Origin of the sequence: Corynebacterium sputi DSM 45148, assembly GCF_000427865.1 — a bacterium.
GTDB lineage: Bacteria > Actinomycetota > Actinomycetes > Mycobacteriales > Mycobacteriaceae > Corynebacterium > Corynebacterium sputi.
Genome location: NZ_ATYV01000021.1, coordinates 1 through 57,077, shown reverse-complemented (window position 1 = coordinate 57,077; position 57,077 = coordinate 1). Strand labels below are relative to the sequence as shown.

Below are 57,077 nucleotides of genomic sequence, written 5' to 3'. Positions count from 1 at the left end.
GCAGCCTGCAGCGACGGTGAGGAACGCACGGTTGCAGATGAGCGAGGCGGTGGAGAGTTCGTCAGTGGGGTTTTCGTGGGCGAAGCGTGCTGCCTGTGGTGCGATGGCCGCTGCGAATGGGCACCCCGGGTCGGTGAGGTCGAATGGTGGCGGGTTGGCTGTGGTGTGCATCAGGTCCCCCTGGGCTGATGTGACAGAGCTAGATGTGACAGAGCTGGTTCAGTTGTGGAGTGAGTGAGTTGATCCCCGTGTTTTCCCGATCAACTCGCTTGCGTGTTCGAGGCTAGTGTGTTTGTGCAGGTCACGCAATAGGAAAATCCCCGGCCTCCGAAAAACTGTGCGAGAGTTCGGGGGTCGGGGGTGTGGAAGGAGACGTCGTTAAGCGGGTTGAGGCCTTTTAGCCGGCACGCAGCACTGTTCGGCGCACAGGGATCCGTTGACTGCGGAGCCCTGGAGGGGCTCGGAGCCGAGGCGTCGCAAGTCTGCGCCATCGCGACGCTCGCGGATGAGCTCGGTGATCATCGAGGCAAAGGCCTGTGAGGGGCCGGGCGTGGCCGAGCGCTGGATGGCGAAATCCTTATCGCTCATCTCGTCCATGAGCTCGGTGTCGAGGTCCCAGACAACTTCGATGTGGTCAGAGATGAATCCCACCGGACAGACCACAGCTGCGCGATAGCTTTGGCCTTCGAGGTCCTCGGCATGGTCGACGATATCCGGCTCAAGCCACGGAATGTGAGGAGGGCCGGATCGAGACTGCCATACGACGTCATACTCGGAGACGCCAACCTTCTGGGCGATCAGGGCCGCGGACTCGGCGACCTGGCGGGAGTAAAGGTTTCCGTCGCCATCAGCCGGACCCGCCGAACGATCAGCAGACACCGGAATGGAGTGCGCAGTGAATACGAGGCGGGCGTTGTCGCGACGATCATCCGGAAGTTTCTCGAAGGAGTCCTTCACTGCGGTAGCGAACTCGTTGATGAATAGCGGGTGATCGTGGAATCCACGCAGGCGCTCGAGTCGGATCTGGGGCAGGTCCTTTTCACGGAGATGCTCGCGGGCGCGGGCAATGTCCTCGTGATACTGGCGGCAACCGGAGTACCCTGCCCAGGCGCTCGTTGCGAAGACCAGAGCATTGCGGATGCCGTCTCTGGACATCTGTTCGACGGTGTCCTCCACCATGGGGTGCCAGTTTCGATTGCCGAAGTAGACCGGAAGGTCAATGCCCTCGGAAGCGAGGATGGCCTCGAGGTTCGCGATGATCTCGCGGTTCAGGTCGTTCAGCGGAGACTTGCCGCCGAAGTTGTAATAGTGCTCCCCGACCTCGTCCAAACGTTCCGGTGGGATACCCCGACCGCGCGTCACATTCTCCAGGAAAGGACGCACATCCTCGGTCTTTTCGGGTCCACCGAAGGACAGTACGAGGATTGCGTCGTAGGGCGAGTCACTCATAGAACCCACTCTAGCCCTCAAGGTGACGGGCACTGAAAAGCGGTTTGGACTCCCGAATATCTACCTGTGACGCCGCTCTCACGGAACGCGTCGTGCCTCGATCAACGTGCCGCAGACGGCCACGAGAAGCGCGACGAATGCGGCGATAAGCCACGGACGGGGGTTCTCCTCCGACCGGATTTCGTAGCCGATGTCGTCAGATAGGACCCCGTAAGCGTCGCGGAGCTCTTCGAGGCTCTGAGCGGAGTGGAAGGAACCTTCCGAACGGCGAGCAATTTCTGCCAATGATTCATCGTCGTTGGGCACCGCGATGATGTCGCCGCCGACAGAGACGATGCCGCTGGGGGTGCCGAACGAGATCGTGTTCACTGGCACGCCACGGGAGGCCGCTTCGTCGGCGGCTGTATATGCGCCTCGGGGGTCGTCAAGGTTCGCGGGGATAGTCTGCTTGCCGTCTGACAGCATCACGATCTCTGCGGGAGGCGGGCCCTCGGCGCCGTCGAAGGCATCTTCGACCTCGTCGACTGAATCTAGGGCCGACATGATGGCGTCTCCGGTTGCTGTGGCGCTAGCAAGGCTAGCGCCATCCAGGGCCCGGATGGCCCGCTGATGGTCCGTCGTCGGTGCCACCGGAGTTCTGGTGGAACCGGCGAAAGTGACGAGCCCGAGGTTGAGATCTTCGGGGATCGATTCGATGAACTCGCGACCGGCCTGTTTTGCGGCAGTCAAGCGGTCAGGCTCGACATCTGTTGCACCCATCGAGAGCGAGACATCGACGACGAGGATGATTGTCGCGCGGTTCTTCGCGACCCTCGTGTCCATTACGGGACCTGCGAGAGCAACCGCAGCCAATGCCAAGGCCACGAGCATTGCAACGACGGGAACATGGCGGACCCACGGTCGACCGGTTCCCGAGACCTTCGCAAGAACGGTCATGTTGCCGAAGGCCACGGCTCGACGAGAGCGCCGTCGGTGAATGAGGACGTAGGCCACCGCCATCGCGATGACTCCGGCGAGCACGAGGAGCCAGAGAGGTTGGGCGAACATTAGCGACGGCCTCCCCTGGTCGGTGACAGTTGCCTCGCGAAGTCTACGACCCAGTCTCGGTCCGTGCGCAGATCCACCTGCCGTGCGCCGGCTCGACGCAGCGCCCGGTCCACCTCGGCGGTGTGCTCGGCTGCGGCCTCGGCATAACGACGCCTCAGTTCAGGTTCAACGGTCACCTGCAGTGTCTCGCCGCTGTCTGCGTCCGAGAGCACTACGGGGCCTTCGCCGGGAAGCTCAACGTCCGCGGGGTCGATCAGGCGCACGGCGACAATATCTGTGCGTGCGGACAGCGCGCGCAGGTCGTCGGCCCAGTCAACCGGGCCTAGGAAGTCCGACACCACCACGACCATTCCGGCCCTCGGTGCCCGTGCCGGTATCGACCGAAGATCTGCGGCCAGCCCGCCGCCACCTGCATGATTGGCGGCAACCGACGTTAGACGAAGTGCCGAATTTCGGCCGCGTCCCGGCGGTACGACCTCTCCGCCGGCCAACAATGCTGTCCGGTCGCCGTCGCCGTTGTTGAGAAGTGCGGTGGCGGCGGAGACGTCGACAAGCAAATGCTTCTTGGTCACCGTGCCGGAGCCGGTGGACAGTCTGGCCGGCGTGTCGATGACGATCCAGCACTCGAGTTCGCGCTCGGCCTCCGGGTCGCGCACATGCGGCTCACCAGTTCGGGCAGTGACGGCCCAATCCATGTACCGGACGTCATCGCCGGGCTCATAGAGCCGCGTCGTGTCCGGGGCCGTTCCTGGGCCTCGCTGTGGCGACGGGTAACTGCCACGGACCAGTCCGTCGAGCCGACGTGTGACAGTCAGCTCCAAGTGGCGCAGCAGTCGGTCGAGATCTCGATCAGTGGACTGGGCCACTTAGGCTCCCGGCTGCGGCAAACGAACGGCGGACAGCACCGAGTCCACGAGAGCATCAGCGCTGACGTCATCAGCCAGTGCTTCATAGCTGAGGACCAAGCGGTGCCTGAGGACATCTGGAAGGACCGCGACGACATCATCGGGGGTGACGTAATCTCGACCTGATAGCAGTGCGGTTGCTCGAGCTGCGGCGATGGCACCAAGGGTGGCACGCGGAGAAGCTCCATACGACAGGTACCGGCTGACGTCCTCGAGACCTGCGCGCATCGGATTGCGGGTCAGCTCAATCACCGCCACGACGTAATCGATGAGCGAATGGTGGACGAAGACCTCCCGGACCTTGCGCTGCAGGCCCCGGACGATCTCAGGAGTCAGTACCCGGCGAGGCACCGGCGGGACACCACCCATGCGGTAGACAATCTCGCGTTCCTCTGCCGGAGTCGGGTAGTCAACAACGACTTTGAAGAGGAAACGGTCCCGCTGAGCCTCTGGGAGGGGGTAGACGCCCTGGTTTTCGATCGGGTTCTGCGTCGCGAGGACTAAGAACGGGTCCGGGACAGCAGTCGTCCTGCCACCAATGGACACCTGCCTCTCGGCCATCACCTCCAGGAGAGCAGATTGGACCTTCGCAGGTGCACGATTGATCTCGTCAGCGAGGAGGACGTTTGCCATTACAGGTCCGTACTCGACACTGAACGCACCGGTGTCTTGACGGAAGATTCGAGTACCCACGACGTCAGACGGGACTAGATCCGGAGTGAACTGAATTCGGTTGAAAGAACCGCCGATGACCTTAGCGAACGTCGATACAGCAAGGGTTTTGGCAACACCAGGGACACCCTCCACCAGCACATGCCCACCGGCGAGCATCGACACGACGAGTGAACGGCAGAGATGGTCCTGCCCCACCACGACGGTCTGCAGCTCTGCCAGTACCTGTGACAGGTCAGCGTTGTCAGTTGTCTGGGCGATCGGATCAGACACCCGTGACCTCCTGGTGTTCTGTAGTTGATTCTCGGGCAGGTGCGTTCGCGGCAGTCGCACGGCGCCACCAAAGGACCGGCAGGCCGATCGTGATCAATGCGAACAGTACGAGGAGCAGGTAATTGATCTCAGACCACGGAATGTGGTGCTGCGTGGCCATGCTGATGAACCAGTCCAGACCCTCTGGATAGTTGGTCCGCTGCACCATGTCGTATTCCGCGGTTTCTAACGCCGCACGTGAGAGTTGATCCGAAGCGGATCCTGAATAAGCGGGGGTACGGACGATTGCCGTACCTCCGTCGAGGTCCACGATCTTCTGTGCGAGATCCCGCGGTTCCGTGCCGACCTTCGGAATCTCTTCCAAGATGACCACCTTGAGGTCGTCAATTCCCCGGTCCTGGGCGGATTCCACGACGGGCACCAGGGCGTCGTTAAGCGCTGGAATCTCTGACGCGACACGGTCCTCGGCGAGCTCGGCGCGAATCGCGTCGAGGTCATAGACCAGACTCGGGTTACTCACGTGGTGGACGCCTTCCTCGGTGACAGTGTCGACTTGCTGGAACCATTGTGCCTTGTCTGCTCCGAGACATCCCTAAGACGGTAGTGATTAGTGCAACAGAACGCCCGTACTGTTAAGGTTATTGACAGGTCGGGCAGTAGCTCACTGTGTCATGTGGGTTTCGCACATGTAACTCCGGTGACTCCACGCCCGCGCCGAGTGCCCACCCAGGCCCGTTCGTGTGCGGGGCTCTGGGCACGGACTCAATACAGCAAAGAATTGGAGCAGACTGTGACTGAAAGCAAGAACTCCTTCAACGCCAAGAGCACTCTTGACGTCAACGGAAAGTCCTACGACTACTACCGTCTCGACGCAGTGCCCGGCATGGAGAAGCTGCCCTACGCAATGAAGGTTCTCGGCGAGAACCTCCTGCGTAACGAAGACGGCGCAAACATTACCGAAGACCACATCAACGCAGTGGCCAACTGGGATCCGTCGGCTGAGCCGTCGATCGAGATCCAGTTCACCCCGGCCCGCGTGATCATGCAGGACTTCACCGGTGTTGCTTGTGTTGTCGACCTCGCCACCATGCGTGAGGCCGTCAAGACCCTGGGTGGAGACCCAGATCAGGTTAACCCGCTGAACCCGGCCGAGATGGTCATCGACCACTCCGTGATCATCGAGGCATTCGGCGACTCCGCAGCCCTCGAGACCAACGTTGAGATCGAGTACCAGCGCAACGACGAGCGTTACCGCTTCCTGCGTTGGGGCACCGGTGCGTTCTCCAACTTCCGCGTGGTCCCCCCGGGAACTGGCATCGTCCACCAGGTCAACATCGAGTACCTGGCCCGTACCGTCTTCGACAAGGATGGCCTGGCCTACCCGGACACCTGCGTCGGTACTGACTCCCACACCACGATGGAGAACGGCCTGGGCATCCTGGGCTGGGGCGTCGGCGGCATCGAGGCTGAGGCAGCAATGCTCGGCCAGCCGATCTCCATGCTGATCCCCCGCGTCGTCGGCTTCAAGCTGACCGGTGACACCCCGGTCGGCGTTACCGCCACCGACGTGGTGCTGACCATCACCGACATGCTGCGCCAGCACGGCGTCGTCGGCAAGTTCGTTGAGTTCTACGGCGCCGGCGTCTCGCGTCTGCCGCTCGCGAACCGCGCAACCATCGGCAACATGTCTCCGGAGTTCGGTTCCACCGCTGCGATCTTCCCGATCGACAACGAGACCACCAAGTACCTGCGCCTGACCGGCCGCTCGGCCGAGTCCATCGACCTGGTCGAGGAGTACGCCAAGGCTCAGGGCATGTGGCTGGACGAGAACACTCCGGAAGCCGAGTACTCCGAGTACCTCGAGCTGGACCTGTCCACCGTGGTTCCGTCCATCGCCGGCCCGAAGCGTCCGCAGGACCGCATCGAGCTGTCCTCCGCCAAGGAGCAGTTCCGCAAGGACATCCACAACTACGTCCTCAGCGCCTCGGGCAACACCGACGCACAGGACTTCGTGGCAGAGGGCGGCGCACCGTCCCGCGCCACCGCTACTCCGGCATCCGCTGCTGACGCCAAGGGCAAGGTTGCCTCGGCTGCAGCCGGCGCTTCGGGACGTCCGTCCAACCCGACGGCCGTTACTTACAACGGTGAGGAGATGGAGCTCGACCACGGTATGGTCGCCATCGCTTCCATCACCTCGTGCACCAACACCTCCAACCCGTCCGTGATGGTCGGCGCCGCTCTGCTGGCCCGCAACGCCGCGGACAAGGGTCTGAAGTCGGCACCGTGGGTGAAGACCTCGATGGCCCCGGGTTCCCAGGTTGTCACCGGTTACTACGAGAAGGCAGGCCTCTGGCCGGCTCTGGAGGCCATGGGCTTCTACCTCGTCGGCTACGGCTGCACCACCTGCATCGGTAACTCCGGTCCGCTGCCGGAGGAGATCTCCCAGGGAATCAACGACGGTGACCTCGCTGCCACCGCCGTGCTCTCCGGTAACCGTAACTTCGAGGGTCGCATCAACCCGGACGTCAAGATGAACTACCTGGCGTCCCCGATCCTGGTCATCGCTTACGCGATCGCCGGAACGATGGACTTCGACTTCGAGACCCAGCCGCTGGGTCAGGACGCTGACGGCAACGACATCTTCCTGGCTGACATCTGGCCCTCCACTGACGAGATCGAGCGCGTCATCGAGGAGTCCATCACCTCCGAGCTGTACGAAGAGGACTACAAGGACGTCTTCGCCGGCGACGAGCGTTGGCAGTCCCTGCCCACGCCGGAGGGCAAGACCTTCGACTGGGACGACAAGTCTTCTTACATCCGCAAGGCACCGTACTTCGACGACATGGAAATGGAGCCGGCTCCGGTTTCCGACGTCCATGGCGCACGCGTGATGGCACTGCTGGGCGACTCGGTCACCACCGACCACATCTCCCCCGCATCGTCCATTAAGCCGGGCACCCCGGCCGCTCAGTACCTGGATTCCATGGGTGTCGAGCGCAAGGACTACAACTCGCTGGGTGCCCGTCGTGGTAACCACGAGGTCATGGTCCGCGGTACCTTCGCGAACATCCGTCTGCAGAACCAGCTTCTCGACGGTGTCTCCGGTGGCTACACCCGCGACTTCACCCAGGAGGGTGGACCGCAGTCCTTCATCTACGACGCTTGCCAGAACTACAAGGCCGAGGGCACCCCGCTCGTCGTCCTCGGTGGCAAGGAGTACGGCACCGGTTCGTCCCGTGACTGGGCTGCTAAGGGCACCCTGCTGCTGGGCGTGAAGGTCGTCATCGCTGAGTCCTTCGAGCGTATCCACCGCTCGAACCTCATCGGCATGGGCGTTATCCCGCTGCAGTTCCCGGAGGGCGAGTCCTGGAAGTCCCTCGGCATCGAGGGCACCGAGACCTTCGACTTCGAGGGCATCGAGGAGCTCAACAACGGCTCCATCCCGTCCGTCATCAAGGTCACGGCGACCAAGGAGAACGGCGAGAAGATCGAGTTCGACGCTCCGGTCCGCATCGACACCCCGGGTGAGGCCGATTACTTCCGTAACGGCGGCATCCTGCAGTACGTGCTGCGCAACATGATCAACGGCTAGTTACTCCGGTTTACGGAGTTGCTCCACTGAGCATGATCCGTCCGCCCCGGCCCCGGTTTTACTCCGGGGCCGGGGCGGACGTATATGAGGAAGGTTCGTGAGTGATGCCGCGGGTAAGCAACAAGGACCTGGAACACCGGCGCAGCGACATTCTTGACGGTGCCCGACAGTGTTTCGCGGACTTCGGCTACGACGGTGCGACCGTCGCGCGCTTGGAGGCCGCAACCGGTAAGTCACGGGGAGCGATCTTCCACCACTTCGGGTCGAAGGAAGGACTCTTCCTCGCTCTTGCTGAGGAGGATGCCGCTGAGATGGCGGAGGTGACCGCATCCTCCGGCCTCGTCGAGGTGATGCGTGACGTTCTGGCTAACCCGGAGCGCCATGCCTGGCTGAGTACCCGGCTGGAGGTAGTCCGTCGGCTCCGTACTGATGAGGCCTTCCGGTCGAAGTGGATGGAGCACCAGGGGCAGTTGGATGCCGCTGTGCAGAAGCGCCTGGACGCCTCAGCTCGTAGCGGGTTGTTGCGTGAAGACGTCTCTCCAGAGGTGATGCGCCTGCTCTTGGAGCTGGTGTTGGACGGTGTGATCACCAGGTTGGCTTCGGGCCAACCGACCGGTCAGATCTCCGAGGTTCTGGACCTGGTCGAGGAGACCATGCGCCGGCAGTGATAGCTGTGCCGCGCGACTGAGGGCGTTCCACCGCAGGTGGGGCGCCATTCGGTATGCGTGGAACTAATTTCAGGGAACCGGATGCGTGACGACGGCGACCTCCGTACTAAGCTGTCTACTTATGCCCAGTTATCTTCTCGTCGCCCCCAGGCCGGGCGTCGATGTCACCCAGGCCGAACTGGCGGATTTCACTCGGGCGCTGAACCTGACGGTCCCGGAGTACGGACCGATTGATCTCGATCACCACGTGATCGACTCTGAATCCGCTACGTTGCCTGACCTCTCGGCGTATGACGGTGTCCTCGTCGGCGGCAGTCCGTTTAATGTCACGGACTTGGTCCATACAGCTACCCAGAAGCACGTTCAATCGCTGATGGTGCAGATCCTCCAGTCGGCGGTTCCCTCGCTGTTCATCTGCTTCGGCTCGGGCTTTTGCACGTGGACGATGGGCGGCCGTGTGGACCGTTCCTATGGTGAGAGCGCATCGGTCTCCACCGTTGAGCTCACTGAGGCAGCTACGCACGACCCGATCTGCCGTTACCTGCCTCAGAGGTTCCAAGTACTCACCGGCCATGTTGAGTCGGTCGCTGAAATCGCTGACTCTGCCGTGGTTCTCGGTACTGGTCCCACGTGCCCAGTCCAGTTCTATCGGGTCAACCGCAACACCTGGGCGACCCAGTTCCACCCGGAGTTGGACGCCACCGGGTTCGCCCGTCGAATGGCCTTTTACTCTGACCACGGGTACTACGACACCGCAAAGGCCGAATCCATCATTGAATCTGCGAATGCTGCAGAGCTCTCCCCCGTGGCCGGTATCTTCACCGGTTTCCGACGTTTCTGCGAGGTTGACTATGCCGGCCGGTAGCTACAAGCCCTTCCTGCTGCTGTCGACGCGTGCCGAAAACGTCGCAGCCCATGCAGAGCATCTTTCCTTCTGCCGCCGCACGGGCATTCCTGCGGCCAGGCTCCACCAGATCCGTCTGGAGAGCGCTGCGCTCGATCCGAACTTTGGCGTGCCGAACTTGGCAGACTATTCGGGCATTATCGTCGGCGGCGGCCCGTTTAACGTTATGGATGAGCAAAAATCAGAGGCGCAGGTGGCCGTCGAAGCGTGGTTCTCCTCGCTTCTCGACGTCGTCCTCGACCGCTCTTTCCCCTTCTTCGGCGCATGCTACGGCATTGGTTTGCTTGGCACTGCCGGAGACGGAGTGATCTCGCGGAAGTTCGGTGAAGAGGCCTCGGTGGCTGCCGTGACGAAAACGGACGCCGGTCGCCGCGATCCGGTTCTCGAGGGGATTCCGGACACCTTCTACTCCCCTGTCGGACACAAGGAGGCCATCGAGCAGCTGCCGCAGGATGCGGTGCTTCTTGGATCTGGTGAGCACTGTCCCACCCAGATGTTCCGACTTGGCGACAATGCCTACGCGACCCAGTTTCACCCTGAACTGGACGCGGATACCTTCGCCCAGCGCCTGGGCATCTACGTGGGCCAGGGTTACTACGGCCCTAGTGGCTTCGAAGACGCGGTGCTGGCGGCCCGGACGAAGAATGTTGCGCAGTCAGGCCTGATGCTCCGGAACTTCGCGGAGATCGCTGCGCGGTAGTGCCGCTGGGCCCGACGGTCCAGCTACGCCAGCTCGACGATTTCCATGTACTGCTCGTTCCAGAGGTCCTCGGTACCGTCCGGAAGCACGATGACGCGCTCGGGCTCCAGGGCCTTCACTGCGCCCGGATCGTGAGTGACCAGGACAACGGCACCCTTGTAAGTGCGCAGTGCATCGAGGACCTGTTCGCGAGACATCGGGTCAAGGTTGTTGGTGGGCTCGTCGAGAAGCAGTACGTTCGCGCGCGAGGACACCAGAGCAGCCAGTGCGAGCCTGGTCTTCTCACCACCGGAAAGCGTTCCAGCAGGTTGGTCGAGCTGGGGACCGGTGAACATGAACGCGCCCAGCAGGCTGCGCAGCTCCTGCTCGTCGACAGTCGGGCAGGATTCAATGGTGTTCTGCCAGACCGATTTGTTGCCGTCGATGGTGTCGTGCTCCTGGGCGAAGTAACCGATTTTCAGGCCGTGGCCAGAGACGATGCCACCTTCTCCGTCGACGCGTTCGACACCGGCCAGCAGCTTCAGCAACGTTGTTTTACCTGCACCATTGAAGCCCAGCACGACCACGCGCGAGCCCTTGTCGATGGCCAGGTCCACGCCAGCGAAGACCTCCAAAGAGCCGTACATCTTGGTCAGCCCCTTAGCATTCATCGGAGTCTTGCCACAGGCAGCAGGCTCCGGGAACGAGATGTGGGCGACCTTGTCCTCGACGCGGACATCATCAAGCTCATTCATCATGCGGTCGGCGCGGGCAGCCATCTGCTTCGCAGCCTTCGCCTTGGTGGCCTTCGCACCGAGCTTGTCGGCCTGCTTGTGCAGCGCGGACGCCTTCTTTTCGGCGTTGGATCGCTCACGGCGTCGGCGAGCCTCGTCGGTGGCACGCGCGTCGAGGTACTTCTTCCAGCCCATGTTGTAGATGTCTGCTTCACCGCGCACGGCATCCAGGAACCAGATCTTGTTGCAGACCGCGCGCAGCAGGTCCACATCGTGGCTGATGATGATCAGACCGCCCTCGTGCTTCTTCAGGAAGTCACGGAGCCACTCGATGGAGTCAGCGTCGAGGTGGTTGGTCGGCTCGTCGAGAAGCAGCGTTGTGTTCGACTTACCGGAGCCTCCGGAGGCAGCAAACAGGATCTGAGCCAACTCAACACGGCGGCGCTGACCTCCGGAGAGCGTCGAGAGCTTCTGGTCTAGCACCCGCTCGGGCAATCCGAGGGCGTCGCAGATGCGAGCAGCCTCAGAATCGGCCTCATAGCCACCGAGCGACTGGTACTGCTCCTCAAGGCGGGAGTACTTCCGGATCGCCGCGTCGCGCTTGCGGTCATCGGAAGTGGTCTCCATGATCTCCTGCTGGCGCTCCATGCTCTGCCGGAGCTGGTCCAGCCCGCGGGCTGACAACACACGATCCCGGGCCGACTGATTGATGTCGCCCTCTTTGGAGTCCTGCGGCAGGTATCCGATCGGACCGCTCCTGGTGACGGAGCCGCCATAGGGCTCACCCTCACCTGCGAGAATTCGCATCGTGGTGGTCTTGCCGGCGCCGTTCCTGCCGACCAGACCGATGCGGTCACCCTCCTGGACGCGCAGCAATTCGCCGGGCGCGTCCAATAGGGTGCGCGCGCCGACTCGGACCTCAAGATCATGGGTGACAATCACATCGGGCCACTCTACCGGCAGTAACCCCACGTCCCAATCCGCCCTCCTATGCTGGTGACATGGCTCAGCACCAGCGTCTCTCTGTCCTCGGCCTTGGCCCTGCCGGCCGGGCGCTCGCCCACCGGGCTGCAGAACGCGGTTGGAGCGTGACAGGCATCGATCCCGCGGGAGGTTCTATGCCCTCCACCATTGGTATGTGGGAGCGGGAGATGCCGGAATGGGTGGGTGCGGAAGCCGTCGGGAAGCGCTTCTTTCCTACCGTTATCGGCTCGGGCGGCCACAAACATATGCTTCCCGACGCTTACCTCGTCCTCAACACCACCATCCTCAAGGGGTTTGATGGCTATGAGGTGGTGCAAGATACCGCTGACCCCGTTGAGGTTGAGGGTGCGGTCGTGAGCACGGTCAATACCGAGCCACTGGCGGTGCGCCAATTTGCGTACGGGGCGATCCTGCCGGAAACTGCCCTCCCGCAGGAACATCGAATCCCAGTCCTGATGGATTTCCGGGACGTCTCTGATGGAGACGGCGCCGATACCACCTTCTCCTACCGAATTCCGCTGGCAGACGGACGGTGGCTGATCGAGGAGACCATTCTAGTCACTCGAGCCGGCACTGCTGAGTCGATGGACCTGCTGAAGAGGAACCTGACTCGGCGGTTGGGATCCCTCGGGATTGATGAGACGGCGACCGAAGAATACGAGACTGTGAACTTCCCGGTCGGTCCGGCGAAGCTCCGATCACTTCAGGGCGTGCAGAAATTCGGAGTTGCCGGTGGTTGGATGCATCCGGCGACAGGTTACTCGGTCGGTTCGATGCTTGCGGATGTAGATCGGGTGCTAGATGACCTGGACGGTGGGAAGCCTTTTCCCCCCCGCGGCGGATGGCCCCTGCTGTGGCTGCGACGCCGGGGACTGGTTGTCCTCCTGGCTTTTGATCCACAGCAGACGCGGGAATTCTTCGATGCCTTCTTCACGCTCCCCGATCGGCTGATTCACAATTACCTCACCGGTCGCGGTGGTGTGCCAGGTACAGCTGCAGCAATGGTGGCGCTATCAGTCCCGCTGGCACGGCGAGCGCCGAAAGTTTTGGGAACGCTGCTAAGTGCATTTCTCTTCCGTCGCTTATGATCGTGCGGTCCGGCGACGAGGAGTCTCCGGCTCACACCTCATAGTGCACAGGAGATTTAGTGTCCGAGACTGTTTCAACCCAGGAGCAACTGCATCGCAGTCTCCGGACCCGTCACCTGACGATGATCGCCATTGGCGGATCGATCGGTACCGGTCTGTTCGTCGCCTCTGGTGCGACGATCTCCACAGCCGGACCGGGCGGCGCCCTCGCGGCGTACGCCCTGATCGGCATCATGGTGTGGCTGGNGATGCAGTCCCTCGGTGAGATGGCCGCGTACCTGCCTGTCGCAGGTTCCTTCCAGGAGTACGGCAGCCGGTATGTCTCCCCCTCGTTCGGTTTCGCGCTTGGGTGGAATTACTGGTTCAACTAGGCAATTACGGTCGCAGCGGAGCTCGTAGCCGCGGTTCTGGTGATGAAATACTGGCTTCCCGACGTCCCCTCCATCATCTGGTCCGCCATCTTCCTGGCGCTACTCTTCGGTTTGAATGCCTTGTCCGCCCGCGCATTTGGCGAGGGCGAGTTCTGGTTCGCCGCGATCAAAGTGATCACCGTTGTGGTCTTCCTCGTGATCGGCGTGGCGATGATTCTGGGAATCATGGGAGGAACCTCTCCCGGGTTTAGCAACTGGACGGAAGGCTCGGCACCTTTCGTCGGTGGTGGTGCGGGAATCCTCGCCGTATTCGTTGTGGCCGCGTACTCCTTCCAGGGCACCGAGCTTGTCGGTGTTGCCGCTGGAGAGGCAGACAACCCCGAGAAGACCCTGCCGAAGGCAATCCGCACGATCTTCTGGCGCATCCTGCTGTTCTACATCGGCGCGATCGCTGTGATTGGCTTCCTCATCCCCTACACCGACCCAAACCTGCTGGCCTCCTCCGAGTCCAACATCGCGGTCTCTCCGTTCACCCTGGTTTTCGACCGAGCGGGAATCGCCTTCGCCGCTGCACTCATGAACGCGGTGATCCTCACCTCGGTCCTGTCGGCGGGAAACTCCGGCCTGTACGCATCCACTCGAATATTGTACTCGATGGCTCGGACCGGGCAGGCACCCCGAATTTTCGGCAACCTCACTCGCCGTGGTGTCCCGATGAATGCGCTGCTGGCGACCACAGCCATCGGCATGTCCGGATTCCTGACTTCGATCGTTGGAGATGGCGCCGCTTACACATTCCTACTGACGCTCTCCGCCCTCGCCGGCTTCATCACCTGGGCTGGCATCTCCTGGTCGCATTTCTGCTTCAGACGGGCCATGAAGGCCCAGGGCAAGTCTCTGGACGAATTGCCGTACCGGGCAAAGTTCTTCCCAGCAGGAGCTGTCGTCGCCCTAGCAATGTGTTTCCTAGTGATCCTGGGTCAGGCCTGGGATCCAGTGGTCAATGGTGACAACGTGCTGGGAGTCCTCGCCCCCTACTTCGGTATCCCCGTATTCCTGGCTCTGTGGTTCGGCTTCCGGGTGGTCAAGAAGGCCAAGGCCGTTAAGCCTGAAGAGGCCGATCTTTCCCGCCAGTAACCTATTCTGAGTGAGTGTTCCCGCTCATCAGAACCACTGGGCCGACCCTAGAGACGGCGATGCTTCGGGCTGCCACTTTGTCGATGGCGGTCTGCTGGCCGTTCTTCATGTTCGAGGCCATCACCCGGTCTCTCCCATCGGGCACTTTCACCGAGCATTGGTTCCCGATGGTGTCCGCCGCGATATTCGCCGGCGCAAACCTCCTCATGTTCGTCGCATGGGTCTCCGGCCGCCGAAATCTGATGGTTCTTTCGCTCCGGGTCACCGCACTGACACTCCCAATTGTCATGGTGTTGGTCTTTTTTCGTCCCTACGAAGGAACACCGGCGACTGGGCCTGGCATGTGGTTCGCCGGCTTTTCCGGGATTCCCGCAGTCGCAATGGCACTGACCTAACCAGTTCGAGTAGCAGTTCCATACTGGTTTCTCGGAGTCGGTGGCACGTCCCTGATGAACTCCTTGTACGAGGGACGGTTCGCACCCCTCAGCGTCATCGGCGAGGTGGGATTCAACCTGATCAACGTCTTTGCCTTGGTGCTTGCCGCATCAGGCACCATCACCGCTTCGCGTGTCATCGACACCACCGAAGCCAAAGCAATGCGGGACGAAGTCCGAGCGGCGAAGCTCCGGGCACGTTCGGACGAAATTGCGCGATTCACCGGGCTCGTCCACGACAACATCCTGACGCTACTGGCTGGAATAGCCAAAGGAATCCGGCCGACTAATCCCATCGATCTGAAGTTCAGCGAGGCGTACGGCGCCACTGGGGACGTGACGGTCGATAACTGCCTCACCGCCCTGCAACGTTCCTTGGATACCCACACACCTGACTGCCAGGTCAACACGACCCTGGACTTCACAGACTCAGAGCTGGAGCAATCGGGAATTCCAGGCCCCGTTGTCACTGCGGTGGTTATGGCATTGGCGGAGGCCGCGAAAAACTCTGCAAAGCACGCTGGAGACACCGCTTCCAGACACTGTTCCGTCGAGATTGCCCCTGGAAGACTGCTAATCACTTACCGAGACGACGGCCCGGGATTCGATACCACCACCATTCGCCCAGACGCCGCCGGGATCAAAGCATCAGTCATTTCCGAATGAAGTCTGCTGGCGGCACCGGAACAGTTACCTCAGAACGCGGCCTAGACACCACTGTGACGCTGGCGTGGACAGGGGCAGAGACAGCGACCATTCCCGAGCCTGTCGCAGGCCCCACTGGAACGACGGACCTTGAAGTATTCGATCTGCTGCGGATGGACCTTGTCTACTCCAGGGGGTTCGCCCTGGCCGTGGCGATTGTCTTCGCGATCATGACGATCTCAACCAACCGGCCATTCGCGCCGGGCGCGGTGATCTCCTACGCCCTGATGCTGGCCATTGTCGCCGTGGTGTTCCCAGGCCGTGAGCATCCGCTCCGCGGCGGCGAGCGATCACCGCATTCGTCCTCCTCGTCGCCTTGGCACAGGCCGGAATGTGGCAGGACCTCTCTGACTCCGCCATCTGGAGCCACCATTGGCATCTCAATGCTCTCTCCATGTTGGGGTCGTTGGTGGCGTTTAAGGGACGGCCATGGGTTGCCGTCGCCGGCGTCGGCACCGGTGCTCTGGTCGTAGAAGTTTCAGCAGTATGGTGGCTCATCCCAATCGGGGGTGTAGGAGTTGGGGTCTGAAGCCGCCGGTCTCGAGCAGGCTTCGGGCGATGTAGTTGGTCAGGTTGCGGAACCCGAGTGCGGAGCCGCGCAGGTGTTCGAGCCGTCCGTTGAGCGCCTCGGTCGGCCCGTTGCTGGTGCCGGGTCGTTCGAAGTAGGCGAGCACGTCAGCGGCTCGCTTCTTCAGGGTCCGGCCCAGGGTGGTGAGCTCGGTGAGCACCTTGGGGACGCCGGCGCTGAGGTCGGTGATCAGCTTCTCCATGAGCTCGCGGCCACGTTGCCGGTCCTCGTGGCGATAGGCGGCGATCATGCGCTGGTAGACACCCCAGGTCGCCTCGACCTCGACGTGAGCGTCATCAACGAACAGCGCGCGTAGCCTGTCGCTCTGCTTGTCGGTGAGCAGGTCCGCGCCGGTGTGCAGTGTGCGCCGCGACTTGTAGAGCGGGTCGTCCCTGAACCCACGGTGCCCGTGGATCGCGAGTTGGACCCGGCGCCGGCACCTGTCGAGGGCGTCACCGGCCAGGCGCACGACGTGGAAGGGATCCATCACCGTGACCGCGTCCGGGATCTCCTCTGCAGCGGCGGTCTTGAACCCGGTGAAGCCGTCCATCGCGACCACCTCGACCGCGTCACGGAAGGCGTCGTCGCGGTCGGCGAGCCAGGTCTTGAACGCCGCCTTCGACCGGCCCTCGACCATGTCCAGCAGCCTTGCTGGGCCGGCGCCATCGCGAACCGGGGTGAGGTCGATGATCACGGTGACGTACTTGTCGCCACGCCTGGTGTGGCGCCAGACGTGCTCATCGACGCCAATGACCTTCACGCCCTCGAACCGCGTGGGGTCGTTGATCAGCAGCCGCTTGCCTTCAGTCAGGACCGCGTTGTTGGCGGTGTCCCACGCGACCCCGAGTCCCTCGGCGACACGTGCGACGTTGAGGTGTGCGACCACGATCCCTTCCAGCGCCCACCGCAGCCCGGTGCGCGAGAGCTTCGCGCGTGGCTCCGCCGCGGCGCTGGTGTCTTGGCGCCACACGTGTCCGCAGTCGGCACAGCGGTAGCGGCGCACGACAACTTCCAGCACGGTCGGTCGCCAGCCCAGCGGCTCGTGGGCCAACCGCCGGATCACGGTGTCACGAGCAGCGCCTTCGCTGCCGCACCGTCGGCACCACTGATCTGGTTCCACCACGCGGCACGCGAGGACTGCACGATCCGGCTCAAGTTGTTGTCCGGTCACGCTCAGACCGAGGCCGTCGAGTCGAGCGAAGGCGGTCAGGTCAGGGCGGCCGAAGCCGGCCGGCGGGGTAGCGTCGGACACGTCGAGGTCTTTCGGATGGATGGCGTAGGAACCTCCGTCGTCGGGAGACCTCGACGTCTATCTGCGGACCGACGCGCCCGGCCGACCTACACCCTCATCTGAGAAGACCCCTGAGACGTCTTCGCCGACGACGGGACCGCCGAGGAGGAGGGCGCGGTGAGCTAAAAGAATGGAGCTTGCTCGGCTTCGACGCCGCCGCAAGCTCCGGTGAAACGGTCGGTACTGGTCGGTCGTCGTCGGTCACCACCGGATGGCGGCGTCCCCCACGCTCGGCGTTTGCGCAGGTCAGCGGCTCGTTCGCCCAGTGGGCGCATCAAGCGATAGACGCAAAGCCGACGTGATTAGGTCGTCGGTTCGATTCCGACAGGCGGTTCGGTTTTGGTGGTCGCGCGATGCGCTGGCCTCACGGCTCTGCCCGACACCGACGTCGCTCTCCTCTGCGACGGACCCCTCGCCGGCTGAGCGCTCGCGGCCCGGCATCCTGTCCGTGGGCCGATAGGCCTCGCACCGCTCGGCAACGCAGCGTGGCGTTGCGTCGCGACCTGGCGACGGCTCGGCGGGCGCGATCGTCTCGTGCGTTGGCGGACTACGGGAGCTTGGACGCGAGGACGTCGGCCGCCAGGATCTCGGGTGCTGCGCTGAGGAGGTGCTGGTTGGCCATCAGGGCTGCGACGATGGCGCCGTTGGCGTGGGCGTCGCGAGCGGCTTCGTCGGGGAATGCATCGAAGATCCAGAAGGTGTCGGCGTGGGTCCTGACCGCGAACCAGACAATCGTTCCTACTTCTTCGTTGGCGAGTGCGACAGCGCCGGCGAGCAGATCGGCGAGCGCGTCGTGCTGTCCATCGGCCGCGACGATCTTGGCGACGAAGGCATACGGAAGTGATGCGGGTGTGGACATGAGGGACTCTCCTTGACCTCGGGGTTCTTCGTGGGACGAGTTCAGCGTATGACGAGCGAGGGCCGATGGGTAGTGGCGTATACGACAGTATTGCTATTGTTTACGTCATGCGTATCGGACTGATCGCGATCGACGGCTGCTTCGGTTCGGCTATCGCGTCGATCATCGACATCGTGCGGGTGGCCGACGGAGCCCGCGGCGATATCGACCCGCGGATCGACCCGATCGAACTCGCCATCCTCGGACCGAAACGGCGAGTGACCACGACGGCATCGATGACCCTGTCAGTGGACCACCCGCTGTCGGAGTCCGGAGAGTTCGACGTGGTCGTCGTCCCTGCGCTTGGAACCCTCACGGCCGCCGCTACCAACGACGCCCTCCAGAGCCGAGATGCTCGTTCGGTCATCGCCTCGCTCGGGCGCCTCGACGAGGCGACCACCCGGATCGCCGCGGCGTGCACCGGCGTGTTCGCCGTCGCCGAGACCGGACGGATGCATCATCGGAGGGCGACGACCAGCTGGTTCCTAGGGCCGGCGTTCCTGAAGCGCTATCCGACCGTCGCCCTCGATCTCGACACCATGGTCGTGGTCGACGGGAACCTCGTCACCGCCGGCGCCGCGTTCGCCCACATCGACCTCGCACTCTCACTCGTGCGATCGATCAGCCCCGACCTGGCCCAACATGTCGCCAAGCTCCTCATCATCGACGAGCGTCCGTCGCAGGCGGCCTTCGTCGCCTACGAACATCTCCGGCACGAGGACCCGATCGTCGTCGAGTTCGAACGCTTCGTGCGCGCCCGCCTGGACGAACCGTTCAACGTCGCCTTCGTCGCGCAGTCGCTCGGCACCAGCCGGCGCACCCTCGAACGACGAGTCCGTGCGGCGCTCAACCTCACTCCGCTCGGTTTCGTCCAACGGCTTCGCATCGAACGAGCTCGGCACCTCTCAGCAACCACGGACCTCACCCCCGCCGAGATCGCGCTACGGGTCGGCTACGCGAACGCCGAGACTCTGCGCTCCCTCCTGCGCAGGGAGCGACGCCGTTCCTGACCTATCGCCATGCCTGTAGCCGGTGTCCTAGCGCTCGACTGGAACCACCTCTCAGCACGTCGCGTCGACGCTCCTGCGTCGCCCCTGGACGACCCACTCGACACGCCCGCAGCACAGGCCATGTGACGTGTCCCGGCTTCCCGGACGGTCGGGGTTGGGTGGCTGTGATGTCGCTGCGTTCTCGTCGAGGGGGTCAGCAGACTCGATCAGGGTCGACTGGGATGAGACGCGAAGGCGGTCAGGTCAGGGCGGCCGAAGCCGGCCGGCCGGGTAGCGTCGGACACGTCGAGGTCTTTCGGATGGATGGCGTAGGAACCTCCGTCGTCGGGAGACCTCGACGTCTATCTGCGGACCGACGCGCCCGGCCGACCTACACCCTCATCTGGGAAGAGCCAGTATGGTGGCCGTCCCCCAACGACAACATCAGCGGCGTACAGATCATTCTCTCGTGCATCCTGGTGGCCGCTGCAGTCCTGGTCAATGTCGGAGTTCGATACTTCATTCGCAGGCTGCCTGCTGCTCAAGCGAGTCTGCGGCAAGCACAACGCGATGCAGCCACCGCCGCAGAGGTCGAAGCACGTCGGCAGTTGAATCTCCGGCGTCTGGAGAATGAGGTTCTTCCAGTGTTTGACGCGGTGACCCGCCAAGAGTGTATTGACGATGCCCTAGGAGAACGGGCACGCCTGACTGAGATGAGACTCCGCGATGCGATCCGGTCGCCCCTCCTGGATTCGCCAGACATCCGCACTGCGGTGTGGAGAGCCCGTGCTCGAGGGATCTCAGTTCAGCTTCTCGACGACCACAGCGAGTCCACCGGCCTACAACTGGGTCTGCCCCGAGTTTGGTTGACACCTGACCTGTGAGGATTTGACCTCACAAGCAAGGATGTTCACCATGCCGAAGCCGTTCCCCAAGGATTTCCGCGACGACGTCGTGGCCGTGGCCCGCAAGGGCCAAGCACCCCTGAAACAGATCGCGAAGGACTTCGGGATCTCCGAAGCCTCCCTGCACAACTGGATGAAGGCCGCCGACATCGAGGATGGCCGCCGCCCGGGCCTCACCGACGCTGACCGGACCGAACTACGCGAAGCCAAGAAACGGATCCGGCTGTTGGAACAGGAGAACGAGGTCCTCCGACGTGCCGCGGCGTACCTGTCCCAGGCGAACCTGCCGGGAAAATAGTCTTCCCGCTCGTCCAAGAGATGGCCGCGGTCGGCGCCCGGATCCGGGTGCCGATCGCGGTGGCGTGCCGGGTCCTGGGACTGTCGACCCAGGGGTACTACAAGTGGCTCAAGGACCCGGTCTGCCGGCGTGAATACGACGACGCGCACCTGATGAACAAGCTGCACGACCTGCACACTGATGACGCCACCCTCGGCTACCGGTTCCTCACCGACGAACTCGCTGACGAGCACGGCATCAAGGTCGGGGAGAACCGGGTGCACCGGTTGTGCCGCATCGCTGGAATCAGCGCCAGTCACCACAAGAAGCGGTCCAAGGCCGGTGCCACCGGCCCGGCGCCCCACGACGACCTCCTCGCGGTCGTGGACGCCCATGGCGTGATTCGTCACGAGTTCACCACGGATGGCCCGAACAAGGTCTGGCTCTGGGACATCTCCGAGCATCCGACGCGGGAAGGGAAGCTGTACATCTGCGCGATCAAGGACGTGTACTCCAACAAGATCGTGGGCTACTCCATCGACTCGCGGATGAAGTCGNCCCTGGCCGCTGCCGCGATGCGGAACGCGATCGCGTTGCGTTCGCCGGTCGGCACGATCTGTCATTCCGACAGGGGCGGTCAGTTCCGCGCGAAGAAGGTCCAGCGGCTGCTCGCGAACAACGGGATGGTCGGGTCGATGGGCCGCGCCTACGGCGCCGGGGACAACGCCAGCATGGAGAGTTTCTTCTCGTTGTTGCAGAAGAACGTGCTCAACACCAGGCGGTGGGACAGCCGGGAGGAACTCCGTCTGGCGATGGTCACCTGGATCGAAACGAAGTACAACCGACGGCGCCGCCAGCGTGCCCTGGGCAAGCTCACGCCGGTCGAGTTTGAGATGATTTACACGGCCGCAGACGCGGCCTGATTACTGCAAACCCCGAGTGTCAACCAGACCGGGGGCAGACCCACGCAGCTGCAGCGCTGTACCTCTCGGAGAACACCGTTCGAACCCACATCACCCGGATTCGCGCGAAGTACGCGTTCCTGGGACTCGATGTATCGACGAAAGCCCGCCTGCTCCACCAAGTGAAGTCAGACGGGCTAATCTGATCCAGTCTTCTCCGGGTTAACCGAAGTAAGCGGGGCTAAACGGAGAAGCCGAGCGCACGCATCTGATCGCGTCCGTCTTCAGTGATGAACTGGGGTCCCCATGCCGGAGTCCAAACCCAGTTGATGCGGTGAGCGCTAACTCCGGGGACTTCCATGACCATGGACTCGGTCTGGCTCTCTAGCATGTCCGTCAGCGGACACGCCGGGGACGTGAGGGTCATGTGGATGACTGCCTCGGTGCCATTCTCGATCCAGATATCGTAGACAAGTCCGAGATCCACAACGTTGATGCCGATCTCGGGGTCCATAACCTCGAACATCGCGTCTTCAACCTGAATGGCGAGCTGCTCCTGCTCCGGAGTCTGGTCCGGCCGCTCGGGCACCGCGAGGGAATACTCAGCGGGCTCGGCCTCCTGCTCAGTGGTCTCGACCTGCGGCTCTTCCACCTGGGGGGTCGTCTGCTCGTCGCTCATGATGCTCCTTCATTGTCGCTGCCCATCATTGCATCGGCGGTTGCGGCCTGGAAGGCCTTCCATCCGAGCAATGCGCACTTGACGCGTGCGGGGTATTTGCTAACTCCGGCGAATGCGATTCCATCGCCGATCACGTCTTCGTCACCTTCGATAGTGCCCCGGGAGGTGATCATCTTCTCGAAGTCGTCGAGCTTTTCCATCGCCTCAGTAACGGACTTCCCGACGATTTCTTCGGCCATCACCGACGTGGAGGCCTGAGAGATCGAGCAGCCAACCGCGTGGTACGACACATCCTCGACCGTCTTCTGGTCGTCTGACAGCTTCACCCTCAGGGTCAATTCATCGCCACAGGACGGATTGACGTGGTGTACCTCGGTACAGAACGGTTCCCGGAGGCCGCTGTGCTGCGGGTGCTTGTAGTGGTCCAGGATGACTTCCTGGTACATCTGCTCGAGCTTCATGTCTCCTCCAACGCCAGCTACGCCGGTTAGATTCCCTAGTTGATTCCGAAGAAGGCCTTCGCCTCGCGGATCGCATCCGCAAGTGCTTCGACCTCATCGAGAGTGTTGTACAGGTAGAACGAGGCGCGCGCCGAAGCCTGCACACCGAGACTACGGTGCGCCGGCCAAGCACAGTGGTGACCAACCCGAATGCACACGCCACGGTCATCAAGCACCTGCCCGAGGTCATGGGGGTGGATCCCCTCAACCTCGAACGACACCGCGGAACCGCGCATGTGCGAGTCCGTCGGACCAATGATCCGAAGTCCCTCGATCTGCTGCAAGGCATCGAGTGCCGCCACGGTCAGCTCATGTTCGTGCTGCGCGACGTTCTCCATACCGATGTTCTGGAGGTATTCAACAGCAGCACCGAGACCGACGACCTGGTGCGTCATCATCGTTCCGGCCTCGAAGCGCTGCGGCGGCGGCGCGAAAGTGGACTTCTCCATGGTGACGACCTCGATCATCGATCCACCGGTGAGGAAGGGCGGAAGCTGCTCAAGCAGCTCTGCCTTCGCCCACAGTGCACCGACGCCGTTGGGTCCGAGCATCTTGTGTCCGGAGAACGCGAGGAAATCAACACCAAGTGCTCGGGCATCCACTGGCATGTGCGGGACCGACTGGCAAGCGTCGAGGACGGTGAGTGCACCGACCTTCTTCGCCCGCCGGACGATCTCGTCTACGTCAGCCACCGCGCCAGTCACGTTCGACTGGTGCGTGAAGGCAACAACCTTGACATTGTCGCTGAGCTCCAAAGAGTCCAGATCGATACGACCATCCGGAGTGGAGGTGTACCAGCGCAACGTGGCACCGGTGCGCTGTGCCAGTTCCTGCCACGGAACAAGATTCGCGTGGTGCTCAAGCTCGGTGACGACGATCTCGTCGCCTTCGCCCACTGCGAGTTCACCAGCACGCGGGTCACCCAACGTGTAGGCAACCAAATTCAACGCCTCAGTGGCGTTCTTGGTGAATACCAGTTCGTCACCGCGACCACCGATGAAGGCCGCGATCTTGTCACGTGCTCCCTCGTACGCGTCCGTGGCCTCCTCAGCGATCTGGTAGGCGCCACGGTGCACCGGGGCGTTGTACTCGGTAAGGAACCGGTATTCAGCCTCCAGCGCCTGCCGTGGCCGCTGGGAGGTAGCCCCGGAGTCGAGGAAGACTAGGGGGCGACCGTCACGGACCGTACGCGAGAGAATCGGAAAATCGTCGCGCAGGTCCGTGTTAAGCATTGATGAATCGCTCGTAACCGTGGGCCTCAAGCTCCTTGGCGAGCTCCGGTCCGCCGGACTCGACAAAGCGTCCGCCGGAGAACACGTGGACGAAGTCCGGGGTCACGTAGTCAAGGATGCGCTGGTAGTGCGTGATGATCAGGATGCCGCCGTCGTTTTCATCCTGGTAGCGGTTGATGCCATCAGAGACGACACGCAAGGCGTCGACGTCAAGACCGGAGTCGGTCTCGTCGAGCACAGCGAACTTCGGCTTGAGCAGATCAAGCTGAAGGATCTCGTGGCGCTTCTTCTCGCCGCCGGAGAAGCCTTCGTTGACCGAGCGCTCAGAGAAGGACGGATCGATCTCGAGGTCGCCCATCGCGGACTTAACTTCCTTGACCCAGTGGCGCAGCTTAGGAGCCTCGCCGCGCTGGGCGGTGACTGCGGAGCGCAGGAAGTTCGACATGGAGACACCAGCGACCTCGACCGGGTACTGCATGGCCAGGAACAGGCCGGCGCGGGCACGCTCGTCGACCTCCATCTCCAGGACGTTCTCGCCGTCGAGCAGGATCTCGCCTTCGGTTACCTCGTAGCGCGGGTGGCCGGCGATGGTGTAGGCGAGGGTGGACTTGCCGGAACCGTTCGGGCCCATCACGGCGTGGGTTTCACCCGAGTTGATGGTGAGGTTGACGCCCTTGAGGATCGGCTTCGGCTCAGAGTTGTCGTCGTTCGGGAGCACCTGCGCGTGCAGGTTCTTGATTTCCAGGGTGCTCATGGGTGGTGCGTTTCCTTCGGTTTTTCGTGGGTGTGTAAATCTGAGGCGCTACAGGGTGACGGTGTCGAGCTCTTCATCAATGAGAGCTGAAAGACGGTCACGGGCGGACTCAACCGGGATCTTGTTGATGACCTCGCCGAAGAAGCCGCGGACGACAAGGCGGCGTGCCACATCCTCCGGGATACCGCGGGCCATGAGGTAGAAGAGCTGCTCGTCGTCGAAACGTCCGACGGTGGCGGCGTGGCCGGCACCGGCGATTTCACCGGTCTCGATCTCAAGGTTCGGGACTGCGTCGGCTCGTGCTCCCTCGGAGAGAATGAGGTTTCGGTTCAACTCGTAGGTGTCGGTGCCAGAGGCCTCCGCGCGGATCAGCACGTCGCCAACCCAAGCAGTGCGGGCGTCGGGCTTGTCTGAAGCCGGATCTCCCTGAAGAGCGCCCTTGTACATCACGTTGGAACGACAGTTCGGGACCGAGTGGTCAACCAGAAGGCGCTGTTCGAAGTACTGTCCGTCATCGGCGAAGTAGACGCCGAGCAGCTCGGCGTCGCCGCCGGGCTGAGTGAACTTGACCCTGGGGATGGTGCGCACGACGGAACCGCCGAAGGTTGCGATCGTGTGGCGCAGGGTCGCGTCCCGGCCGAGGATGGCGTGGTGGCCGGACAGGTGGACTGCGTCGTCCTCCCAGTTAGCCAGGGCCACGACAGCCAGTCGGGAATTATCGGCGACAACGAATTCGACGTTGTCGGCGAAGGTGCCGGAGCCGCGGTAATCCAGGATGACGACGGCATCAGCGCCCTTCTCGGTTTCGACCACAATGTGGCCGTACGCGAGCTTGTCCTCGCCCGGACCGTCGACGACCACGGTGACGGTGTCGGGGTTACCGGCGAGACGGACGACAGTAGCGTCCTCGAAGCCGGAGAACGCCTGTGCTGCGACGCGGTCAACGGGAACACCGGCGCGACCGAGGCTGTCGTCGCCACGCTTGACGGTGTTGACGGTGACTCCGTCGCCGGAGTCAACCGTGATCGTTGCAGCGACCGGATCGCCGGCCGAGCCGTCGTGAAGCCCACGAAGGCGACGCATCGGGGTGAAGCGCCACTCCTCGTCGCGGCCCTTAGGGACGGTGAAATCTTCGACATCGAAGGAAGCGAAGATGTCGCCCTTGTTGGCCAGGACGCGGGAGCGGTGTGCGGACTGGTCCGCGGTAGTGATGTTGGTCATTTTGATTAACCGACCGAACCTTCCATCTGCAGTTCAATGAGGCGATTGAGTTCCAGCGCGTACTCCATCGGGAGTTCCTTCGCGATGGGCTCGACGAATCCACGGACGACCATGGCCATAGCCTCGTCCTCCTCGATGCCACGGCTCATCAGGTAGAAGAGCTGATCATCGGAGACCTTGGAGACGGTGGCCTCGTGACCCAGGGTCACGTCGTCCTCACGCACGTCGACGTACGGGTACGTGTCCGAACGGGAGATCGTGTCGACGAGCAGCGCGTCACATTCAACCGAGCTAGTGGAGTGCTTCGCGCCCTTGTTGATCTGAACCAGACCACGGTAGGCAGCGCGTCCACCGGCACGAGCGACCGACTTAGAGACGATGTTCGAGGAGGTGTACGGAGCCATGTGGACCATCTTGGCTCCGGTGTCCTGGAACTGGTCTGCACCTGCGAACGCGACGGAGAGAACCTCGCCACGTGCGTGCGGACCGGTCATCCACACTGCCGGGTACTTCATGGTCACCTTGGAGCCGATGTTGCCGTCGACCCACTCCATGGTCGCGCCTTCTTCACACTTGGTGCGCTTGGTCACCAGGTTGTAGACGTTGTTCGACCAGTTCTGGATGGTGGTGTAGCGGCAACGGCCGCCCTTCTTGACCACGATCTCGACGACAGCCGAGTGCAGCGAGTCGGATTTGTAGATCGGTGCGGTACAGCCCTCAACGTAATGAACGTAAGCATCTTCATCAACGATGATGAGGGTGCGCTCGAACTGACCCATGTTCTCCGTGTTAATACGGAAGTAGGCCTGCAGCGGGATGTCCACGTGGACTCCCGGCGGCACGTAGATGAAGGAGCCGCCGGACCACACTGCGGTGTTCAGTGCAGAGAACTTATTGTCGCCGGCCGGGATGACGGTACCGAAGTACTCCTCGAACATCTCCGGGTGCTCCTTGAGAGCGGTGTCGGTGTCGAGGAAGATGACACCCTGCTCTTCCAGGTCCTCACGGATCTGGTGGTACACGACCTCGGACTCGTACTGAGCCGCGACACCTGCAACGAGACGCTGCTTCTCAGCCTCGGGGATACCGAGCTTGTCGTAAGTCTGCTTGATGTCGTCAGGCAGATCTTCCCACGACTGAGCCTGCTGCTCAGTCGAGCGGACGAAGTACTTGATGTTGTCGAAGTCGATCGACGAGAGGTCTGCACCCCAAGTCGGCATCGGCTTGCGATCGAAGATGTCGAGGGACTTTAGACGCCGGTTCAGCATCCACTCCGGCTCGCTCTTCTTCGCGGAGATGTCGCGGACTACAGCTTCGGAGAGGCCACGGGATGCGGCGGCTCCTGCTGCGTCGGAGTCGTGCCAGCCGAACTGGTACGCGCCGATCGAGTCGATGATTTCGTCATCGGTCATAGGTTGCTGCTGCACCTTGGCGGAAGGGTCCTGGGCGAGGGTCATTGTCCGCTCCTTTCAGTCGGTGCCTCTGGGGCTGGAGGCCGGTTGATCGGTGAGATGGGAATGTTTGTCGTGCACACGCCGTTGCCGTCGGCGATCGTAGCGAGTCGTTGAGTGTGCTGGCCGAGCAGGGTGCCTACGGCTTGCTGCTCGGCTTCGCACAACTCTGGGAAATCACTCGCGACGTGGCTGATAGGGCAATGTCGGTGGCAGATCTGGAGGCTACCGCGGTTTTCTTGGACATGCGCTGCATATCCATGCCTGCGGAAAGCCTTGACCACCTGCTCCACGACCTGTCGGGTGTCGCCGCCGGCTGCGGCGGGGCTAACCCCACCGAGGATTTCGTCGATCCTCTGCCGAGCAAATGCCGTGACCGCTTGTTCTCCCCCGACTTCCTTGAGGGTTCGAAGGGCGGCGACTGCAAGTTCGTCGTATCCGTGGCCGAATTCGGCTCGTCCGTCGTCAGTCAGCCGGAATGTCTTGGCTGGTCGACCACGACCGCGTGGGCCGGACACCGGGGCCGGGGCGGACTCTACGAGCCCGTCTTCAACCAAAATGTCCATGTGCCGTCGTACCGCGGCGGCGGATAGTCCGAGTTCTGCGGCGATGTCGGAGGAGCTGGCGGGGTTTCCCTCCAGCAAGGTGATCAGAATTCGGCGGCGGGTATCTCCGTCCGGGTTAATGGACATCGTGCGCCTCCTTCTTCTATCTCCGGTCAGTTATTCCGTCTAGCTGCGGCCGGTGAGCATTTCGTGTACCGGCTACATCTTTAGACAACGCAATTGTTGCGTAATTAATCCCGAATAGCCAGAAACGCTGGTCTAGGCGGTGTTGTGGGGTCTACCGGAACCCCTCCAGGTAGGGTGAACCTCCGTGAGCGAGGATGTCGAGGTGAAGCGCCCCCGCCCGTCTGCGTTGTCCTGGTTACGGGATGCAATGCCGCGGGTCGGACAAGCAGGTTCGCGATCGGCGACCCTCCACAGTGACGCGGAGCAGGTCCCTCGCCTAGAGCGCAATTACCGGGAGCTAAACCGGTTTGCTGCACAACGGTGGCTTGGCACGCTCGGGGCAGTCCTGATCATGGTCGGCGGCATCGGCGCTGGCGCCACCCCGGTGATCGGCAACGCTTTCTGGGGCACCTGGATCGGAACAGTCCTTGGGCAGATGCTCCAGGCGAGCACCATCGTCACTTTCACCGGAATTGGCCTCCTCGTCATTGCATGGTTGGGCGTCGGAGCGTTGGTCTATTCCGGGGCTCGAAGCAAGGTCAGTACCGTCGATGTCCCGTTGCTAAAGCGCACCTATCTCAGCTGGATGATTCCGCTGATGTTCACGGCGCCACTGTTCACTCAGGACATCTACTCGTACTTGGCACAAGGTGCGATCGTCGTGCGTGGGATGGATCCCTATTCAGCCGGTCCCGTGGACCTGCTCGGAGCAGCCGATCCTCTGGCGCGTTCAGTACCGTTGATCTGGTCGCATGATCCCAGCCCCTATGGACCGGTGGCGATGATGGTCGCTGCTGCCATTTCGGTGATCACCTCCGATCACGTCCTCCTTTCGGTCTTTCTCCACCGTCTGGTGTCCGTGGCATCCCTCATCGTGGTCGGCTGGGCGCTGGTGCGCCTGGCCAAGCGGTGTGGGGTCTCGCCCCAATTCGCTCTCTGGTTGGGCGTCCTGAATCCCCTGGTGCTGCTGCATCTCGTTGGCGGAATCCACAACGAATCACTCCTTTTGGCGCTGTTGTTGGTCGGTTTTGAGCTCTGCCTGCTCGCTCTGCATGGACCACCACGTCCTGGTGCGCGAGACAGCATGGTCGAACCAGGAAGGCCCGTGCTCGATCGCAGAGGCTGGGCGCTCTTTGCCGCCGGAGTACTGCTGATCTCTATGGCAGGGCTGGTGAAGGTGACTGGCTTCGTAGCGCTCGGGTTCGTGGGTATGCAGTTGGCTCGCAGATTCGGCCAACGGTTCATCAACGTGATCACTGCTGCGATGATTACCGGTCTGATCATGGCCATCTCGGTAACGGTGATGTCGCTACTATCGGGGCTCGGCTTCGGCTGGATCACCAGCCAAGGTGGAGCAGCGGCCGTGCGCAGTTGGATGTCCCTACCTACTTCACTGGGAACCCTCTCAGGCTTCATCGGCCGCGTGCTCGGTATCGGTGACATCTCTGAATCTGCGCTAACTCTGACGAGGGCAGTTGGAGTTGCGATCGCCATCGGCTGGTTGGTCCGTATGCTCTGGGCAACGTTCCGAGGCCGCGTCCACCCATTGGGTGGCTACGGACTGTCGACCCTTGTCCTGGTTCTGCTCTTCCCCGTGGTGCATCCCTGGTACCTACTGTGGGCACTGGTGCCACTAGCGGCGTGGGCGAACCGGCAGTCGTTCCGCCTGGTGACTGTCGTCTACTCGGTGATCTTTAGTTTCACTGTTCTGCCTCGCGGAATGGGCCTGCCACCTGGCACGGTCCTGCAGATTTACCTCGGTTCCGCAGCCGCGTTCATTATTGTTTTAGCCCTCGTCGCAGTGTTGATGAACCGGAAGGGCCTGCTTCGAATCCGGTAGGGCGAGGGGCAACCGCCCCAGTGCGCTACCCTATGCTGTCCGCTGTGACCAAGAGTGAACCTTCAGCCGGATCGCCGCTGGCTCTGCAGATGAGCGGGGTGACTAAGCGCTTCGGCGACGTCACCGCCGTCGATGGCATTGACCTCTCCCTGGAGCGAGGTTCTGTCCTCGCCTTGCTTGGGCCCAATGGCGCAGGCAAGACAACCACAGTTGAGATGTGCGAGGGCTTCATTAAGCCGGACCGCGGTGATGTCCGAGTGCTCGGTCTAAACCCGTGGACCCAGACCGACGAACTTCGCAGCCGCGTGGGAATCATGCTCCAGGGCGGCGGCGCCTACCCCGGCATCCGCGCCGGCGAGATGCTGGAACTCGTTGCGGGCTACTCTGCGAATCCATTGGACACGGAGTGGCTGTTGGACGTCGTTGGACTGTCTAGGCACCGCAATACCAACTACCGCAGCCTGTCTGGAGGCCAGCAACAGCGACTGTCCTTGGCCTGTGCGTTGGTAGGCCGACCGGAATTGATTTTCCTTGACGAGCCCACTGCCGGCCTCGATGCCCAGTCCCGACTCGCGGTGTGGGACCTGGTCAATTCACTGAAGCGCGACGGTGTCGCAGTGGTTCTCACTACCCACCTCATGGATGAGGCGGAGGCTCTGGCCGACGATGTGATCATTATCGACCGCGGTCACGTCGTGGCCTCTGGAACGCCGTCGGACATCACCGGAATGACCGGGATGTCGGGTATTGATTTCTCCGCCGACGGACCGCTCGACACCGCTGCCTTGACCGCATGCCTGGAAGTCGGTTCCTCGGTGAGGGCTACGGCGCCTGGCCGCTATCGACTGGACGGGCACACCACGCCCACCCAGATTGCGGCGCTGGCTACGTGGTGCGCCGACCATGGCGTTTTGGTGACCGACCTTCGGGTTGGGCACCGCAGCCTGGAGGACGTTTTCCTAGACATCACTGGCCGAGAGATGAGGAACTGACGTGAGCGACGTTGACACTGGACGTTTTCCGGACGGCACTTTCACCCCAGCCCCCGGTGCCGCCGCCGGACCTGCGTTGTTGAAAAAGCAGACCCGCATGGAGACTGTCCTGATTCTCCGGCACGGGGAACAGGCGCTGTTGTCGTTGATCATTCCTCTGGGCATGCTCGTAGGACTGTCGCTGGTTCCGATCCTCGATCTGGAGGATCCGGTGCAACGCGTACTGCCATTGACGCTCGCTGTCGCAGCTATGTCTGCTGGTTTCACCGGTCAGGCAATCGCTTTAGGCTTCGACCGGAAGTACGGGGCCTTGAAGCGCATCGGAGCGTCCGGTCTTCCGAAGTGGGGCATTATCAGTGGGAAGGTTGGAGCAGTCGCCATTGTGGTGACTATTCAGTTCGCACTGATTCTCGCCACGGCTGTCGCTTTGGGCTTCCGGGCGGACTTCATCCACGTGCTCTTGGCGTACCTGTTCACGATGCTCGGCGCGGCCTCGTTCTCCACGATGGGTCTGCTCATGGGCGGCACCCTCAAAGGAGAGGTCATTCTCGCACTGGCGAACATCGTCTGGTTCGCGCTCATGGGTGTTGCCGCGCTCGTGGCGGTGGGGCCGGCGATGGCGCCGGCGCTCGAGACCGCCCTCACGTTCATCCCGTCAGTGGCGCTGACTCAAGGACTGATTTCGCTTCTCGACGGCCCGGGCGTCGGGTTGCTCTTCCCCATCCTGGTTCTCGTTGGTTGGGGGCTTCTCTGCGGCGCTGCTGCGGTGCGACTGTTCAGGTTTGAGGCACCCCGCTCTTAATCCCCCGTCCGTGACAGTGATCCGGATCACACGTAGTATTGGGCCACGAACCTCGCGGAAAGTGCGGGGTGAATGATCCGAGGTAACGGTGATCATCATGACCATCAAACTGCCGGCGTGGGCCCCACAGTTCGGACTGCTCGTGGCGCGTGTGCTCGACTCTAGGTACCCCTACGGCAAGTACATCAAGTACCGCAGCTACGGGGAGAACAAGCTCCGTTGGACCTTGATCCTCCAGCCGTCGGGAGTCTCAGTCACGGTGGACGCATGGACGAACAACGGTTGGTCCGAGATCGAAGCCTCCGATGAGATTGATCTCACAATGATCACCGGCTATGGAGTTACCGAGTCAGTAGACAACATCGTTGCAGGTAGGACCCAGGTACTGGAGTTTTTGTTCGGTCGAAATCTGGCGTACGCGCAGTAAGACCCCGTTTAAGTTCGCCGGTCAGCGGCGGGTATCGTCAGGTGCATGAAAACGGCTTCGGACGCGCGCTCTACCGCCCTCATCGACAAGGCTTGGCCTTGGCTAACGGCCCTGCTGCTGAGACTTCCGGTAGCGCCGATCCGACGACAGCGCATCTACGCGCTCATTCTCTTGCTTGCTCAGGCAGGCATCGCCGTGACCGGCTCCATCGTCCGCGTCTCCGGCTCCGGCCTCGGCTGTGACACCTGGCCCCAGTGCCATCCCGGCACCTTCGTCCCGCGTGCCGGTGCCACTCCGATGGTCCTGCAGGTCATCGAGTTCGGAAACCGACTTCTGACCTTCGTCCTCATCGCGATCTGTCTGGTCGTCTTCCTCTCGGCGCTGCGCGCTCGTCGCCGCAATGACATCATCCTGCTGGCTTTCATCTCCGGCCTCGGCATCATTCTGCAGGCTGTCATCGGCGGCATCTCGGTGCTCGTCGACCTGCACTGGGCTGCCGTGATGGTGCACTTCCTGCCCTCAATGCTGCTGACCTGGATCGCTGCGATGCTGTTTGTCCGCATCGGCTGCCCCGATGACGGCAACGCCGAGCGCATCTACCCGCAGTGGCTGCGGTATCTGGCTGGCTTCGCCGCCACCATCATGGTCCTCACCCTCATCACCGGCACCATGGTTACCGCCGCTGGCCCCCACGCCGGCGACGCCGACATTGGACCCGAGGACCGCCTCCAGCTCCCGATCCCGGAGCTGGTCAGCGCCCACGCAGGCGCCACCTACCTGCTGTGCGGTCTCGTTATCGGCCTTGTCTTCGCGCTGCATGCTGTTCCTAAGGTTCCCAAGTCCCTGCTGAAGTGGGGCTGGCTCACCGTCGGCATGATCGTCCTTCAGGGTGTGATCGGCATGACTCAGCACCTCAACGATGTGCCCGAGTTCCTGGTTCCGTTCCACGTCGCCGGTTCCGGTGCGGTGGTCGCGTTCATGGGTATCCTCTGGCAGCGCGGCTACATCCTGACCGGAGGCTCTGCCACGGTCACTGGCTCAGTCGAGGGCGATGCGGAGTACACCGCAAAGCACTGACGCTACCCTGGGCCGCATGAACGGAATCCTCATTGAGTCCTTCGGCGGCCCCGAGCAACTTCACTGGCACACCGACCTTCCTGATCTCTCCCCTGGTCCTGGCGAATGCCTGGTCCGCACCAGCGCTATTGGCGTCAACTTCACCGACGTGTACCAGCGCACCGGCACTTACCCGCGTCCTCTTCCCTTCACGCCAGGGTCCGAGGGTGCGGGTGTTGTTGTCTCAGTGGGGTCCGATGTCACCGAGATCGAGGTCGGCCAACGCGTCGCATGGTGCGACGTACCTGATTCTTATGCGGAATACGTGCTTGCTCCCGCCAGCCGACTCGTTCCCGTCCCTGACTCTGTCGATGACAACACTGCAGCATCATCGCTGCTCCAGGGCATCACTGCACAGTTTTTGGCCACGTCAGTCGCCGATACTGGTCCACAGACGACGGCGTTGGTGACGGCGGGGGCTGGGGGCGTCGGGATGCTTCTTACGCAGTACCTGAAGTCACTGGGGGCGACGGTTTTCACGCTAGTTTCGACGGAGGAGAAGGCGAAGCGCTCCCGTGATGCGGGCGCGGATGAGGTATTGCTTTACGACGCCCACCTAGACTCACGCATCCGCGACCTCACAGATGGCCGCGGTGCTGATGTCGTTTTTGACGGTGTCGGTAGGGACACCTTCGAGTTGTCGCTGAGTGCTGCGAAGGTGCGCGGCCTCGTAGTTCTGTTTGGCGCAGCGTCCGGTGCAGTCCCGCCCATGGATCCGCAAGAGCTCAATAAGCACGGTTCGCTGTATCTGACGCGTCCCCATATGCGGCACTTCATCAGCGAAGATGATGAATTGCGCCAGCGTGCGACCGAGGTTCTCGACAAGGTTGCCGGCGGTGAATTGATGGTGACGGTGGGCGCCACCTATGCCCTGTCCGACGCTGCGCAGGCGCATACGGATCTGCAGGCGAGGAAGACCGTCGGCGCTGTGGTGCTAACTCCGTAAGTTCGATCAGGAGAACATCGAGGCGATCGTCGTCAAGCCCAGTGCGGCATCGACGGCGAGTGCCACACAAACCACCGCGAGGTAGTTGTTTGATAGCAAGAACAGCTTCATCGGCTTGATCTCTCCACCGGCCTTGACCTTTGCGTGGAGGGAGAAGGCTCCCCACAGGAACCAGATACCTGCAGCGAGGGCGCCGACTAAGTAGATCCAACCAGCCGCCGGGATAAGCAGGAACGTCGTGACGACGGTGGCAACGGTGTACCAGATAATTCGGATGGTGACTTCGATCGGAGTACGAACCACCGGGAGCATCGGGACGCCGGCGGCCTCGTAATCCTCGCGGTAACGCAGGCCCAGCGCCCAGGTGTGCGGCGGGGTCCAGAAGAAGATCACCAGGAACAGGACGATGGCCTGCCACCAGTGGGTCCAGCCGGTGACTGCATCAGAGTTATCGGTGATGACGGCCCAACCGACCATGACTGGCATACAGCCTGCAGCGCCGCCCCAGACCACGTTCTGGTCAGTGCTGCGCTTGAGCCACATGGTGTAAACGAACACATAGAACGCGATGGTGAGAAGGATGAACACCGAAGCGAGCCAGGAGTTGCAGATAATGCCCAGCCAGAGGACTGACGCAATTGTCAGGACGATGCCGAAGATCAGAGCAGCTCGGTTGGACACGGTCTGCTTCGCCAGCGGACGCTTGATGGTGCGCTTCATGACCTTGTCGATGTCAGAGTCGACAACCATGTTGAAGGTGTTGGCCGCTGCAGCGCCCATCCAACCTCCGACCAGGGTGCCCAGAATGAGCCACAGCATTGTGCCGCCCTGTCCGGGCTGAAGGATCGCACCTCGGTCAGCCTGTAGCATCGCTGGGATCGCGGCGACGAGGAGAAGTTCGATGACGCGGGGCTTGGTCAGCGCGACATAGGCCTTCACGGTCTCCAGCAAGGGTTCCTCCCACGTTATTGTTTCCGCCGGAACCTGGGTTCAGGCGGCGTAGCGGAACTCATCGTAGCGGTGATGACCGTTGTTACGGGCATTAGGGTTGCCATGCCCATCTGAGTGCCGGTGATGAACACTGACGGTCAGTGCCGATAGACTGAATAAGACACGTTTCCGATCGTAAGTGGCAGGAGCCTTCCGTGACCCTTTCCCCCGAGCTGCAGGCGCGCGTTGTCCGCAACTACCCCTCCGACTGGACCGACCTGGACACCCGTGCTGTAGACACTGCCCGTGTCCTTGCTGCAGATGCCGTGCAGAAGTGCGGATCCGGCCACCCGGGTACGGCGATGAGCCTCGCGCCCCTGGCGTACACGCTCTACCAGCGCAGCATGCGTCACGATCCGAAGGACCCGAACTGGGCCGGACGTGACCGCTTCGTGCTGTCGTGTGGGCACACCTCTCTCACCCAGTACATTCAGCTCTACTTCGCTGGCTTCGGCTTGGAGCTGGAGGATCTTCAGGCGCTGCGCACCTGGGGCGCGTTGACCCCGGGCCACCCGGAGTACGGCCACACCGATGGTGTGGAGATCACTACCGGCCCCCTAGGCCAGGGTCTGGCTTCCGCAGTGGGCATGGCAATGGCCGCTCGCCGCGAGCGTGGACTGTTCGACCCGGAGGCTGCCGCTGGCGAGTCGCCGTTCGACCACTTCGTCTACGTGATTGCCTCCGACGGTGACATTCAGGAGGGCGTCACCGCCGAAGCCTGCTCCCTCGCCGGAACACAGGAACTGGGCAACCTTGTCGTTTTCTGGGATGACAACAACATCTCCATCGAGGACGACACCAAGATCGCCTTCACCGAGAACGTTGCTGACCGCTACCGTGCATACGGCTGGCAGGTCATCGAGCTCGACGGTGCAGAGGATGTCGCCGCGATCGAGTCCGCAATCGATGAGGCGAAGGCCGACACCACTCGTCCGACCTTCGTTCGGATGAGCTCGGTCATCGCGTACCCGTCTCCGAACAAGATGAACACCGGCGCCTCTCACGGTTCGGCCCTGGGTGCTGACGAAGTTGCCCTGATCAAGGAGGAACTCGGGTTCGACACCGAGAAGACCTTCGAGGTCTCCGACGAAGTCATCGCGCACACCCGCTCCCTCGCTGAGCGCTCCGAGACCGCCCGTTCCGCCTGGACCGAGAAATTCGATGCGTGGTCGGCCGCCAACCCGGAGCGCCGCGAGCTCTTCGACCGGCTGACTGAGGGATCGCTTCCCGACGGCTACGCTGATGAGCTCCCCACCTGGGACACCGGAGACTCCGTCGCCACTCGTAAGGCCTCTGAGGCCGCACTTCAGGCAATCGCAGCCACCCTGCCGGAGCTGTGGGGCGGCTCGGCCGACCTCGCCGGCTCGAACAACACCGTGATCAAGGGCTCCCCGTCCTTCGGCCCGGAGCAGATCACCACCGACACGTGGACCACTTCCCCGTACGGCCGGAACCTGCACTTCGGTATCCGTGAGCACGCGATGGGTTCGATCCTCAACGGCATTACCCTGCACGGTGGCACCCGCCCGTACGGCGGAACCTTCCTCATCTTCTCGGACTACATGCGTCCGGCTGTCCGTCTGGCGGCCCTGATGAACATCTCCCCGATGTACGTCTGGACCCACGACTCCATCGGCCTGGGCGAGGATGGCCCGACGCACCAGCCGATCGAGCAGCTCGCATCGCTGCGCGCCATCCCGAACATGTCCACCTTCCGTCCTGCTGACGCTAACGAGACCGCACAGGCGTGGACTGCTGCACTCGAGGGCCCGGCCGGCCCGAAGGCATTCGCTCTGACCCGTCAGAACGTACCGGTGCTCAAGGGCACGAAGAAGAAGGCCGCTGAGGGCGTGCGCCGCGGCGCTTACGTTCTGGTCGACACCGAGGGAACCCCGGACGTCGTGCTAATCGGCACTGGCTCTGAGGTCCAGCTCGCCGTTGAGGCTGCTGAGACCCTGGCTGCCGACGGCGTCGCCGCTCGCGTTGTCTCCGCACCGTGCCTTGATTGGTTCGAGCAGCAGGATGAGGATTACCGCGAGTCGGTCATCCCGACCTCGGTCCGTGCACGTGTCTCCGTCGAAGCTGGCATTGCAATGCCGTGGTACCGCCACCTCGGCGCCGCCGGTCGTGCCGTCTCCCTGGAGCACTTCGGTGCCTCGGCCCGCTACGAGCGACTCTTCACCGAATTTGGCATCACCACTGACGCCGTCGTCGCAGCCGCACGTGAATCCATCACCGCAGCCGGAAAGTAGAAGCATGTCGAACAAGAACCTGACCGATCTGGCGAAGGTGGGAACGTCCACCTGGCTCGACGACCTGTCCCGTGACCGCCTCACCACCAGTGGCCTGCAGCTGCTGATCGAGGACCTGAACGTCGTCGGCGTCACCACTAACCCGGCAATCTTCCACACTGCGATGACCGCAGGAGACGCCTACGACGAGCAGCTCAGCACCCTCACAGATGGCGAGGCTGTCGAGGCTGTGTACACGATGGCCATCGACGATGTCCGGGATGCCTGCGACGTCTTCGCACCTGTCCACGCAGCCTCTGATGGCGCCGACGGACGGGTCTCCATCGAGGTTGACCCGCGCTACGCCGCTGATGAAGAGAAGACCGTCGTGCAGGCGGCCGAACTCTGGAAGCGCGTAGGCCGACCCAACGCAATGATCAAGATCCCAGCGACCGATGAAGGTCTGCCGGCGATCACCCGTACCCTCGCCGAGGGCATCAGCGTCAATGTGACCCTGATCTTTTCTGTCGACCGCTACCGCCAGGTTGTCGAGGCATACCTCGCAGGCTTGGAGCAGGCTCAGAAGAACGGCCACGACCTCTCCTCGATCCACTCCGTCGCGTCCTTCTTCGTCTCGCGTGTCGATGCCGAGATCGACAAGCGCCTGGACACCATCGGCTCCGACGAGGCCCTGGCACTTCGTGGCCTGGCTGGCGTCGCGAACGCACGCCTTGCCTACTCCGAGTTCGAGAACACCTTCTCATCCGAGAACCCTCGCTGGGCCGCTCTGGCCGAGGCCGGAGCGAACGTTCAGCGTCCGCTGTGGGCCTCTACTGGAGTGAAGAACCCCGACTACGCGCAGACCCTGTACGTCACAGAATTGGCGGGACCCAACACCGTCAACACGATGCCGGAAAAGACACTGCAGGCAACTGCTGAGTCCCAGCTCGATGACATCCGCGACAACCTCTCGGGCACCGGCGAAGCCGCAGGGCTGACCATGGCTGCATTGACCGAGGCCGGCATCGACCTCAATGACGTCTTTGAGCTGCTCGAGCGCGAAGGCGTCGATAAATTCGTCGCAAGCTGGAACGAGCTTCTCGAGGCTATCGAGGCTAAGATCGCCGCCATCCGCAATTAGCGCAGCAGGTCGTGCCCGCCGAAGTACCAGCAGGCGGGCACGACCTTTCTGTTTCTCATATCGCTCCTGCACCCAAAGGAAAGCACTGATGACAGACCCACACACCGACACCACAGAATGGAAGAACCCCCTGCGCGACCGGCAGGATCTGCGGCTTCCCCGAATCGCCGGACCCGGCGGCATGGTGATCTTCGGTGTCACCGGCGACCTCGCCCGGCGAAAGCTTCTCCCCGCTATCTACGACCTGGCCAATCGGGGCCTCCTTCCCGCGTCCTTCGCACTAGTCGGCTATGGCCGCCGCGACTGGACCCGCGAAGAGTTCGCTGAGTATGTCCGCCAGGCCGTTGAGTCAGGTGCCCGCACTCCGGTTCGTGAGGAAGTGTGGCAACGCCTCGTCGACGGAATTCACTTCGTGCAAGGCGCCTTCGACGACGACGCTGCCTTCGACCGTCTCGCCGACACACTCGCCCAGCTCGATCAGTCCCGCGGTACCGCAGGCAACTGGGCGTATTACCTCTCAATTCCGCCGGATAGCTTCCCTTCGGTCTGCCACCAGCTCGACCGGGCAGGCCTGGCAGAGAGCTCTGGCGATAACTGGCGCCGAGTGGTCATTGAGAAGCCCTTCGGTCACGACCTCGAGTCCGCTCAGGAACTCAACCAGATCGTCAACTCGGTGTTCCCAGAAAAGTCTGTGTTCCGCATTGATCACTACTTGGGTAAGGAAACCGTCCAGAACATCCTGGCTCTGCGATTTGCTAACCAGCTGTTCGAGCCGCTGTTCAATGCCAACTACATCGATCACATCCAGATCACTATGGCCGAGGACATCGGACTTGGCGGGCGCGCTGGATACTACGACGGTATTGGCGCAGCTCGAGATGTCATCCAGAACCACCTGATCCAGCTCATGGCACTCATTGCCATGGAAGAACCGGTGGACTTCTCCCCCGAGCATCTGCAGGCAGAGAAGATCAAGATCCTCCGCGCCACCAAGCCGGTCCAGCCGCTGTCGAAAACCACCGCCCGTGGCCAGTACACCGAGGGCTGGCAAGGCTCCCACCACGTGCGTGGACTGCGCGAGGAGGAGGGTTTCGACCCGAACTCCACCACCGAGACCTACGCGGCCTGCACCTTGAAGGTGAACTCTCGCCGCTGGGCCGGAGTGCCATTCTACCTGCGCACCGGCAAGAGGTTAGGCCGTCGAGTCACTGAGATTGCCCTAGTCTTCAAGACTCCTCCTCACCTGCCGTTCGCGAACCGCACCACCGAATCCCTCGGTGCAAACTCCATGGTGATCCGTGTTCAGCCGGACGAGGGTGTGCTGATGCGCTTCGGTTCTAAGGTCCCCGGATCCACGATGGAGGTGCGCGACGTGAACATGGACTTCTCCTACTCGGAGTCGTTCACTGAGCAGTCGCCAGAAGCCTACGAACGCCTCATTCTCGACGCTCTCCTCGACCAGGCGAGCCTCTTCCCCACTAACGAAGAGGTCGAACTGTCCTGGAAGATCCTCGACCCGGTGCTGGAGTACTGGGCACGCCGCGGAACCCCAGACCAGTACCCAGCGGGTACCTGGGGCCCCGCGTCATCCGATCAGATGCTCGCCCGTGAGGGTCGAGCGTGGCGACGTCCGTAGGAAAGGGAGACTAGCGAATGAACATCACACTGTCTGACACCGACACTCGCGACGTAGCCAAGGAGCTTGTTCGCATTCGTGAGGACCGCGGCATCGTAGCGACCGGTCGAGTCCTTACACTGATCGTCCTTGCTCAGAGCGACGACGATCTCGAAACGATCATCGCAACGGCAAATTCTGTGTCTCGTGAGCACCCAGCCCGAGTTCTTATTCTCGTTACCGGTGACCGGGATGCAGAGAACCGCCTAGACGTCGAGCTGCTCTTTGGCGGCGACGCAGGAGCTGCTGAGATCGTCGTCATGCATATGGACGGAAAACTCGCCGAGCATCCGGCCTCGATCGTGACGCCTCTGCTGCTTCCGGACACCCCTGTGGTGTCCTGGTGGCCGTCAAAGGCACCGCGTGTCCCGTCTGCCTCCATGATCGGCGAACTGTCCCAGCGCAGGATCACTGACGCCAGCCAGGGCGAACCACTGCACGCCATCTTTAACCGTCGTTCCAGTTACGCCCCAGGCGACTCAGACCTGTCGTGGTCACGCCTGACCGCGTGGCGAGGCGTTCTTGCCTCGACTCTGGACCGGCCGCCTTTCGAGGACATCACCGGTGCCACTGTCGAGGGGTCCGCTGACCCGTCCGTCGACTTGGCCGCTGGTTGGTTAGTTGACCGTTTGGGATGCCCGGTCACTCGCTTGATCTCCCCTGAGCCCGACGACGCCCCGGCCACTGTCCGCAAGGTCACTCTGAACAGGGACGGCGCCGACGTCGTTCTCGAGGTCATTGACTCCACCAGCGCTTTGGTTACGATCGGCGATCGCCCCCCGTTCCCGGTGGCGTTGTTCCAGCGATCGACCGCAGAATGCTTGGCGGAGGAACTCCGGCACCTTGACCCTGACACCGCATACGCTCGCGCGTTGCGTGGCCTAGGCCGCGTCCGCCGTGTGGAGAGGATTTCCTGATGCAGAAGCCTACGTTTGACCAGTACCCCGACCAGGCGGCTCTCGTTGAAGGCGCCCGTGGACGGTTCGTCGAGACAGTTGAGAAGCTGCAGCACAACGGAGGGCTTGCCCGCGTCGTTCTCACTGGAGGCGGCGCCGGAGTGGCATTGCTGGAAGCCCTTGCTGCGGATTCGGGAAAGATTGACTGGAACAACGTACTGGTGTTTTTCGGGGACGAGCGTTTCGTGCCGCTCGATTCCCCTGAGCGCAACGCCGGTCAGGCCCGTGAGGCGTTGTTGGATCACATCAGCATCTCGGAGGGCAACATCTTCGAGATTCCGCTGCTGGACACTCCGGAGGAGTCCGCAACGGCCTACGCCACGACTATCGAAACCCACGCTCCCTACGGATTTGATATCCACCTCCTCGGAATGGGAGGCGAGGGACACATCAACTCGTTGTTCCCGCACACCCAGGAGATCGCAGAGACCGAATTGAGTGTCGTCGCCGTCCACGACTGCCCGAAGCCTCCCCCGACTCGTGTGAGCCTGACCATGCCGGCAGTGAAGACGTCGGATCGTGTCTGGCTGCTAATTGCAGGCGAGAACAAGTCTGAGGCAGTCGGGGCCATCGCCGACGGCGCGAACCAGGCTGACTGGCCCGCTGCCGGTGCACAGGGGCGCACCGAGACCGTCGTCTTTGTCGACGACGCCGCCGCTTCCCGCTTGAAGTAGAGCCGCGCCCCACACACAACAAGCGCCCGTTCCCTCCAAAGAGGGAGCGGGCGCTTACGCGTATTGTCTCGGTCGTCAGTTCCAGCCGAATGCGTGGAACACGCCGAGCAGAATGATCGTTGCGATCCAGACGATTGCAGTGATCAACGTCAGACGGTCGAGGTTCTTCTCAACCACCGTGGAACCCGAAAGGTTCGACTGCATGCCACCACCGAAGAGGCTGGAAAGCCCTCCACCCTTGCCTTTGTGCAGAAGCACGAACAGGACCAAGAGCAGGCATGTAATAGCCAGAATAATCTGGAGTGCGAGGTACACGCGACCTTCCTCACTTACCTAGGAAATCGGAACTCATGCAACGATACCGTATCGACTGGCAGTACCGCGGAGGGTGCTAGCCGGAGTTGCGTAGAGCAGTCGACAGACCGTTCATCGTCAACTGAATATCACGGTGGACCTTGTCGCGGTGATCACCGGCACGGTACCGACGGAGCATCTCGAGCTGGATGACATTGAGAGGCATGAGGTACGGGAATCGCATGTCGACGGACCTAGCCAGCAACGGGTTATCGTCCAGCAGACCGCCGAATCCGGTCACCTTGAAGTACATCTCCTTGGTGAGCTCAAACTCGTCAACTAGGCGACCGTAGATCCGCTGAGAAACCTCTTTGTCGTCGACCAATTCCGCGTACATGCCCGCCAACTTCATGTCGGTCTTGGCCATGACCTGCGCCATATTGGACAGCACAGACGAGAAGAAGGGCCACTGGCGCCACAGCTCGCGCAGCTCCTCCAGTCGCTCATCGTCGTCCCCAATCCAATTGCTCAAGGCACTGCCCACTCCGAACCAACCGGGGACCATCGAACGCTGCTGTGACCAGGAGAGCACCCAGGGGATGGCACGCAGGTCCGAAATGGAAGACGTCTGCTTACGGGATGCCGGTCGCGAGCCGATATTCAGGCTGCCAATCTCGGCGACCGGGGTGGACTGCTCAAAGTACTCGATGAATCCGGGATCATCGTGCATTACTGAGGCATAGACGCGCTCGGAATCAGCGGCGATTTCCGTCATGATTTCGTAGGCTCGGTCGACGTTGTCTGGTGCCTCCTCCGGCAGCAGGGTGGATTCGACGGTCGCTGCAACCAACGCCTCAAGGTTCCTGCGGGCCGTCTCGGGGCTGCCGTACTTGGCCGAGATGATCTCACCCTGTTCGGTGATACGCACGCGTCCCTGAACGGCGCCGTCCGGCTGCGCAAGGATCGCGTCATAGGACGGCCCGCCGCCTCGACCGACAGTGCCGCCACGGCCGTGGAACAGACGCAATCGAATCTCGTTGTCGCGGCTGAGTTCCGCCAGCTGCAATTCGGCAGCGTAAAGCGCCCAGTTGGCGGCGAAGTACCCGCCGTCCTTGTTTGAGTCGGAGTAGCCGAGCATGACCTCTTGGAGGTCACCTCGAGACCTGACGTGGTCCCGATAGGTCGGGAGGTTCCATGCCTCCTGAAGGATCGTCGAGCCAGCCTGTAGGTCATCGATTGTCTCGAATAACGGAATGATGTCCATGTGGTCGAGCAACCCGTATTCCTTCAGCAAAATCATCGGCTCGAGTAGATCAGAGACAGACGAACACATCGAGATGATGCACCGAGGCATGGAACCTGAGCCGTACTTCTTCACCGCAGCAGCTGCTGCTTCGTAGATGCCCAGCTCCCTAGTTGCCAGTTCGCTGAGCTCGGTGTTCCGCGGTACCAGGGGGCGACGGTTCGACAATTCCTCAACGAGGACCTCGACGCGCTCCTTCTCAGACAAACTGCGGTAGTCAGCGGTGACCCCGCCCAGCTTGAAGAGTTCTTGGAGGATCTCCTCGTGGCTGTCAGAGTTCTGACGCAGGTCCAAAGAGTACAGGTGGAACCCGAACGTTGAGGTCGCGGACTGAATAGCTGCAAGGCGGTGGTCAGCGATGATGTCGTCGTTGCTCTCCCTTAGCGAGCGCTCCACGGTGAGCAGGTCGGCCTGCAGGTCAGCAACCTCAGGATAAGGATCGTGTTCAGACCAGTCGTGTTCAACGACTCCGGCTCCCAGGAGTGTCTGGATCGTGGCACCGACTCGGCCACGGATACCGTGGACGGCCTTTCGGTACGGCTCGTCGACGCGTCCGGGAATGTCGTTGAGGCCACGCGAGGCCAAAGCGACAAGGTCAACGGTGGCATGAGTTAGCCTGTCCGACAGGGAGAGTTCGCGCTCGAGGATCTGCAGCTGATCGAAATAGTGTCGGAGAATCGTCGCCGCGGCGCGATTGGTGGCGTAGCGGACCGTCGGCCCGTCAACGTACGGATTGCCGTCGTGGTCACCGCCAATCCATGAGCCCATCCGAACCAGCGGGTGACCTGCAGCATCATCACGATCGGTCAGAGATCCCAAGTGATCTGCAACGGCACGGTTCACTGATGGGACGGTCTCCAACAGCGACAGCTGGTAGTAACGCAGTCCGACGTCGACTTCGTCGCGGATTCCGGGGCGGTTCGCACGGATGAGCGCGGTCTGCCAAAGCGTGGTGATCCGGCGACGCAATTCGGTGTCAACCTGATCCAACTTCTGAGAAGTACGGGCGTTTTCCGGAACGTTGATGATCTGATGACGCTTCGTCATGAGCTCGGCGATGTGCTTCTGCACATCAAAGACGGTCCTACGACGGGTTTCCGTCGGGTGTGCCGTGAGTACGGGAATGACCGCACCAGCGTCGATAAGTTCATTGACCGACGAGCGTGCCGGAGGAGTCTGCTCCAACTTGTTCCAGGTAGCCGCGAGAGACGAGTTCTGCGGCGGTTCACCCTGGTCCAGAGCATCTTCGATGAGACGCTCCTCGTGCATGTCCTCCGCGACATTAGCCAGCAATGCGAAGTGACTGAAGGCCCGAACTACCGGGTTTGCTTCGTTCGGGTCAATGTCCCGAAACAGATCAGTCAAGTCACTGAGGTTGTCTTCACCCCGGTGGAGGCGGAACGCAGCACGGCGGGCAGCTTCAACGAGATTGAAGACTTCCTCGCCCTCCTGCTCGCGGATGACTTCGCCCAAGATTCCTCCGAGATGACGGATATCGTCACGGAGAAGGGCGGTGTCAGGGTCAGGGGTGGGTGACGCTGGAGTATTGGTCATACTCCAGAATCGTACCCATCTCAGCGGACCTCAGTTGTTTGCGTCGGCCGCCGCTGCGACTAGCTTGGCGAATGCTTCACCGTCGAGTGAGGCGCCGCCGACAAGTCCGCCGTCGACGTCGGGCTGCGAGACGAGCTCTGCCGCGTTATCGACCTTCATTGAGCCTCCGTAGAGCACTCGGACGGAGTTCGCGGTGTCTTCGTCGGCAATGTTCGCCAACTCTGCGCGTATGGCTCCACAGACCTCCTGAGCGTCCGCAGAGGATGCCACCTTGCCGGTGCCGATGGCCCACACAGGCTCGTATGCGATGACCGAGCGTGCGATCTCCTCGGTAGACAGACCATCCAGGGAGCCACGAAGCTGCTTCACGACGAACTCGACGTGATCCCCAGCCTCGCGGATGTCCAGGTGCTCACCGACACAGATGATCGGGCTCATGCCCGCATCCAGGGTGGCCTTTGCCTTAGCAGCGACCTTGGCGTCGTTCTCCAGGTGCATCTCGCGGCGCTCGGAGTGGCCGACGACTACCCAGGTGCAGCCGAGCTTCTTCAGCATTGCGGCGGAAATTTCACCCGTGAATGCGCCAGACTCATGCTCGGAGACATCCTGTGCGCCATAGGTGACGGCGAGCTTGTCACCGTCGACAAGCGTCTGAACCGATCGAAGGTCGGTGAACGGCGGGATGACCGCGACGTCGATCCTGTCGAAGTATTCCTTCGGCAGCGCGAAGGTGAGCTTCTGGACAACGGAGATGGCCTCGAGGTGGTTGAGGTTCATCTTCCAGTTGCCAGCAATAAGCGGGGTACGTGCCATGATCAGGCCCTTTCGGTTTGCTTAGTTGTCGAGGACCTGCACGCCCGGCAGGTCCTTTCCTTCGAGGAACTCCAGGGAGGCGCCGCCACCGGTGGAGATGTGGCTGAAGCCGTCTTCGTCGAGGCCGAGCGTGCGCACTGCAGCGGCGGAGTCGCCGCCACCGACGACGGAGAAGCAGCCATTGGCGGTCGAGGCGATGATGGCCTCAGCGACTGCGCGGGTGCCTGCGGAGAATGCCTCCATCTCAAACACGCCGGCTGGGCCGTTCCAGAAGACAGTCTTCGCAGAAGCCAATGCATCCGCGAAGGCCTTGGCGGATTCCGGTCCGATGTCCAGACCCATCCAGCCGTCCGGGATCTCGGTGACAGCAACAACCTGGGTATCGGCGTCAGCAGCGAACTTGTCGGCCACGACAACATCGGTCGGCAGGACGATCTTGTCACCGAAACGGTCGAGCAGGTCGCGGCAGGTATCCAACATCTCCTCCTGCAGGAGGGAACCGCCGACGCTGTAGCCCTGCGCTGCCAAGAACGTGAAGCACATGCCGCCACCGATGATCAGCTGGTCCACCTTCGGGGCCAGTGCCTCAATGACACCGAGCTTGTCAGAGACCTTAGAGCCGCCTAGGACCACGACGTAAGGGTGCTGCGGATCCTGTGCGACGGTGCTCAGGACCTTGAGCTCAGACTCGACGAGACCACCGGCGTAGGAAGGCAGAACCTTCGCGACGTCGTACACAGAAGCCTGCTTACGGTGCACAACACCGAATCCATCAGAGACGAATGCACCTTCGGGAACCAATGCAGCGAGCTCAGCGGCGAAAGCCTCACGCTCGGCATCGTCCTTGGAGGTCTCGCGCGCGTCGTAGCGGATGTTCTCGACCAGCAGAACGTCACCTTCGGTCAAGCCATTGGCTCGCTCGTGGGCATCTTCTCCCGTGACATCGGTCGCCAGCGGAACCCAGCGATCCAGGCGCTCAGACAGCGCCTCGGCGACCGGGGCCAGGGACAGCTCAGAAACGAACTCGCCCTTCGGGCGACCGAGGTGAGCAGTGACGACAACCTTCGCGCCGGCCTCCGACAGTGCACTGAGGGTCGGTACTGAGGCGTCGACACGTCCGAAGTCGGTGATGACACCGTCCTTCAACGGGACATTCAGATCGGAACGGACGAGGACATACTTTCCTTCGACGCCTTCGGCGAGAAGATCCTGGAGATTCTTGACAGCCATGTGATTGATTTCCTTATCTCAGGGAGAAGTTCTTCAAATGCGCGGATGGGCCGGGCCCACGCTCATGCGCGAAACCCGGCCCATTGCTCTGTCTACTCTAAAGCTTGGATCCGACCAGTTCGGTCAGATCGACGAGGCGGTTGGAGTAACCCCACTCGTTGTCGTACCAGGAGACAACCTTGACCTGGTCGCCGATGACGCGGGTCAGACCGGAGTCGAAGATCGACGAGTGCGCGTCACCGACGATGTCGGTGGAGACCAGCGGCTCTTCGCTGTAGGCGAGAACACCCTTCAGCGGACCGTCTGCAGCTGCCTTCTCGATCGCTGCGTTGACAGCCTCGACAGAGACCGGCTTCTTAGCGGTGAAGGTGAGGTCGGTGGCAGATCCGGTCGGGACCGGAACGCGGATTGCGAAGCCGTCGAGCTTGCCTTCCAGGTCCGGAAGGACCAGGGAGACAGCCTTTGCAGCACCGGTGGAGGTCGGCACCATGTTGATAGCGGCAGCGCGGGCACGGCGCAGATCGCTGTGCGGTGCGTCAACCAGACGCTGGTCACCGGTGTAGGCGTGGATCGTGGTCATCAGGCCACGCTCGATCCCGAACTCTTCCTCCAGCACCTTTGCCATCGGGGCGAGGCAGTTGGTGGTGCACGAGGCGTTGGAGATGATGTTGTGCTTCTCTGGGTCGTAGGTGGAGTCATTGACACCGACCACGAAGGTGCCGTCGATGTTCTTGCCCGGTGCGGACAGGACGACCTTCTTGACGCCACCCTCGAAGTGAGCCTTGGCCTTGTCACCGTCAGTGAAGAAGCCGGTGCACTCGACGACCACGTCGACGTCAGCATCCTTCCACGGGATCTTGGTGGGGTCAGGCTCAGCCGAAACGGCGATGCGCTTGCCGTCGACCGTGATGGACGAATCGTCGTGAGTGACGTCAGTGCCCAGACGTCCCATCACCGAGTCGTACTTCAACAGATGCGCCAGAGTTGCGTTGTCGGTCAGATCATTGATGGCCACGATCTCGACGTCAGCACCCTTTTCGCGGGCGGCACGGAAGAAGCCACGGCCAATGCGGCCGAAGCCGTTAATACCTACACGTACAGTCACGATACTCTCCTAGTCCGGTTATGGAGTACACCGTTAATCGTACGCGCGGAGCCCTAACCCTGCGCGGCGCCAGAGCTGGTGTCAGCGATGCCAAGTTCCTTGGCACGGCGGTCCGCCATCGAGAGGAGGCGTCGGATTCTACCTGCCACCGCATCCTTTGTCATCGGCGGCACCGCAAGCTGTCCGAGCTCCTCCAACGAAGCCTGTGTGTTCTCGACCCGGAGCCGACCTGCCGTGACCAGGTGTTCTGGTACGTCCTCTCCCAGGATCTCCAAGGCTCGCTCGACCCTAGAAGCCGCCCGGGTGGCGGCGTCGACGGAGCGGCGAAGATTGGCGTCGTCGAAGTTCGTTAGTCGGTTTGCGGTATTCCGAACTTCCCTCCGCATCCGCTGTTCTTCCCATCGAAGGCGGGTGTGTTGTGCCCCCATTCGGGTGAGTAAAGCCCCGATTGCTTCCGAATCGCGAAGCACGACCCGGTCGCCAGACTTAGTTTCGCGGCTTTTTGCCGACAGTCCGAGGCGTCGCGCACACCCCACCAAAGCCAGTGCAACTTCCGGACATGGGCAGCTGACCTCAAGAGACGCTGAACGTCCGGGCTCAGTGAGAGTTCCATGGGCGAGGAAAGCTCCCCTCCACGCGGCCTCCGCATCGACAACGGAACCGTTCACCACTTGAGTGGGTAACCCACGTACCGGTCGTCCGTTTCGGTTGATCAGTCCCGTGCGCCGCGCGAGCGCTTCTCCCCCGTCGACGATGCGCAACACATACCGTGCAGAACGGCGCAATCCGGACGGCTGCAGCACGCTCAGTTCAGGCGTTACGCCATAAAGCTCAGTGAGGAGGGTTCGAGCCCGACGGGCAATTGCGCCAGAGCTAACTTCGGCTTCGACCACAATACGGCCGCCCACCAAATGCAAGGCTCCACAAAAACGCAGCAGAGACGTTATTTCTGCCTGCCGGGCGCTCTCCTGAGACACCTCAACTCGGGCGAGCTCGTCTTTCACGTCCGATGTCAACGCCACTGAACACAACCTTTCCTCTGCTGCGGTAGCTCAGACTGTTGGTGCCGACTCAAGGCCAATGACCAAAGGGCACCGCCCCGGAACTCTACCGCCGGGCAGTGCCAGGCAACCCCCGGAGGTACCTGCGGGTGTATCAGTCGAGCCCCGGGGCCTCGGGCTGGATCACAGTCTGCAAAGCCGCCCCAAGCTTTTCATGACTGTGCCGTCCCGTGGAGTCTCCCTGCACATCGGTGTAGACAACGTTCGCTTTCAATCCGGCAGCGGCTCTTTCCAAGAATCGACGTTCGGTCTTCCCCTGGACCATCGATTCGTCGACGAGCACGGTATCCACCGTCATCTCCGGCGCATGTTGAGCAAACATGTGAATGTGCCGCTCAGCCGAGAACCCTGCAGTTTCCCCCGGCTCTGACACCAGGTTCAAGACCAACACCTTGTGTGCATCAGTCGCCTTGATCGCCGCGGCAAGATCAGGGACCTGCAGGTGGGGGAGCACAGAGGTGAACCATGAACCTGGGCCCATGGTGACCATGTCGGCGGAGCGGATGGATTCGATCGCCTCAGGGGTAGCAGGCGGATGCTCAGGGATGAGTCGGATCCGGCGGACCTGGCCCGGAGTCGTTGCCACAGCGACCTGCCCACGAACTGGGCGGACGACTCGAGCATCGTCGTCGAGCCCCACCACTTCAGCCTCGATGTCGAGGGGCTGCGGGGACATCGGCAGAACCCTGCCCTGGATTCCGCACATTCGCGCCGCTTCATCCAAAGCTGCAACATCGTCACCGAGGACGGAGTTCAGGCCAGCGATCAGGAGATTGCCCAGTGCGTGTCCAGCCAGTGCGCCGGTTCCCCCGAATCTGTGCTGGAGAACTTCCTCCAGCATCTGCCCCCGGTCATCGGGGGTCAACAATGCCGCTAGTGCCATTCGGAGGTCGCCAGGGGGAATCTGTCCCAATTCCCTCCGGATACGTCCGGAGGATCCGCCGTCGTCAGCCACCGTGACCACTGCGGTGACCTGGTCTGCGAATGAGTTGGCGGCGCGAAGGGTCGCGAAAAGACCGTGGCCTCCACCGAGGCAAGTTATCGAAGTCATGTTGGTTCAGCTAGTCCTTTTCGATGTCCCGGTGGGCGGTGTGTACGTCAACACCGGGCATCTCTCCGAGGCGTACGGCAAGGGCCTCTGCCACTGCGACTGATCGGTGGTGTCCGCCGGTACATCCCACTGCGAGTGTCATGTAGTTTTTGCCTTCCCGCCGGTAACCGGGCAACACGGTCTGGGCCATCTGCTCGACCAAGTCGAGGAATCGCTGAGCGTCCTCCTGCTCGAGCACAAAATCTGACACTGGCTTATCGATTCCGCGGTACGGGCGCAGTTTCGGGTCCCAGTACGGGTTGGGCAGGAACCGGACGTCGACAAGCAGGTCGGCATCACGGGGTGCGCCGTGCTTGAACCCGAAGGACTGGATCGTCACCCGCTGATTCTGCGAGGTCGGATCAGAAAAGCGCTGCTCGAGGTCTCGGCGAAGATCGTGGATGCTCATGGTGGTGGTGTCCACCACGACATCGGCTGATGCCCGGATACCCGAGAGCATCCTGCGTTCGCGGTCAATTCCCGCGGACAGCGTCTCGCCGTCCTGGAGCGGGTGGCTGCGGCGCACCGCGTCGTACCTAGCAATGATGGTGTCGTCTTCTGCATCAAGGAACACCACGAGCGGGCTACGGCCGGTGGCGCGGAGTCGATCCAGCACTTCTTCCAGAGAACCGGCGAACGCACGGGAGCGAACGTCAGTGACTATCGCCAGACGCTCCACTGGTGACTCGCCGCCGAAGGAGAGCTCCACCATCCGAACAATGAGTTCCGGCGGGAGATTATCGGCGACGTACCAGCCCATTTCCTCCAAGACCGACGCCGCGGTATTGCGGCCCGACCCTGAAATACCGGTAATGAGCACCAACGACATGTCAGGGTTGGCGCGATTCTGCCTGGAGTGCTCGTTCATAATCCAAACCTTACTTCTCAGACGACGGTTCGTGCAGGGTCCGGTGCACTGTCTCTGCCAGCGCGGGACCGATACCCTTAACGGCCTCAATCTCAGCGACGGACGCGCCCTTGAGCTTCTGGACTGAGCCGAAATGCTTCACCAGGTCCGTCCGACGCTTCGGGCCTAGCCCCGGCACACCGTCGAGCACCGATGCACGCATTTTCTTGCCGCGTTGCTGACGGTGGAAGGAGATGGCGAATCGGTGTGCCTCATCTCTGATGCGCTGCATCAGGAACATCGCCTCACTATTGCGTGGCAGAATCACCGGGTCCTCATCACCTGGCACCCAGATCTCCTCCAGCCGCTTTGCCAGACCTACGAGTGTGACGTCGTCGACGCCTAATTCGTCGAGCACCGCCTGTGCCGCTGCAACCTGAGGCGCACCGCCATCGACGATGAACAACTGCGGCGGATAGGCAAACTTCGCGGATCCACCTCCAGTCGACTCTTCCTCCTCGAACGAGGTGTCATCATCACTCTCGGGCACCGCCAAGCGGTCCTCGACGTGGCGCTTGAATCGCCGTCGAACGACCTCCGCGATCGAGGCAACATCATCTGAGTGACCGTCGCCTGCAGCCTCTCGAATCCGATACCTGCGGTAGTCAGACTTCTTCGGCAGGCCGTCCTCGAACACCACGAGTGATGCGGAGACATCCGTACCCATCGTGTGGGAAATATCGGTGCACTCAATACGGAGAGGCGCTTCGTCCATAAACAGGGCGTCGCGAAGCTGCTCTAGTGCTTGCGACCTCGCAGTGAGGTCCCCGGTGCGCTTGAGCTTGTGCTGCGTCAGCGCCTCCTTGGCGTTACGTGCCACGGTGTCCAAGAGATCGCGCTTCTCTCCACGCTGCGGAACTCGGATTTCCACGCGGGATCCGCGGAGCTTCTGCAGGTACTCCGAGACTGCTCCATCGACCGGCATCGCCGGAACGAGAATCTCGCGCGGAACGGCGGATGGGCCGTCGACAAGCGTCTGGTCTGCTGCATCCCCATAGAACTGGGTGAGGAAGTCGGTGAGCAACTGCGGCAATGCCGGATCTTGCACACCTTCCTCCAGCGGTCCGGTTTCGGCATCGCCGGATTTCTCAACAACCCAGCCGCGCTGACCGGTAATACGGCCGGCGCGGACGTGGAATACCTGCACGGCTGCTTCGAGTTCGTCGGTGGCGAACGCGATAAAATCCGCGTCCGTACCGTCGCCAAGGACCACCGATTGCTTCTCCATGACGGTGCGGATCGCTTCGAGGTCGTCGCGCAGGCGCGCCGCCTTCTCGAAGTCGAGATCCTCTGCGGCCTCAGTCATTTCAGCTTCAATCCGCTTCACGACGGCTTGGGTCCGCCCGGACATGAAAGACACAAACCCATCGACGATGTCCCTGTGCTCATCTGCCGAGACTCGCCCCACACATGGAGCTGCGCACTTATCGATGTAACCGAGTAAACACGGACGTTCGAGCTGCCGCTGGCGGTTGAAAACTCCCTTAGTACAGGTCCGCGCCGGAAAGACACGGGTCAATAAGTCGAGAGTCTCGCGAATTGCCCACACCTGTGTGTACGGACCGAAATACCGGACGCCCTTGCGCCGAGGACCGCGGTAGACGAACAAACGTGGGTACTGCTCCCCGACGCTGACCGCGAGCATCGGATACGACTTATCGTCGCGGTACATGACGTTATACCGCGGGTTGAAGCGCTTGATCCACGTGTACTCGAGCTGGAGTGCTTCGACCTCGGTCCGGACGACAGTCCACGTCACTCGAGAGGCAGCCTGGACCATCTGTCGGGTCCGCGGGTGCAGACCTGCCACGTCCTGGAAGTAGTTGGACAAGCGGGCGCGAAGATTTTTTGCCTTACCGACGTACAAAACACGTTCGGAGGCATCCCGGAACGTGTACACCCCCGGCTCCGTAGGGATGGTGCCGGGGGCGGGACGGTATTGAGCGGGGTCAGCCACCGTCTACTCCTCCGGCATGTAACGCTCTTCGAGTTCCCGGAAGCGACGTACGGCCTTAACAACCGCTTTGCCGTCCTTCTTCTGCATCGCCCACATCGGGACGAACTCGAAGTCCGGGAGCTCCAGACGTGCGTGACGGGCCTTCTCCGGGAAGCTCAGTCCGTGGATGTCGTCCCACAGATAGAAGTGCGGGGCGAGGAAGTTGCAGATCTCCACGCCGCGGGAGTTCACGCGAACCCGAGTACGCAACAGTTGCAGCGGAGCGACACAGAACACCATTCCGATGAGGGGGAAGGCAAACTTATCGAGGGTGGTGATGGCGGCGCCGGTGTAATCGCCCATGTCGACGACAACACCCATGAAGATGTGCAGGGCCATGATCAGGCCGACGCAGATCCATGCGAGGTTACGCAGCGACTTCGACTTGACCACCAACTCCCAGTCTCCACCGAGGGAGTCCCGGAGGAGGTCATTGTCGAAGCGGTCGTGCGGCGTAGAAGTCGTCATCTCAGTTCCTTCAGCAAGACGGCGGTGTGGAGGGCTGCGATCATCGCTTCCCTACCCTTGTCCTCGGTTGAACCGGGGGCTCCGGAGCGGGCTTCTGCCTGCTCCTGGGTGTTGCAGGTCAGGATACCGTTGCCCACCGGGGTTCCCGAATCGAGGGAGATTCGGGTCAGACCTTCCGTCACCGAGTCACAGACGTACTCGAAGTGCGGGGTGCCGCCTCGGATGACGCAGCCAAGCGCCACGACGGCGTCGTGATGCTTAGCGAGCTCCTGCACGACCACGGGGATCTCCAGGGCGCCGACCACTACGTGAGCGGTTGCCTCTGCCCCAGCTTCGGCGGCTGCGGCCAGCGCGCGCTCCTGCAGCAGGCCGGTGATCTCGGTGTTCCAGTGCGCGGTGACGACGGCAACGCTCAGTCCGCGTGCGTCCGGCATCTCAATGTCCGGCAGTCCTGCTCCGCTCATGAATGATTCTCCTCTGCTTCAGGATGGTCACTGATGTAATTGTCCAACCACGGCAATTCGTGGCCCATCCGCTCCCGCTTGGTCTGCAGGTATCGTACGTTGTCCGAGTTCACCACGACCGGAACCGGGACATTGCGCGTCAGCTCGAGGCCGTGACCACCGAGCCCCAGCTTCTTGGTGGGGTTGTTGGTCAGCAGCGACAGTGACGTCACGCCGAGGTCCTGCAAAATCTGCGCAGCGGTGCCGTACTCACGGGCGTCGGCGGGCAATCCTTGAGCGAGGTTGGCATCGACAGTGTCGGCTCCCTCGTCCTGCAGGGCGTAGGCCTTGAGCTTCGGCATCAGTCCGATTCCTCGGCCCTCATGTCCGCGCATGTAGACCAGCACGCCGCGCCCGGCTTCCTGAATCATTCGCATCGACTCATGCAGCTGCTGACCACAGTCGCAGCGACGGGAACCGAAGACATCACCGGTGAGGCACTCGGAGTGGACTCGAACCAGTGCGTCATCACCAGCGACATCACCGACGACCAGTGCTACGTGCTCGACACCGTCGACAAGTCCGCGGTAGCCCACTGCTGTGAACTCTCCGTACTCGGTGGGCATGCGGGTGGTCACCACACGTTCGACCAGGAATTCCGTCCTGCGGCGGTACTCAATCATCTGCTCGATCGAGATCAGTGCGAGGCCGTGCTCATCACAGAAGCGACGAAGCTCGGGAGTGCGGGCCATGCCCGTCGGGTCTTCCTCAGAGACGACCTCACACAGAACGCCAGCCGGGCGCAGTCCCGCCATCCGCGCCAAGTCCACTGAGGCCTCGGTATGGCCGGCACGAACCAGGACACCACCCTTGCGCGAGCGCAGCGGGACGACATGCCCGGGTCGGGTGAAGTCCGCGGCAGTCGCGTCTTCGGAGGCCAGCAACTGAATCGTGTGGGCACGATCGGTCGCCGAGATACCGGTAGTTCCGGTATTGGCATCGACAGTGACCGTATAGGCGGTGCCGCGTGCATCCTCATTGCGGGACACCATCGGCGGAAGACCGAGTCGGTCGCAGTCTTCGCCGGTCAGAGGGGCGCAGATATAACCGGAGGAATGACGGACCATAAAGGCCACCAACTCCGGGGTCGCCTTCTCCGCAGCGAAGATGATGTCACCTTCGTTCTCACGGTCCTCATCGTCAACGACGACTACGGCCTTGCCGACGGCGATGTCTGCGATCGCCCGTTCCACTGAATCGAATCTCGTCACACCCATGATGTTATCGATCCATCATCTTCTCGACGTACTTGGCCAGAACATCCACCTCAAGATTCACCGTCGCCCCTACCGGCAGTGACCCGAAAACCGTGTCGGCGAGGGTTGTGGGAATGAGGCTCACCTCGAACCAATCAGGTCCGATGGACGACACAGTTAAGGACGTGCCGTCAACTGTGATGGAACCTTTCTCCACCACATACCGGGCAAGGTCAGCCGGCAGTGAGACCCGAACAATCTCCCAGTGCTCGGCGGGCGAACGACTGATGATTTCTGCGGTGCCGTCAACGTGGCCCTGCACGATGTGGCCGCCGAAACGCCCACCGGCGGCCATCGCACGCTCAAGATTGACTGGGGATCCCACAGAGAGCGAACCGAGGCTGGAGCGGTTCAGCGATTCCTGCATCACGTCGGCGATAAAGCCGTTTCCGGTCAGTTCTGCCACGGTGAGACAGACCCCGTTGACCGCGATCGAATCTCCGAGGACTGCGTCTTCGACAGCCGTGGTGCATTCGATGCTCAGGCGGGAGGCGTCGCCCTGGTCTTCTACGGCCGCCACACGGCCCAGCTCCTCAACGATTCCGGTGAACACATACGCCATCGTAGTGGCCGGCTGCAGCAGTCAGTCCGCCGCCCCCGCGGCGGGCCGCCCGGTTATCCCGGGATAAGGATCCCTGCTCCCACGAAACTGCCCGATTCCAGGTCCTCGTGCGCTCGGGCGGCATCGGCCAACGGATAGGTCCGTTGCACATCAACTGAAATCCGTCCGGTTGCGATATGCCCAAACAGTTCAGCTGCGAGTTCATCCCGCTCCTGTGGATCTGCAATGTAGTCAGCCAGCGCAGGACGAGTCACAAAGAGCGAACCTCGAATCGCGAGGTCCATTGCACGAATCGCAGGAACCGGGCCTGACGCTGTGCCAAAACACACGAGAAGACCCCTGCGCGCCAGTGAATCCAGAGGGGCCTGATAGGTATCAGCACCTACTCCGTCCAACACCACCGGTACCCCAGCCCCGTTCGTTATGTCCCGAACACGGGCCGCAGTGTCCTCCTGCCGGTACAAGATGACATGGTCGGCACCGGCGCTACGTGCGGCCTCAGCCTTTTCCTTCGAGGACACGGTGCCGATGACCGTGAGACCGAGGTGCTTCGCCCACTGCACGAGGATAAGGCCGACTCCGCCTGCCGCCGCATGGATGAGGACTGAGTCTCCGGCACGGCAATTATGGATACGCCGAAGCAGATAGGCGGCGGTGAGTCCGCGCATCGTGCACGATGCCGCAGTCTCGAAGGTGATGTCGTCCGGCAAATGAATCAGATGCCGCGCGGGAAGAACAAAATGAGTGCTGTAGGCACCGAGCGGGCTTCCGGTGTAGGTGTAAGTAACCCGATCACCGGGAGTAAACCGGCTCTTCACGTTTCGGAGTGCGTAGTTGACCGCGGGGTGGGGTTCGGGGTGGCACAACATATAGGGGTCCTGGCCGGTACAAGATGAGAGTTACGACGCTTCCATCCAACCGAACCAGGACCCTACTGTGCAGCCTACTACTGGCAACCTCGTCGCCGACACCATCTGCCGGACCGCCGAGATCGGCCTGACGATCACCGGTGCCGCCGACGCCGGAAACATCACCATCATCGACGCCACACCCGTGTCCGCGAGCAACACCTGCCCTGACTGCGCACAGTCCGGGAAGCTTCGCG

51 protein-coding genes and 3 pseudogenes are annotated in these 57,077 nt (G+C 62.1%); 24 read left to right on the top strand and 30 right to left on the bottom strand.

The window, feature by feature from the left end:
- Positions 1 to 378: 378 nt before the first annotated feature.
- The 5 genes from YWU_RS0111110 to YWU_RS16500 form a co-directional block, all read right to left on the bottom strand.
- The gene (locus YWU_RS0111110) at positions 379 to 1,449 is read right to left on the bottom strand and encodes a ferrochelatase (protein WP_027020532.1); all 1,071 of its coding nucleotides are present in this window, start codon (positions 1,447 to 1,449) and stop codon (positions 379 to 381) included.
- 78 nt (positions 1,450 to 1,527) lie between these two features.
- On the bottom strand, positions 1,528 to 2,496 hold the full coding sequence (locus tag YWU_RS0111105) for a VWA domain-containing protein (protein WP_027020531.1): 969 nt from the start codon (positions 2,494 to 2,496) through the stop codon (positions 1,528 to 1,530).
- The gene (locus YWU_RS0111100) at positions 2,496 to 3,362 is read right to left on the bottom strand and encodes a DUF58 domain-containing protein (protein ID WP_027020530.1); all 867 of its coding nucleotides are present in this window, start codon (positions 3,360 to 3,362) and stop codon (positions 2,496 to 2,498) included. Before YWU_RS0111100 ends, YWU_RS0111105 begins: the two co-directional genes overlap by 1 nt.
- Entirely contained in the window at positions 3,363 to 4,346 is a 984-nt protein-coding gene (locus YWU_RS0111095; protein ID WP_240484125.1) for an AAA family ATPase, read from the bottom strand.
- Positions 4,339 to 4,866 carry an Rv1476 family membrane protein gene (locus YWU_RS16500; protein ID WP_034647746.1) on the bottom strand — a complete coding sequence of 176 codons (528 nt, stop codon included), beginning with the start codon at positions 4,864 to 4,866 and terminating at the stop codon, positions 4,339 to 4,341. The genes YWU_RS0111095 and YWU_RS16500 overlap by 8 nt, the downstream gene beginning before the upstream one ends.
- Positions 4,867 to 5,136: 270 nt before the next feature.
- Here YWU_RS16500 and acnA point away from each other — a divergent pair, with 270 nt between their 5' ends.
- The 4 genes from acnA to YWU_RS0111070 all read left to right on the top strand — a co-directional run bounded on the left by acnA (position 5,137) and on the right by YWU_RS0111070 (position 10,210).
- Positions 5,137 to 7,938 (top strand): aconitate hydratase AcnA, encoded by a 2,802-nt coding sequence (acnA, locus tag YWU_RS0111085; protein ID WP_027020528.1) that lies wholly within the window; start codon positions 5,137 to 5,139, stop codon positions 7,936 to 7,938.
- A gap of 104 nt (positions 7,939 to 8,042) precedes the next feature.
- On the top strand, positions 8,043 to 8,606 hold the full coding sequence (locus YWU_RS0111080) for a TetR/AcrR family transcriptional regulator (RefSeq protein ID WP_027020527.1): 564 nt from the start codon (positions 8,043 to 8,045) through the stop codon (positions 8,604 to 8,606).
- A 121-nt stretch (positions 8,607 to 8,727) separates the two neighbouring features.
- Positions 8,728 to 9,471, top strand: a complete 744-nt coding sequence (locus YWU_RS0111075; RefSeq protein ID WP_027020526.1) for a glutamine amidotransferase-related protein — start codon at positions 8,728 to 8,730, stop codon at positions 9,469 to 9,471.
- Entirely contained in the window at positions 9,458 to 10,210 is a 753-nt protein-coding gene (locus tag YWU_RS0111070; protein WP_034647745.1) for a glutamine amidotransferase, read from the top strand. Before YWU_RS0111075 ends, YWU_RS0111070 begins: the two co-directional genes overlap by 14 nt.
- A gap of 23 nt (positions 10,211 to 10,233) precedes the next feature.
- On the opposite strand, the gene YWU_RS0111065 is transcribed toward YWU_RS0111070, so the two are convergent.
- Positions 10,234 to 11,865 (bottom strand): ABC-F family ATP-binding cassette domain-containing protein, encoded by a 1,632-nt coding sequence (locus tag YWU_RS0111065; protein WP_027020524.1) that lies wholly within the window; start codon positions 11,863 to 11,865, stop codon positions 10,234 to 10,236.
- A 59-nt stretch (positions 11,866 to 11,924) separates the two neighbouring features.
- On the opposite strand from YWU_RS0111065, the gene YWU_RS0111060 reads away from it, so the two are divergent.
- The 5 genes and pseudogenes from YWU_RS0111060 (at position 11,925) to YWU_RS0111040 (ending at position 16,115) form a co-directional block, all read left to right on the top strand.
- Positions 11,925 to 12,995, top strand: a complete 1,071-nt coding sequence (locus YWU_RS0111060) for a lycopene cyclase family protein (RefSeq protein WP_027020523.1) — start codon at positions 11,925 to 11,927, stop codon at positions 12,993 to 12,995.
- A gap of 122 nt (positions 12,996 to 13,117) precedes the next feature.
- Positions 13,118 to 14,503, top strand: a pseudogene (locus YWU_RS16495) (amino acid permease).
- 14 nt (positions 14,504 to 14,517) lie between these two features.
- Complete coding sequence (locus YWU_RS0111050; protein ID WP_027020522.1) at positions 14,518 to 14,898, top strand: hypothetical protein; 381 nt, start codon at positions 14,518 to 14,520, stop codon at positions 14,896 to 14,898.
- A 54-nt stretch (positions 14,899 to 14,952) separates the two neighbouring features.
- Positions 14,953 to 15,603 carry an ATP-binding protein gene (locus tag YWU_RS0111045; protein WP_027020521.1) on the top strand — a complete coding sequence of 217 codons (651 nt, stop codon included), beginning with the start codon at positions 14,953 to 14,955 and terminating at the stop codon, positions 15,601 to 15,603.
- Complete coding sequence (locus tag YWU_RS0111040; protein ID WP_027020520.1) at positions 15,600 to 16,115, top strand: hypothetical protein; 516 nt, start codon at positions 15,600 to 15,602, stop codon at positions 16,113 to 16,115. Before YWU_RS0111045 ends, YWU_RS0111040 begins: the two co-directional genes overlap by 4 nt.
- A gap of 21 nt (positions 16,116 to 16,136) precedes the next feature.
- Here YWU_RS0111040 and YWU_RS0111035 read toward each other — a convergent pair whose 3' ends face one another.
- Together YWU_RS0111035 and YWU_RS0111030 are read right to left on the bottom strand one after the other, a co-directional pair.
- Entirely contained in the window at positions 16,137 to 17,462 is a 1,326-nt protein-coding gene (locus YWU_RS0111035) for an ISL3-like element ISPfr2 family transposase (RefSeq protein WP_027020519.1), read from the bottom strand.
- 586 nt (positions 17,463 to 18,048) lie between these two features.
- Positions 18,049 to 18,360: a putative quinol monooxygenase gene (locus YWU_RS0111030; protein WP_027020518.1), complete on the bottom strand. Its 312-nt coding sequence runs from the start codon at positions 18,358 to 18,360 to the stop codon at positions 18,049 to 18,051.
- 107 nt (positions 18,361 to 18,467) lie between these two features.
- On the opposite strand from YWU_RS0111030, the gene YWU_RS0111025 reads away from it, so the two are divergent.
- The 3 genes from YWU_RS0111025 to YWU_RS0111005 all read left to right on the top strand — a co-directional run bounded on the left by YWU_RS0111025 (position 18,468) and on the right by YWU_RS0111005 (position 21,493).
- Positions 18,468 to 19,409 carry a GlxA family transcriptional regulator gene (locus tag YWU_RS0111025; protein ID WP_027020517.1) on the top strand — a complete coding sequence of 314 codons (942 nt, stop codon included), beginning with the start codon at positions 18,468 to 18,470 and terminating at the stop codon, positions 19,407 to 19,409.
- Between the two features lie 299 nt (positions 19,410 to 19,708).
- On the top strand, positions 19,709 to 20,272 hold the full coding sequence (locus YWU_RS18240; protein ID WP_205618329.1) for a hypothetical protein: 564 nt from the start codon (positions 19,709 to 19,711) through the stop codon (positions 20,270 to 20,272).
- A gap of 31 nt (positions 20,273 to 20,303) precedes the next feature.
- A protein-coding gene (locus YWU_RS0111005) for an IS3 family transposase (protein ID WP_156892817.1) occupies positions 20,304 to 21,493 on the top strand; the annotation gives its coding sequence in 2 pieces (ribosomal slippage) (positions 20,304 to 20,582 and positions 20,585 to 21,493; 1,188 coding nt in all).
- Between the two features lie 220 nt (positions 21,494 to 21,713).
- On the opposite strand, the gene YWU_RS0111000 is transcribed toward YWU_RS0111005, so the two are convergent.
- The 7 genes from YWU_RS0111000 to YWU_RS0110970 are packed head-to-tail and all read right to left on the bottom strand — an operon-like array spanning position 21,714 to position 28,001.
- Complete coding sequence (locus tag YWU_RS0111000; RefSeq protein ID WP_027020514.1) at positions 21,714 to 22,151, bottom strand: metal-sulfur cluster assembly factor; 438 nt, start codon at positions 22,149 to 22,151, stop codon at positions 21,714 to 21,716.
- Positions 22,148 to 22,612 (bottom strand): Fe-S cluster assembly sulfur transfer protein SufU, encoded by a 465-nt coding sequence (gene sufU, locus YWU_RS0110995; RefSeq protein ID WP_027020513.1) that lies wholly within the window; start codon positions 22,610 to 22,612, stop codon positions 22,148 to 22,150. Before sufU ends, YWU_RS0111000 begins: the two co-directional genes overlap by 4 nt.
- Before the next feature lie 35 nt (positions 22,613 to 22,647).
- On the bottom strand, positions 22,648 to 23,883 hold the full coding sequence (locus YWU_RS0110990) for a cysteine desulfurase (protein WP_027020512.1): 1,236 nt from the start codon (positions 23,881 to 23,883) through the stop codon (positions 22,648 to 22,650).
- Complete coding sequence (sufC, locus tag YWU_RS0110985) at positions 23,876 to 24,637, bottom strand: Fe-S cluster assembly ATPase SufC (protein WP_027020511.1); 762 nt, start codon at positions 24,635 to 24,637, stop codon at positions 23,876 to 23,878. Before sufC ends, YWU_RS0110990 begins: the two co-directional genes overlap by 8 nt.
- Positions 24,638 to 24,685: 48 nt before the next feature.
- Positions 24,686 to 25,858 carry a Fe-S cluster assembly protein SufD gene (sufD, locus tag YWU_RS0110980; protein WP_027020510.1) on the bottom strand — a complete coding sequence of 391 codons (1,173 nt, stop codon included), beginning with the start codon at positions 25,856 to 25,858 and terminating at the stop codon, positions 24,686 to 24,688.
- Between the two features lie 5 nt (positions 25,859 to 25,863).
- A complete protein-coding gene (gene sufB / locus YWU_RS0110975; RefSeq protein ID WP_205618330.1) occupies positions 25,864 to 27,270 on the bottom strand; it encodes a Fe-S cluster assembly protein SufB in 1,407 nt (468 codons plus the stop codon).
- Positions 27,271 to 27,311: 41 nt separating this feature from the next.
- Positions 27,312 to 28,001, bottom strand: a complete 690-nt coding sequence (locus tag YWU_RS0110970; protein WP_027020508.1) for a helix-turn-helix transcriptional regulator — start codon at positions 27,999 to 28,001, stop codon at positions 27,312 to 27,314.
- Between the two features lie 184 nt (positions 28,002 to 28,185).
- Between YWU_RS0110970 and mptB the strand changes: the two genes are divergently transcribed.
- The 6 genes from mptB (at position 28,186) to YWU_RS0110940 (ending at position 34,163) form a co-directional block, all read left to right on the top strand.
- Positions 28,186 to 29,880: a polyprenol phosphomannose-dependent alpha 1,6 mannosyltransferase MptB gene (gene mptB, locus YWU_RS0110965; protein WP_338025287.1), complete on the top strand. Its 1,695-nt coding sequence runs from the start codon at positions 28,186 to 28,188 to the stop codon at positions 29,878 to 29,880.
- A 44-nt stretch (positions 29,881 to 29,924) separates the two neighbouring features.
- Positions 29,925 to 30,872: an ABC transporter ATP-binding protein gene (locus YWU_RS0110960; protein WP_027020506.1), complete on the top strand. Its 948-nt coding sequence runs from the start codon at positions 29,925 to 29,927 to the stop codon at positions 30,870 to 30,872.
- A 1-nt stretch (position 30,873) separates the two neighbouring features.
- On the top strand, positions 30,874 to 31,674 hold the full coding sequence (locus YWU_RS0110955) for an ABC transporter permease (RefSeq protein WP_027020505.1): 801 nt from the start codon (positions 30,874 to 30,876) through the stop codon (positions 31,672 to 31,674).
- A gap of 97 nt (positions 31,675 to 31,771) precedes the next feature.
- Entirely contained in the window at positions 31,772 to 32,101 is a 330-nt protein-coding gene (locus YWU_RS0110950; RefSeq protein ID WP_156892816.1) for a hypothetical protein, read from the top strand.
- 45 nt (positions 32,102 to 32,146) lie between these two features.
- Positions 32,147 to 33,178 carry a COX15/CtaA family protein gene (locus tag YWU_RS0110945; protein ID WP_027020503.1) on the top strand — a complete coding sequence of 344 codons (1,032 nt, stop codon included), beginning with the start codon at positions 32,147 to 32,149 and terminating at the stop codon, positions 33,176 to 33,178.
- A 16-nt stretch (positions 33,179 to 33,194) separates the two neighbouring features.
- Entirely contained in the window at positions 33,195 to 34,163 is a 969-nt protein-coding gene (locus YWU_RS0110940; protein WP_027020502.1) for a quinone oxidoreductase family protein, read from the top strand.
- Between the two features lie 6 nt (positions 34,164 to 34,169).
- On the opposite strand, the gene YWU_RS0110935 is transcribed toward YWU_RS0110940, so the two are convergent.
- A complete protein-coding gene (locus tag YWU_RS0110935; RefSeq protein ID WP_338025286.1) occupies positions 34,170 to 35,114 on the bottom strand; it encodes a heme o synthase in 945 nt (314 codons plus the stop codon).
- A 194-nt stretch (positions 35,115 to 35,308) separates the two neighbouring features.
- On the opposite strand from YWU_RS0110935, the gene tkt reads away from it, so the two are divergent.
- The 5 genes from tkt to pgl all read left to right on the top strand — a co-directional run bounded on the left by tkt (position 35,309) and on the right by pgl (position 41,830).
- Positions 35,309 to 37,405, top strand: a complete 2,097-nt coding sequence (tkt, locus tag YWU_RS0110930) for a transketolase (RefSeq protein ID WP_027020500.1) — start codon at positions 35,309 to 35,311, stop codon at positions 37,403 to 37,405.
- A 4-nt stretch (positions 37,406 to 37,409) separates the two neighbouring features.
- Positions 37,410 to 38,525 carry a transaldolase gene (tal, locus tag YWU_RS0110925; protein WP_027020499.1) on the top strand — a complete coding sequence of 372 codons (1,116 nt, stop codon included), beginning with the start codon at positions 37,410 to 37,412 and terminating at the stop codon, positions 38,523 to 38,525.
- An 88-nt stretch (positions 38,526 to 38,613) separates the two neighbouring features.
- The gene (gene zwf / locus YWU_RS0110920; RefSeq protein WP_034647743.1) at positions 38,614 to 40,161 is read left to right on the top strand and encodes a glucose-6-phosphate dehydrogenase; all 1,548 of its coding nucleotides are present in this window, start codon (positions 38,614 to 38,616) and stop codon (positions 40,159 to 40,161) included.
- Between the two features lie 17 nt (positions 40,162 to 40,178).
- Positions 40,179 to 41,117 carry a glucose-6-phosphate dehydrogenase assembly protein OpcA gene (locus tag YWU_RS0110915; protein ID WP_027020497.1) on the top strand — a complete coding sequence of 313 codons (939 nt, stop codon included), beginning with the start codon at positions 40,179 to 40,181 and terminating at the stop codon, positions 41,115 to 41,117.
- The gene (gene pgl / locus YWU_RS0110910) at positions 41,117 to 41,830 is read left to right on the top strand and encodes a 6-phosphogluconolactonase (RefSeq protein ID WP_027020496.1); all 714 of its coding nucleotides are present in this window, start codon (positions 41,117 to 41,119) and stop codon (positions 41,828 to 41,830) included. Before YWU_RS0110915 ends, pgl begins: the two co-directional genes overlap by 1 nt.
- A 75-nt stretch (positions 41,831 to 41,905) precedes the next feature.
- Here the strand turns inward: pgl and secG are convergent, their stop codons facing one another.
- The 14 genes and pseudogenes from secG to YWU_RS16470 all read right to left on the bottom strand — a co-directional run.
- Positions 41,906 to 42,145 carry a preprotein translocase subunit SecG gene (gene secG, locus YWU_RS0110905; protein ID WP_027020495.1) on the bottom strand — a complete coding sequence of 80 codons (240 nt, stop codon included), beginning with the start codon at positions 42,143 to 42,145 and terminating at the stop codon, positions 41,906 to 41,908.
- A gap of 76 nt (positions 42,146 to 42,221) precedes the next feature.
- A complete protein-coding gene (ppc, locus tag YWU_RS0110900) occupies positions 42,222 to 44,981 on the bottom strand; it encodes a phosphoenolpyruvate carboxylase (protein WP_051260290.1) in 2,760 nt (919 codons plus the stop codon).
- 30 nt (positions 44,982 to 45,011) lie between these two features.
- Complete coding sequence (gene tpiA, locus YWU_RS0110895) at positions 45,012 to 45,794, bottom strand: triose-phosphate isomerase (protein WP_027020493.1); 783 nt, start codon at positions 45,792 to 45,794, stop codon at positions 45,012 to 45,014.
- Positions 45,795 to 45,815: 21 nt separating this feature from the next.
- Positions 45,816 to 47,024 (bottom strand): phosphoglycerate kinase, encoded by a 1,209-nt coding sequence (locus YWU_RS0110890; protein WP_027020492.1) that lies wholly within the window; start codon positions 47,022 to 47,024, stop codon positions 45,816 to 45,818.
- 97 nt (positions 47,025 to 47,121) lie between these two features.
- Positions 47,122 to 48,129 carry a type I glyceraldehyde-3-phosphate dehydrogenase gene (gene gap, locus YWU_RS0110885; RefSeq protein ID WP_027020491.1) on the bottom strand — a complete coding sequence of 336 codons (1,008 nt, stop codon included), beginning with the start codon at positions 48,127 to 48,129 and terminating at the stop codon, positions 47,122 to 47,124.
- Positions 48,130 to 48,182: 53 nt separating this feature from the next.
- Positions 48,183 to 49,151: a DNA-binding protein WhiA gene (gene whiA, locus YWU_RS16485; protein ID WP_034647742.1), complete on the bottom strand. Its 969-nt coding sequence runs from the start codon at positions 49,149 to 49,151 to the stop codon at positions 48,183 to 48,185.
- 133 nt (positions 49,152 to 49,284) lie between these two features.
- Positions 49,285 to 50,241 (bottom strand): gluconeogenesis factor YvcK family protein, encoded by a 957-nt coding sequence (locus YWU_RS16480; RefSeq protein ID WP_034647741.1) that lies wholly within the window; start codon positions 50,239 to 50,241, stop codon positions 49,285 to 49,287.
- 10 nt (positions 50,242 to 50,251) lie between these two features.
- The gene (gene rapZ / locus YWU_RS0110870; protein ID WP_027020489.1) at positions 50,252 to 51,148 is read right to left on the bottom strand and encodes an RNase adapter RapZ; all 897 of its coding nucleotides are present in this window, start codon (positions 51,146 to 51,148) and stop codon (positions 50,252 to 50,254) included.
- Positions 51,149 to 51,158: 10 nt separating this feature from the next.
- Positions 51,159 to 53,144 carry an excinuclease ABC subunit UvrC gene (gene uvrC, locus YWU_RS0110865; RefSeq protein WP_027020488.1) on the bottom strand — a complete coding sequence of 662 codons (1,986 nt, stop codon included), beginning with the start codon at positions 53,142 to 53,144 and terminating at the stop codon, positions 51,159 to 51,161.
- Between the two features lie 3 nt (positions 53,145 to 53,147).
- Complete coding sequence (locus YWU_RS16475) at positions 53,148 to 53,651, bottom strand: PH domain-containing protein (RefSeq protein WP_051260289.1); 504 nt, start codon at positions 53,649 to 53,651, stop codon at positions 53,148 to 53,150.
- The gene (ribH, locus tag YWU_RS0110855) at positions 53,648 to 54,115 is read right to left on the bottom strand and encodes a 6,7-dimethyl-8-ribityllumazine synthase (RefSeq protein WP_027020487.1); all 468 of its coding nucleotides are present in this window, start codon (positions 54,113 to 54,115) and stop codon (positions 53,648 to 53,650) included. The genes YWU_RS16475 and ribH overlap by 4 nt, the downstream gene beginning before the upstream one ends.
- Positions 54,112 to 55,371, bottom strand: coding sequence for a bifunctional 3,4-dihydroxy-2-butanone-4-phosphate synthase/GTP cyclohydrolase II (locus YWU_RS0110850; protein WP_034647739.1), 1,260 nt, complete (start codon positions 55,369 to 55,371; stop codon positions 54,112 to 54,114). Before YWU_RS0110850 ends, ribH begins: the two co-directional genes overlap by 4 nt.
- Positions 55,372 to 55,375: 4 nt before the next feature.
- Positions 55,376 to 55,963 carry a riboflavin synthase gene (locus tag YWU_RS0110845; RefSeq protein ID WP_027020485.1) on the bottom strand — a complete coding sequence of 196 codons (588 nt, stop codon included), beginning with the start codon at positions 55,961 to 55,963 and terminating at the stop codon, positions 55,376 to 55,378.
- A 62-nt stretch (positions 55,964 to 56,025) separates the two neighbouring features.
- Positions 56,026 to 56,784 (bottom strand): annotated as a pseudogene (locus YWU_RS16470) (quinone oxidoreductase family protein); the annotation flags it as partial.
- A gap of 124 nt (positions 56,785 to 56,908) precedes the next feature.
- Between YWU_RS16470 and YWU_RS18660 the strand changes: the two are divergent.
- A pseudogene (locus tag YWU_RS18660) lies at positions 56,909 to 57,077 on the top strand (ISL3 family transposase); the annotation flags it as partial.

Excerpts from the sequence above, each read along its gene's own strand:
- YWU_RS0111110 (WP_027020532.1), bottom strand. The coding sequence starts at position 1,449 with ATGAGTGACTCGCCCTACGACGCAATCCTCGTACTGTCCTTCGGTGGA.
- YWU_RS0111105 (WP_027020531.1), bottom strand. The coding sequence starts at position 2,496 with ATGTTCGCCCAACCTCTCTGGCTCCTCGTGCTCGCCGGAGTCATCGCG.
- YWU_RS0111080 (WP_027020527.1), top strand. The coding sequence starts at position 8,043 with ATGCCGCGGGTAAGCAACAAGGACCTGGAACACCGGCGCAGCGACATT.
- YWU_RS0111075 (WP_027020526.1), top strand. The coding sequence starts at position 8,728 with ATGCCCAGTTATCTTCTCGTCGCCCCCAGGCCGGGCGTCGATGTCACC.
- YWU_RS0111070 (WP_034647745.1), top strand. The coding sequence starts at position 9,458 with ATGCCGGCCGGTAGCTACAAGCCCTTCCTGCTGCTGTCGACGCGTGCC.
- YWU_RS0111060 (WP_027020523.1), top strand. The coding sequence starts at position 11,925 with ATGGCTCAGCACCAGCGTCTCTCTGTCCTCGGCCTTGGCCCTGCCGGC.
- YWU_RS0111045 (WP_027020521.1), top strand. The coding sequence starts at position 14,953 with ATGAACTCCTTGTACGAGGGACGGTTCGCACCCCTCAGCGTCATCGGC.
- YWU_RS0111040 (WP_027020520.1), top strand. The coding sequence starts at position 15,600 with ATGAAGTCTGCTGGCGGCACCGGAACAGTTACCTCAGAACGCGGCCTA.
- YWU_RS0111030 (WP_027020518.1), bottom strand. The coding sequence starts at position 18,360 with ATGTCCACACCCGCATCACTTCCGTATGCCTTCGTCGCCAAGATCGTC.
- YWU_RS0111025 (WP_027020517.1), top strand. The coding sequence starts at position 18,468 with ATGCGTATCGGACTGATCGCGATCGACGGCTGCTTCGGTTCGGCTATC.
- YWU_RS18240 (WP_205618329.1), top strand. The coding sequence starts at position 19,709 with ATGGATGGCGTAGGAACCTCCGTCGTCGGGAGACCTCGACGTCTATCT.
- YWU_RS0111000 (WP_027020514.1), bottom strand. The coding sequence starts at position 22,151 with ATGAGCGACGAGCAGACGACCCCCCAGGTGGAAGAGCCGCAGGTCGAG.
- sufU (WP_027020513.1), bottom strand. The coding sequence starts at position 22,612 with ATGAAGCTCGAGCAGATGTACCAGGAAGTCATCCTGGACCACTACAAG.
- YWU_RS0110990 (WP_027020512.1), bottom strand. The coding sequence starts at position 23,883 with ATGCTTAACACGGACCTGCGCGACGATTTTCCGATTCTCTCGCGTACG.
- sufC (WP_027020511.1), bottom strand. The coding sequence starts at position 24,637 with ATGAGCACCCTGGAAATCAAGAACCTGCACGCGCAGGTGCTCCCGAAC.
- sufD (WP_027020510.1), bottom strand. The coding sequence starts at position 25,858 with ATGACCAACATCACTACCGCGGACCAGTCCGCACACCGCTCCCGCGTC.
- sufB (WP_205618330.1), bottom strand. The coding sequence starts at position 27,270 with ATGACCGATGACGAAATCATCGACTCGATCGGCGCGTACCAGTTCGGC.
- YWU_RS0110970 (WP_027020508.1), bottom strand. The coding sequence starts at position 28,001 with ATGTCCATTAACCCGGACGGAGATACCCGCCGCCGAATTCTGATCACC.
- YWU_RS0110950 (WP_156892816.1), top strand. The coding sequence starts at position 31,772 with ATGACCATCAAACTGCCGGCGTGGGCCCCACAGTTCGGACTGCTCGTG.
- YWU_RS0110945 (WP_027020503.1), top strand. The coding sequence starts at position 32,147 with ATGAAAACGGCTTCGGACGCGCGCTCTACCGCCCTCATCGACAAGGCT.
- YWU_RS0110940 (WP_027020502.1), top strand. The coding sequence starts at position 33,195 with ATGAACGGAATCCTCATTGAGTCCTTCGGCGGCCCCGAGCAACTTCAC.
- tal (WP_027020499.1), top strand. The coding sequence starts at position 37,410 with ATGTCGAACAAGAACCTGACCGATCTGGCGAAGGTGGGAACGTCCACC.
- zwf (WP_034647743.1), top strand. The coding sequence starts at position 38,614 with ATGACAGACCCACACACCGACACCACAGAATGGAAGAACCCCCTGCGC.
- YWU_RS0110915 (WP_027020497.1), top strand. The coding sequence starts at position 40,179 with ATGAACATCACACTGTCTGACACCGACACTCGCGACGTAGCCAAGGAG.
- pgl (WP_027020496.1), top strand. The coding sequence starts at position 41,117 with ATGCAGAAGCCTACGTTTGACCAGTACCCCGACCAGGCGGCTCTCGTT.
- ppc (WP_051260290.1), bottom strand. The coding sequence starts at position 44,981 with ATGACCAATACTCCAGCGTCACCCACCCCTGACCCTGACACCGCCCTT.
- tpiA (WP_027020493.1), bottom strand. The coding sequence starts at position 45,794 with ATGGCACGTACCCCGCTTATTGCTGGCAACTGGAAGATGAACCTCAAC.
- YWU_RS0110890 (WP_027020492.1), bottom strand. The coding sequence starts at position 47,024 with ATGGCTGTCAAGAATCTCCAGGATCTTCTCGCCGAAGGCGTCGAAGGA.
- YWU_RS16480 (WP_034647741.1), bottom strand. The coding sequence starts at position 50,241 with ATGACTTCGATAACTTGCCTCGGTGGAGGCCACGGTCTTTTCGCGACC.
- rapZ (WP_027020489.1), bottom strand. The coding sequence starts at position 51,148 with ATGAACGAGCACTCCAGGCAGAATCGCGCCAACCCTGACATGTCGTTG.
- YWU_RS16475 (WP_051260289.1), bottom strand. The coding sequence starts at position 53,651 with ATGACGACTTCTACGCCGCACGACCGCTTCGACAATGACCTCCTCCGG.
- ribH (WP_027020487.1), bottom strand. The coding sequence starts at position 54,115 with ATGAGCGGAGCAGGACTGCCGGACATTGAGATGCCGGACGCACGCGGA.
- YWU_RS0110850 (WP_034647739.1), bottom strand. The coding sequence starts at position 55,371 with ATGGGTGTGACGAGATTCGATTCAGTGGAACGGGCGATCGCAGACATC.